Origin of the sequence: Donghicola tyrosinivorans, from assembly GCF_003003355.1 — a bacterium.
Classification (GTDB): domain Bacteria; phylum Pseudomonadota; class Alphaproteobacteria; order Rhodobacterales; family Rhodobacteraceae; genus Donghicola; species Donghicola tyrosinivorans.
On record NZ_PVTQ01000003.1, the window covers coordinates 113,900 to 168,518 of the forward strand.

60 protein-coding genes and 1 tRNA gene (2 of these 61 cut by a window edge) are annotated in these 54,619 nt (G+C 55.9%); 39 read left to right on the plus strand and 22 right to left on the minus strand.

The window, feature by feature from the left end; translation table 11 throughout:
• A protein-coding gene (locus CLV74_RS05295) for a hypothetical protein (RefSeq protein WP_106263192.1) crosses the window boundary here: on the plus strand, window positions 1–626 show its 3' portion. The gene continues 79 nt to the left of window position 1, outside the view; only the last 626 of its 705 coding nucleotides appear in the window; the start codon falls outside the window, past its left edge; the stop codon is at window positions 624–626.
• Window positions 627–717: 91 nt separating this feature from the next.
• Here the strand turns inward: CLV74_RS05295 and gyrB are convergent, their stop codons facing one another.
• The 9 genes from gyrB to mutM all read right to left on the minus strand — a co-directional run bounded on the left by gyrB (window position 718) and on the right by mutM (window position 10,814).
• Window positions 718–3,135: a DNA topoisomerase (ATP-hydrolyzing) subunit B gene (gyrB, locus tag CLV74_RS05300; protein ID WP_106263193.1), complete on the minus strand. Its 2,418-nt coding sequence runs from the start codon at window positions 3,133–3,135 to the stop codon at window positions 718–720.
• Between the two features lie 293 nt (window positions 3,136–3,428).
• Window positions 3,429–4,049 (minus strand): LysE family translocator, encoded by a 621-nt coding sequence (locus CLV74_RS05305; protein WP_106263194.1) that lies wholly within the window; start codon window positions 4,047–4,049, stop codon window positions 3,429–3,431.
• Entirely contained in the window at window positions 4,046–4,462 is a 417-nt protein-coding gene (locus CLV74_RS05310; RefSeq protein ID WP_106263195.1) for a VOC family protein, read from the minus strand. The genes CLV74_RS05305 and CLV74_RS05310 overlap by 4 nt, the downstream gene beginning before the upstream one ends.
• The gene (gene recF / locus CLV74_RS05315; protein WP_106263196.1) at window positions 4,459–5,562 is read right to left on the minus strand and encodes a DNA replication/repair protein RecF; all 1,104 of its coding nucleotides are present in this window, start codon (window positions 5,560–5,562) and stop codon (window positions 4,459–4,461) included. Before recF ends, CLV74_RS05310 begins: the two co-directional genes overlap by 4 nt.
• 100 nt (window positions 5,563–5,662) lie before the next feature.
• Complete coding sequence (dnaN, locus tag CLV74_RS05320; RefSeq protein ID WP_106263197.1) at window positions 5,663–6,781, minus strand: DNA polymerase III subunit beta; 1,119 nt, start codon at window positions 6,779–6,781, stop codon at window positions 5,663–5,665.
• A gap of 116 nt (window positions 6,782–6,897) precedes the next feature.
• Window positions 6,898–8,280 (minus strand): chromosomal replication initiator protein DnaA, encoded by a 1,383-nt coding sequence (gene dnaA, locus CLV74_RS05325; RefSeq protein ID WP_245888466.1) that lies wholly within the window; start codon window positions 8,278–8,280, stop codon window positions 6,898–6,900.
• A gap of 465 nt (window positions 8,281–8,745) precedes the next feature.
• Window positions 8,746–9,009 (minus strand): 30S ribosomal protein S20, encoded by a 264-nt coding sequence (rpsT, locus tag CLV74_RS05330; RefSeq protein ID WP_106263199.1) that lies wholly within the window; start codon window positions 9,007–9,009, stop codon window positions 8,746–8,748.
• A 113-nt stretch (window positions 9,010–9,122) separates the two neighbouring features.
• Entirely contained in the window at window positions 9,123–9,899 is a 777-nt protein-coding gene (locus tag CLV74_RS05335) for an enoyl-CoA hydratase (RefSeq protein ID WP_106263200.1), read from the minus strand.
• A gap of 63 nt (window positions 9,900–9,962) precedes the next feature.
• Window positions 9,963–10,814 carry a bifunctional DNA-formamidopyrimidine glycosylase/DNA-(apurinic or apyrimidinic site) lyase gene (mutM, locus tag CLV74_RS05340; protein WP_106263201.1) on the minus strand — a complete coding sequence of 284 codons (852 nt, stop codon included), beginning with the start codon at window positions 10,812–10,814 and terminating at the stop codon, window positions 9,963–9,965.
• A gap of 86 nt (window positions 10,815–10,900) precedes the next feature.
• Here mutM and ubiE point away from each other — a divergent pair, with 86 nt between their 5' ends.
• Both ubiE and ubiB read left to right on the plus strand, forming a co-directional pair.
• Window positions 10,901–11,656 carry a bifunctional demethylmenaquinone methyltransferase/2-methoxy-6-polyprenyl-1,4-benzoquinol methylase UbiE gene (gene ubiE / locus CLV74_RS05345; RefSeq protein WP_106263202.1) on the plus strand — a complete coding sequence of 252 codons (756 nt, stop codon included), beginning with the start codon at window positions 10,901–10,903 and terminating at the stop codon, window positions 11,654–11,656.
• Between the two features lie 3 nt (window positions 11,657–11,659).
• Window positions 11,660–13,189: a 2-polyprenylphenol 6-hydroxylase gene (ubiB, locus tag CLV74_RS05350; protein ID WP_106263203.1), complete on the plus strand. Its 1,530-nt coding sequence runs from the start codon at window positions 11,660–11,662 to the stop codon at window positions 13,187–13,189.
• On the opposite strand, the gene CLV74_RS05355 is transcribed toward ubiB, so the two are convergent.
• Both CLV74_RS05355 and CLV74_RS05360 read right to left on the minus strand, forming a co-directional pair.
• The gene (locus tag CLV74_RS05355; protein WP_106263204.1) at window positions 13,186–13,839 is read right to left on the minus strand and encodes a flagellar hook capping FlgD N-terminal domain-containing protein; all 654 of its coding nucleotides are present in this window, start codon (window positions 13,837–13,839) and stop codon (window positions 13,186–13,188) included. The two genes, ubiB and CLV74_RS05355, sit on opposite strands and share 4 nt — an antisense overlap.
• 2 nt (window positions 13,840–13,841) lie before the next feature.
• Window positions 13,842–15,272: a flagellar hook-length control protein FliK gene (locus tag CLV74_RS05360; RefSeq protein WP_106263205.1), complete on the minus strand. Its 1,431-nt coding sequence runs from the start codon at window positions 15,270–15,272 to the stop codon at window positions 13,842–13,844.
• On the opposite strand from CLV74_RS05360, the gene CLV74_RS05365 reads away from it, so the two are divergent.
• The 6 genes from CLV74_RS05365 to CLV74_RS05390 all read left to right on the plus strand — a co-directional run bounded on the left by CLV74_RS05365 (window position 15,261) and on the right by CLV74_RS05390 (window position 19,103).
• Window positions 15,261–15,641 (plus strand): rod-binding protein, encoded by a 381-nt coding sequence (locus CLV74_RS05365; protein WP_245888467.1) that lies wholly within the window; start codon window positions 15,261–15,263, stop codon window positions 15,639–15,641. The two genes, CLV74_RS05360 and CLV74_RS05365, sit on opposite strands and share 12 nt — an antisense overlap.
• Window positions 15,638–15,946, plus strand: a complete 309-nt coding sequence (locus CLV74_RS05370) for a hypothetical protein (RefSeq protein ID WP_106263207.1) — start codon at window positions 15,638–15,640, stop codon at window positions 15,944–15,946. Before CLV74_RS05365 ends, CLV74_RS05370 begins: the two co-directional genes overlap by 4 nt.
• A gap of 182 nt (window positions 15,947–16,128) precedes the next feature.
• Window positions 16,129–17,475 carry a flagellin gene (locus CLV74_RS05375; RefSeq protein ID WP_106263208.1) on the plus strand — a complete coding sequence of 449 codons (1,347 nt, stop codon included), beginning with the start codon at window positions 16,129–16,131 and terminating at the stop codon, window positions 17,473–17,475.
• A 76-nt stretch (window positions 17,476–17,551) separates the two neighbouring features.
• Entirely contained in the window at window positions 17,552–17,920 is a 369-nt protein-coding gene (flaF, locus tag CLV74_RS05380; protein WP_170107990.1) for a flagellar biosynthesis regulator FlaF, read from the plus strand.
• Complete coding sequence (flbT, locus tag CLV74_RS05385; protein WP_106263210.1) at window positions 17,917–18,321, plus strand: flagellar biosynthesis repressor FlbT; 405 nt, start codon at window positions 17,917–17,919, stop codon at window positions 18,319–18,321. The genes flaF and flbT overlap by 4 nt, the downstream gene beginning before the upstream one ends.
• On the plus strand, window positions 18,318–19,103 hold the full coding sequence (locus CLV74_RS05390; protein ID WP_106263211.1) for a DUF1217 domain-containing protein: 786 nt from the start codon (window positions 18,318–18,320) through the stop codon (window positions 19,101–19,103). The genes flbT and CLV74_RS05390 overlap by 4 nt, the downstream gene beginning before the upstream one ends.
• Before the next feature lies 1 nt (window position 19,104).
• On the opposite strand, the gene CLV74_RS05395 is transcribed toward CLV74_RS05390, so the two are convergent.
• Window positions 19,105–20,421 carry a FliI/YscN family ATPase gene (locus CLV74_RS05395; protein ID WP_106263212.1) on the minus strand — a complete coding sequence of 439 codons (1,317 nt, stop codon included), beginning with the start codon at window positions 20,419–20,421 and terminating at the stop codon, window positions 19,105–19,107.
• An 87-nt stretch (window positions 20,422–20,508) separates the two neighbouring features.
• Between CLV74_RS05395 and CLV74_RS05400 the strand changes: the two genes are divergently transcribed.
• The 16 genes from CLV74_RS05400 to CLV74_RS05475 all read left to right on the plus strand — a co-directional run bounded on the left by CLV74_RS05400 (window position 20,509) and on the right by CLV74_RS05475 (window position 34,088).
• Window positions 20,509–20,871: a flagellar basal body protein gene (locus tag CLV74_RS05400; RefSeq protein ID WP_106263213.1), complete on the plus strand. Its 363-nt coding sequence runs from the start codon at window positions 20,509–20,511 to the stop codon at window positions 20,869–20,871.
• A 9-nt stretch (window positions 20,872–20,880) separates the two neighbouring features.
• Entirely contained in the window at window positions 20,881–21,273 is a 393-nt protein-coding gene (flgC, locus tag CLV74_RS05405; RefSeq protein ID WP_106263214.1) for a flagellar basal body rod protein FlgC, read from the plus strand.
• Between the two features lie 17 nt (window positions 21,274–21,290).
• Window positions 21,291–21,578 (plus strand): flagellar hook-basal body complex protein FliE, encoded by a 288-nt coding sequence (gene fliE, locus CLV74_RS05410; protein ID WP_106263215.1) that lies wholly within the window; start codon window positions 21,291–21,293, stop codon window positions 21,576–21,578.
• The gene (locus tag CLV74_RS05415; protein ID WP_106263216.1) at window positions 21,578–21,847 is read left to right on the plus strand and encodes a flagellar biosynthetic protein FliQ; all 270 of its coding nucleotides are present in this window, start codon (window positions 21,578–21,580) and stop codon (window positions 21,845–21,847) included. Before fliE ends, CLV74_RS05415 begins: the two co-directional genes overlap by 1 nt.
• Complete coding sequence (locus tag CLV74_RS05420) at window positions 21,847–22,560, plus strand: flagellar hook-basal body complex protein (RefSeq protein ID WP_106263217.1); 714 nt, start codon at window positions 21,847–21,849, stop codon at window positions 22,558–22,560. Before CLV74_RS05415 ends, CLV74_RS05420 begins: the two co-directional genes overlap by 1 nt.
• Window positions 22,561–22,570: 10 nt before the next feature.
• Window positions 22,571–23,356 (plus strand): flagellar basal-body rod protein FlgG, encoded by a 786-nt coding sequence (gene flgG, locus CLV74_RS05425; protein WP_106263218.1) that lies wholly within the window; start codon window positions 22,571–22,573, stop codon window positions 23,354–23,356.
• Complete coding sequence (gene flgA, locus CLV74_RS05430; protein WP_106263219.1) at window positions 23,356–23,772, plus strand: flagellar basal body P-ring formation chaperone FlgA; 417 nt, start codon at window positions 23,356–23,358, stop codon at window positions 23,770–23,772. The genes flgG and flgA overlap by 1 nt, the downstream gene beginning before the upstream one ends.
• Window positions 23,769–24,500: a flagellar basal body L-ring protein FlgH gene (flgH, locus tag CLV74_RS05435; RefSeq protein ID WP_106263220.1), complete on the plus strand. Its 732-nt coding sequence runs from the start codon at window positions 23,769–23,771 to the stop codon at window positions 24,498–24,500. Before flgA ends, flgH begins: the two co-directional genes overlap by 4 nt.
• Window positions 24,501–24,508: 8 nt before the next feature.
• Window positions 24,509–24,997 (plus strand): flagellar basal body-associated FliL family protein, encoded by a 489-nt coding sequence (locus CLV74_RS05440; protein ID WP_106263221.1) that lies wholly within the window; start codon window positions 24,509–24,511, stop codon window positions 24,995–24,997.
• Between the two features lie 1,355 nt (window positions 24,998–26,352).
• The gene (locus CLV74_RS05445; RefSeq protein ID WP_106263222.1) at window positions 26,353–27,423 is read left to right on the plus strand and encodes a hypothetical protein; all 1,071 of its coding nucleotides are present in this window, start codon (window positions 26,353–26,355) and stop codon (window positions 27,421–27,423) included.
• Between the two features lie 56 nt (window positions 27,424–27,479).
• A complete protein-coding gene (locus CLV74_RS05450) occupies window positions 27,480–28,376 on the plus strand; it encodes a DM9 repeat-containing protein (RefSeq protein ID WP_170107991.1) in 897 nt (298 codons plus the stop codon).
• Between the two features lie 123 nt (window positions 28,377–28,499).
• Window positions 28,500–29,315, plus strand: a complete 816-nt coding sequence (locus tag CLV74_RS05455) for a flagellar motor protein MotB (RefSeq protein WP_106263224.1) — start codon at window positions 28,500–28,502, stop codon at window positions 29,313–29,315.
• Window positions 29,316–29,363: 48 nt separating this feature from the next.
• Window positions 29,364–30,665, plus strand: a complete 1,302-nt coding sequence (locus tag CLV74_RS05460) for a flagellar hook protein FlgE (RefSeq protein ID WP_106263225.1) — start codon at window positions 29,364–29,366, stop codon at window positions 30,663–30,665.
• Between the two features lie 11 nt (window positions 30,666–30,676).
• Window positions 30,677–32,020 carry a flagellar hook-associated protein FlgK gene (flgK, locus tag CLV74_RS05465; RefSeq protein WP_106263226.1) on the plus strand — a complete coding sequence of 448 codons (1,344 nt, stop codon included), beginning with the start codon at window positions 30,677–30,679 and terminating at the stop codon, window positions 32,018–32,020.
• 200 nt (window positions 32,021–32,220) lie between these two features.
• On the plus strand, window positions 32,221–32,991 hold the full coding sequence (locus CLV74_RS05470) for a hypothetical protein (RefSeq protein WP_146134900.1): 771 nt from the start codon (window positions 32,221–32,223) through the stop codon (window positions 32,989–32,991).
• The gene (locus CLV74_RS05475) at window positions 32,991–34,088 is read left to right on the plus strand and encodes a flagellar basal body P-ring protein FlgI (protein WP_106263228.1); all 1,098 of its coding nucleotides are present in this window, start codon (window positions 32,991–32,993) and stop codon (window positions 34,086–34,088) included. Before CLV74_RS05470 ends, CLV74_RS05475 begins: the two co-directional genes overlap by 1 nt.
• 5 nt (window positions 34,089–34,093) lie before the next feature.
• On the opposite strand, the gene fliP is transcribed toward CLV74_RS05475, so the two are convergent.
• The 4 genes from fliP to fliF are packed head-to-tail and all read right to left on the minus strand — an operon-like array spanning window position 34,094 to window position 37,223.
• The gene (gene fliP, locus CLV74_RS05480) at window positions 34,094–34,813 is read right to left on the minus strand and encodes a flagellar type III secretion system pore protein FliP (protein WP_106263229.1); all 720 of its coding nucleotides are present in this window, start codon (window positions 34,811–34,813) and stop codon (window positions 34,094–34,096) included.
• On the minus strand, window positions 34,806–35,081 hold the full coding sequence (locus CLV74_RS05485; protein WP_106263230.1) for a FliM/FliN family flagellar motor switch protein: 276 nt from the start codon (window positions 35,079–35,081) through the stop codon (window positions 34,806–34,808). The genes fliP and CLV74_RS05485 overlap by 8 nt, the downstream gene beginning before the upstream one ends.
• Window positions 35,065–35,655 (minus strand): FliH/SctL family protein, encoded by a 591-nt coding sequence (locus tag CLV74_RS05490; protein WP_106263231.1) that lies wholly within the window; start codon window positions 35,653–35,655, stop codon window positions 35,065–35,067. Before CLV74_RS05490 ends, CLV74_RS05485 begins: the two co-directional genes overlap by 17 nt.
• Window positions 35,652–37,223: a flagellar basal-body MS-ring/collar protein FliF gene (fliF, locus tag CLV74_RS05495; protein WP_106263232.1), complete on the minus strand. Its 1,572-nt coding sequence runs from the start codon at window positions 37,221–37,223 to the stop codon at window positions 35,652–35,654. Before fliF ends, CLV74_RS05490 begins: the two co-directional genes overlap by 4 nt.
• A gap of 110 nt (window positions 37,224–37,333) precedes the next feature.
• Here fliF and CLV74_RS05500 point away from each other — a divergent pair, with 110 nt between their 5' ends.
• The 9 genes from CLV74_RS05500 to CLV74_RS05540 are packed head-to-tail and all read left to right on the plus strand — an operon-like array spanning window position 37,334 to window position 45,165.
• Window positions 37,334–37,816, plus strand: a complete 483-nt coding sequence (locus CLV74_RS05500) for a flagellar basal body-associated FliL family protein (RefSeq protein WP_106263233.1) — start codon at window positions 37,334–37,336, stop codon at window positions 37,814–37,816.
• Between the two features lie 11 nt (window positions 37,817–37,827).
• Window positions 37,828–38,172 (plus strand): hypothetical protein, encoded by a 345-nt coding sequence (locus tag CLV74_RS05505; protein WP_106263234.1) that lies wholly within the window; start codon window positions 37,828–37,830, stop codon window positions 38,170–38,172.
• Window positions 38,169–38,795, plus strand: a complete 627-nt coding sequence (locus tag CLV74_RS05510; protein ID WP_146134901.1) for a MotE family protein — start codon at window positions 38,169–38,171, stop codon at window positions 38,793–38,795. Before CLV74_RS05505 ends, CLV74_RS05510 begins: the two co-directional genes overlap by 4 nt.
• Window positions 38,792–39,661 carry a flagellar motor stator protein MotA gene (motA, locus tag CLV74_RS05515; RefSeq protein WP_106263236.1) on the plus strand — a complete coding sequence of 290 codons (870 nt, stop codon included), beginning with the start codon at window positions 38,792–38,794 and terminating at the stop codon, window positions 39,659–39,661. The genes CLV74_RS05510 and motA overlap by 4 nt, the downstream gene beginning before the upstream one ends.
• Entirely contained in the window at window positions 39,658–40,956 is a 1,299-nt protein-coding gene (locus CLV74_RS22540; protein WP_146134902.1) for a hypothetical protein, read from the plus strand. Before motA ends, CLV74_RS22540 begins: the two co-directional genes overlap by 4 nt.
• On the plus strand, window positions 40,953–43,031 hold the full coding sequence (locus tag CLV74_RS05525; protein WP_106263238.1) for a flagellar biosynthesis protein FlhA: 2,079 nt from the start codon (window positions 40,953–40,955) through the stop codon (window positions 43,029–43,031). Before CLV74_RS22540 ends, CLV74_RS05525 begins: the two co-directional genes overlap by 4 nt.
• The gene (locus CLV74_RS05530) at window positions 43,028–43,780 is read left to right on the plus strand and encodes a flagellar biosynthetic protein FliR (RefSeq protein WP_106263239.1); all 753 of its coding nucleotides are present in this window, start codon (window positions 43,028–43,030) and stop codon (window positions 43,778–43,780) included. The genes CLV74_RS05525 and CLV74_RS05530 overlap by 4 nt, the downstream gene beginning before the upstream one ends.
• Window positions 43,777–44,826, plus strand: coding sequence for an EscU/YscU/HrcU family type III secretion system export apparatus switch protein (locus CLV74_RS05535; protein ID WP_106263240.1), 1,050 nt, complete (start codon window positions 43,777–43,779; stop codon window positions 44,824–44,826). Before CLV74_RS05530 ends, CLV74_RS05535 begins: the two co-directional genes overlap by 4 nt.
• A 3-nt stretch (window positions 44,827–44,829) precedes the next feature.
• Entirely contained in the window at window positions 44,830–45,165 is a 336-nt protein-coding gene (locus CLV74_RS05540) for a hypothetical protein (protein WP_106263241.1), read from the plus strand.
• Between the two features lie 327 nt (window positions 45,166–45,492).
• Here CLV74_RS05540 and CLV74_RS05545 read toward each other — a convergent pair.
• The 4 genes from CLV74_RS05545 to CLV74_RS05560 all read right to left on the minus strand — a co-directional run bounded on the left by CLV74_RS05545 (window position 45,493) and on the right by CLV74_RS05560 (window position 49,406).
• Window positions 45,493–45,568 (minus strand) — tRNA-Thr (locus tag CLV74_RS05545).
• Window positions 45,569–45,639: 71 nt separating this feature from the next.
• Window positions 45,640–47,136 carry a heme biosynthesis protein HemY gene (locus CLV74_RS05550; protein WP_106263242.1) on the minus strand — a complete coding sequence of 499 codons (1,497 nt, stop codon included), beginning with the start codon at window positions 47,134–47,136 and terminating at the stop codon, window positions 45,640–45,642.
• A gap of 11 nt (window positions 47,137–47,147) precedes the next feature.
• Window positions 47,148–48,614 carry a COG4223 family protein gene (locus tag CLV74_RS05555; protein WP_106263243.1) on the minus strand — a complete coding sequence of 489 codons (1,467 nt, stop codon included), beginning with the start codon at window positions 48,612–48,614 and terminating at the stop codon, window positions 47,148–47,150.
• Between the two features lie 51 nt (window positions 48,615–48,665).
• On the minus strand, window positions 48,666–49,406 hold the full coding sequence (locus CLV74_RS05560) for a uroporphyrinogen-III synthase (RefSeq protein ID WP_170107992.1): 741 nt from the start codon (window positions 49,404–49,406) through the stop codon (window positions 48,666–48,668).
• A 74-nt stretch (window positions 49,407–49,480) separates the two neighbouring features.
• Here CLV74_RS05560 and tsaD point away from each other — a divergent pair, with 74 nt between their 5' ends.
• From tsaD to CLV74_RS05585, 5 genes are read left to right on the plus strand one after another with little or no spacing between them, the layout of a single operon-like run.
• Window positions 49,481–50,566, plus strand: a complete 1,086-nt coding sequence (gene tsaD, locus CLV74_RS05565) for a tRNA (adenosine(37)-N6)-threonylcarbamoyltransferase complex transferase subunit TsaD (RefSeq protein WP_106263245.1) — start codon at window positions 49,481–49,483, stop codon at window positions 50,564–50,566.
• Entirely contained in the window at window positions 50,563–51,519 is a 957-nt protein-coding gene (locus CLV74_RS05570; RefSeq protein WP_106263246.1) for an NAD(P)H-dependent glycerol-3-phosphate dehydrogenase, read from the plus strand. The genes tsaD and CLV74_RS05570 overlap by 4 nt, the downstream gene beginning before the upstream one ends.
• Window positions 51,519–51,791, plus strand: coding sequence for a YciI family protein (locus CLV74_RS05575; RefSeq protein ID WP_106263247.1), 273 nt, complete (start codon window positions 51,519–51,521; stop codon window positions 51,789–51,791). The genes CLV74_RS05570 and CLV74_RS05575 overlap by 1 nt, the downstream gene beginning before the upstream one ends.
• On the plus strand, window positions 51,791–52,213 hold the full coding sequence (locus CLV74_RS05580; RefSeq protein ID WP_106263248.1) for an EVE domain-containing protein: 423 nt from the start codon (window positions 51,791–51,793) through the stop codon (window positions 52,211–52,213). The genes CLV74_RS05575 and CLV74_RS05580 overlap by 1 nt, the downstream gene beginning before the upstream one ends.
• A gap of 30 nt (window positions 52,214–52,243) precedes the next feature.
• Window positions 52,244–52,639, plus strand: coding sequence for a DUF1761 domain-containing protein (locus CLV74_RS05585; RefSeq protein ID WP_106263249.1), 396 nt, complete (start codon window positions 52,244–52,246; stop codon window positions 52,637–52,639).
• Between the two features lie 223 nt (window positions 52,640–52,862).
• Here CLV74_RS05585 and CLV74_RS05590 read toward each other — a convergent pair whose 3' ends face one another.
• Window positions 52,863–53,204, minus strand: a complete 342-nt coding sequence (locus CLV74_RS05590) for a DUF2853 family protein (RefSeq protein ID WP_106263508.1) — start codon at window positions 53,202–53,204, stop codon at window positions 52,863–52,865.
• A 128-nt stretch (window positions 53,205–53,332) separates the two neighbouring features.
• Window positions 53,333–54,619: the 3' portion of an adenosylhomocysteinase gene (gene ahcY, locus CLV74_RS05595; protein ID WP_106263250.1), read on the minus strand. 99 nt of this gene lie beyond the right edge of the window; 1,287 of the gene's 1,386 nt are visible here — the last part of the coding sequence; its start codon lies beyond the right edge, outside the window; its stop codon occupies window positions 53,333–53,335.

A 54,619-nucleotide genomic window follows, 5' to 3' on the forward strand; every position in this document is an offset into this window, starting at 1 on the left:
TGGATGAGCCAGCCAAACTGGTGCGCCGCATGCCCCGCGGCGTCGAAGTGGACAAGGCCTTCATGTTCCGTGTCTGGGGCTTCACCAAGATGATCTACGCCCCCGACATCGAGCTGGAATGGCAGCGTCTCAGTCAGGGCGACAAATCCTGTCTGCGTGTGAAAGAGGCGCGCGTGACGATGGGCGTCGAACGTCCACTGGTCTGGGTCAAAAGCAAGCTGCAAAAGGGCAGCTGCGAATATGACGTGACGCTACAGCACGAAAGCCAGCATGTGGTGTACTACAACACCTATATCGCTGACGCGACGGCCCTGCTGGAAAAGAACCTAGCCCGGACGCTGCGCGGTGAAACCTATTCCATGCGTCAGCATGACGTGACCGACAAAATGCAGCTGGCGGCGCTAGAGGCAGACATCCAGAACATCCTGCTGGATATGCTGAAACCTCTGGAGACAGCGACGATCAAGAAGAACCGTATGATCGACAACCCCGCGACCTACGCCAAGGAAGCACGCGTTTGCCCCCGTTTCGCCAAGGAAGAGGCAGCCATCGTGGCTGAATTGCAAGCTGCCGCCGAAGCTGCACTGGCAAGAGAGGCCGCGAAAGAAGAGGCGCATACGCACTAGCGCTGCGCCGACGCTTTGCTGAAATGAAAAACGACGCGCCATCCTCTGGCGCGTCGTTTCCTTTTGGGCATGGGACGTCGGGCAAAGCGCCTTAGAAGTCCAGATTTTCCACGCTCAGAGCGTTCTGCTGGATGAACTCGCGGCGCGGTTCCACCACGTCGCCCATCAGCTTGGTGAACAGATCGTCGGCCTCGGCCATATCGTCGATCTTCACCTGCAGCAGAGTGCGGGCATTCGGGTCCAGTGTGGTTTCCCACAGCTGCTCGGGGTTCATTTCACCCAGCCCCTTATAACGCTGCAGCGACAGACCCTTTTCACCTTCGGACAAGATGGCGGCCAACAGGTCCAGCGGGCCGTAGATCCACTGCTCGCGGTCCTTGCGGATCAGCTTGGCGGGCTTGCCATAGACGTCCTGCAACGACTGGGTCAGGGTGCCAACGCGGCGCGCCTCGCCCGAGCGCAGAACGGGGCCGTCCAACGTCCGCGCCTCTTCCACACCGCGCAGAATACGGGTCAGACGCATGCCACGGTCCTGCGTGGGTCGGCCTTGCCAACCACGCTCATATTCCAGCGCCACAACGTCCAGACGGGCCGCCACGCGGTCACACATGCCCTGGAGGTCCGCATCCACCGCACCGGGAACAAAGGCGCCTGCAATGGCGGCCTGCTCAAGGATATTGCGGGGGTAATGGGTCGGGAAGGCATCCAGAATGCGTTTGACGCTGCGTGCCTCTTCGACCACGCGGATCAGGTCCTGACCGATAATCTCTTCGCCGTTACCCATACGCAGAACCGCGCCTTCAACGCCTTGTGCGATCAGGTATTCTTCCATCGCGGACTGGTCCTTGAGGTACACCTCGGACTTGCCACGCGCCACTTTGTACAGCGGCGGCTGCGCGATGTAGAGGTATCCACCCTCAATCAATTCGGGCATCTGACGGTAGAAGAAGGTCAGCAGAAGCGTCCGAATGTGGGCACCATCCACGTCCGCATCGGTCATGATGACGATCTTATGGTAGCGCAGCTTGTTGATGTTGAACTCATCCCGACCAATGCCGGTACCAAGCGCCATCACAAGGTTGCCGATCTCTTGACTGGACAGCATCCGGTCAAAACGGGCGCGTTCGACGTTCAGGATTTTACCTTTTAGCGGCAAAATCGCCTGCGTGCCCCGATCGCGACCGGTCTGCGCCGAACCGCCAGCCGAGTCACCCTCGACGAGGAAAAGTTCGGTTTTCGCCGGATCTTTTTCCGAGCAATCCTTCAGCTTGCCCGCAAGAAAGTTCACGTCCATCGCGGTTTTACGGCGCGTCAGTTCGCGGGCCTTACGGGCCGCTTCACGGGCCAAAGCGGCCTCAATGATCTTGCCGACGATCTGCTTGGCGATATTGGGGTTCTCTTCGAACCACTCAGCCAGCTTTTCGTTCATCAGGCTTTCCACGGCGGGACGCACCTCAGAGCTGACCAGCTTGTCTTTGGTCTGGCTGCTGAATTTGGGGTCCGGCACCTTGACCGAAAGCACGGCGGTCAGGCCTTCGCGGGCATCATCACCAGAGAAGGTTACTTTTTCCTTCTTCGCGATGCCCGAAGTCTGCGCGTAGTTGTTGATCGTACGGGTCAGCGCGCCGCGGAAACCGGCCATGTGGGTGCCGCCGTCACGCTGGGGAATGTTGTTGGTGAAGGGCAGCACCATCTCGTTGTAGCTGTCGTTCCACCACATGGCGACTTCGACGCCGATGCCGTCTTTTTCACCGGTCATAAAGATCGGCTCAGGCATCACCGGCGTCTTGCTGCGGTCCAGATACTTCACAAACTCGCGCACGCCGCCTTCATAGAACAGCTCGGCGCGCAGAGGCTCTGCGGGGCGCTCATCCTCAAGGATAATCTGCACGCCCGAATTCAGGAACGCCAGTTCCCGAAGGCGATTTTCCAGCGTTTTAAAGCTGTATTCCAGGTTCGAGAACGTGTCGGTCGAGGCAAGGAAACGCACCTCGGTGCCACGTTCGCCCTCGGCATCGCCCACAACACGCAGATGCTCGGAAGTTTCACCGCGAACAAACTTTGCGAAATGCTCTTTGCCGTTCCGCCAGATGCGCAGTTCCAGCCAATCCGACAGGGCGTTCACAACCGAAACACCCACCCCGTGCAGACCGCCAGAGACCTTGTAAGAGTTGCTATCGAACTTACCACCCGCGTGCAGCTGGGTCATGATCACTTCGGCAGCGCTGACGCCTTCTTCCTGGTGCAAATCCACCGGAATCCCGCGCCCGTTGTCGCGCACGGAAACGCTGTTGTCGGCGTGAAGTTTAACGGTAACAGCCGTCGCATGACCGGCCAGCGCCTCATCGATGCCGTTGTCCACGACCTCATACACCATGTGGTGCAGACCGCTGCCATCGTCAGTGTCACCGATATACATACCGGGACGCTTACGAACGGCCTCCAAGCCCTTGAGAACTTTGATAGAATCAGCGCCATATTCTTCAGGACGCGATGCGGTATCGGACATGCAGGGTTCCCCTTGTTCTTTACCCGCTTTTTTACAAGGAGTTGATGGGTTTGTCACGCAAATGACCAAGATATAGGGGTCTTTTCGCTGATTCCTTAGGAACCGGAAAGCGCGGCATATGGCGACCTGAAATTCCGCAATTCACGCGCTCGCTCATGGCAAAAGCGCCCGCAACCCGATCCCTCTTTGATATCGTCAGACCAAACGCGCAAACACGCGGTACCTTTATGCGACGCGACACGCAGAAAATGCCTGTAGGAAACAGGTTTCCGGTGAGCTGCCGTAATTCAATCTCACAAAAACGGGATCAAACAGCCCACCGCAATCAGCAAACCGCCCGCAATCCGGTTAGTCCGACGCAAGGCAGAGGGGCTTTGCAACAGCTTGCGCACACGGCCCACAAAGCTTGCCAAGATCAGGTTGCCAATCATCGGCACCAATGCAGAAATCGCGCAGATCGCCGCAATATCCCAAGCGGTGACCCGGCTCAGATCAAAGAAGCCCGGCAACATCCCCATGTAAAACAGGATCGCCTTGGGGTTCCCCAGAATGGCCGCCATCCCTGCCACAAAGCCCGCCCAAACGCCGGGGCGCGTCAGACGGCTATCGGTGCTTAGCACCGTATCCGCATGCCGGATCAGGCCTGCGCCCATGGCGATAAAGACCACCGCCGCCACCCAGCGCAAAATCTCCAGAAACCCGTCATAGGTCTGAACAATCCACGCGACCCCCAGCACCGCCAAAAGCGGCCAAAGCACATCCCCTATGGCCACCCCAAGCGCCAAGGGCCACGCAGCATGAAACCCGCCCGACAAGGCCCGCGCCACCAGCGCAACCCAGACCGGACCGGGCGTCAGGAACAACACAAACAGGGCGCCACAATACAGCGCCAGATCAATAAACCCCAGTGTCATGCAAGGCGCCCTTCTTCATCCATTGGCCAGAAGGGGTTCATTGCCACCTCCCAGATATGCCCGTCGGGATCCGCATAGGTTCCCGAATAGCCACCCCAGAATACCTTTTCCGGCGCTTTGCACGGGCGCGCACCCGCGGCCAATGCAGCACTATAAGCGGCATCGACAGCCGCCTCGGTAGAGAAGTTCTGAGCCAGCGTCATTGCCCCGACGCCCAGATCCTCAGGCGCACGCCCCAGATCCTTTGCCAGTTCAGCCAAATCATAGAGGCCCAGTTTGGCCCCATCCATATCGAAGAACACCACGCCAGTCTGCGCCTGCCCTGCGACCCAGCCCAAAGCCTCATAAAAGGTGCGGGCGCGTTCCAAATCCTTGACCCCCAAAGTGATCAAGGTCACGCGATTGCTTTTCATTTCAAATCCTTCTCAGCGACCGCGCTGGCACCAGCCTCATCCAGCACCTCAAAGTACTGGGCGCGGTCTTTAAATTCCGTAAACAATTCTGGCCCCGTGCCGGTCATCCACGCCTGCGCCCCCAAGGCGCAAACCTCATCATAAAGCGCCGCTCGACGCCCCGCATCCAGATGCGCCGACACCTCATCCAACAGCAAAATCGGCGGTGCCCCAAAATCCTGCGCCAACGCCCGCCCGTTCGCCAGAATAAGCGAGATCAGCAACGCCTTCTGTTCTCCGGTCGAGCAATCCTTGGCGGGCACATCCTTCGCCGCGTAAACCCCGTGCAAATCCGTGCGATGGGGCCCTATCAACGTCCGTCCAGCCGCCAGATCGCGCGCCCGACTAGCCGCAAACGCAGCAGTCAGATCATCCCCATCCATCTCTTCCGCCTCAACCAGCGCCAGATCAGCCACAGGAAAAGCCGTCTCTGCATCCCGCTGCGCAGCGGCAACACGGGCCAAGGCCAACCGGCGGTTCTCCATGATCTGAGCGCCCGCTTCGGCCATCTGCGCCTCAAGCGCGGCGTACCAATAGCCATCCCGCCGTTGGTCTTTCAACAGACGGTTCCGCTCGCGCATGGCCTTCTCATAGGTCAGGGACACCTCACCATGCGCGGGGAAAAAGCTCATGACCATCCGGTCAAGAAACCGACGGCGCCCCTCAGCCCCCTCAATCCAAAGACGGTCCATCGCAGGCACCAACCACAGCACCCGCGCGATCTGCCCCAATGCCAACTGCGAAGCGCCCTTACCGTTCAACCGCAACTGCCGTGCACCGCCGCCTTCGGACCAGATCTCTGCCTCGTGGTCTTGCCCCAAATGGCGCAACACCCCACGCAGCTTCCACCCCAGCGCCTCAGGCCGCCGCGTCATCTCCTCAGCCGAGGCCCGCCGCATCCCGCGTCCCGGTGAAAACAGGGAAACCGCCTCAAGAATATTGGTCTTACCCGCCCCATTCGCCCCGAACAGCGCCACCGGCCGCCCATCACAAAACATCTCCGCCCGCTGGTGCGAGCGAAAATGCGACATCTTCAAATGGGAAAGATACAGACCCTTCATCTTGGTCCTAAATACCTCCGCCGGAGGCATCCGAGGGGAAGTGCGCAGCACATCCCCGAGAGAAACCGCGCAGGGCCCCAAAGGGTCCTGCACTGCAAAATCAGACGCGCATCGGCATCACGACATAGATCGCCGAGGTGTCATTGCCCTCACGCATCAAAGTCGGATCACCGGACGAGTTGAACAGGAACACCGCGTTCTCGCGATCTACCTGACTGGCGATTTCCTGCAGGTATTTCGCGTTGAAACCAATCTCCAGATGCTCGTCGGCATAGGCCACAACCAGCTCTTCCTCCGCCGCGCCGCTATCAGGGGCGTTGACTGAAAGGACTAGCTTGTCCTCTTCCAGCGACAGCTTCACCGCCCGCGAACGCTCACTGGATACGGTGGCCACGCGGTCGACGGCCTTGGCGAAATCACCTGCGTCTACTTCCATACGGCGGGTGTTGCCCATGGGAATCACACGGCTGTAATCGGGGAAAGTACCGTCGATCACTTTCGAGGTCAGCGTGATGGTCGGGGTCGCAAAGCGCACTTTGGTTTCCGACACAGACACCGCAATCTCGGCCTCATCGTCGTCCAGCAGCTTGCGCAGCTCACCCACGGTTTTGCGGGGCACGATTACACCGGGCATGCCTTCGGCACCCGAAGGCAGCGGCGCGTCGATGCGGGCCAGACGGTGACCGTCGGTCGCGACGCAGCGCAGAACACGGCCCTCTTCGCCATCCGCCACATGCATGTAAACGCCGTTCAGGTAATAACGGGTCTCTTCGGTCGAGATCGCGAACTTCGATTTGTCGAAAAGCCGACGCAACACTGGCGCGGGGGCCGCGAAATTGCTCTCGTACTCGGACGAGGCCATGACGGGGAAATCTTCCTTCGGCAAAGTCGCCAGCGAGAAGTTCGAGCGCCCCGCCTCAACCGTCAAACGCCCCTTCGCCGCATCATCGGTCAGCGTGACCAACGCGCCATCGGGCAGTTTACGGACGATTTCGTGCAGTGTGACGGCAGAAACCGTTGTTGCGCCAGCGCGTTCGACCTGTGCGACGGTCTTGTCGACCACCTCGATATCAAGGTCGGTCGCACGGAATTTCACGCTATCCCCTTCGGCTTCGATAAGCACGTTGGCGAGGATCGGAATCGTGTTGCGGCGTTCGACAACCGATTGCGCCTGAGCCACAGCCTTGACCAGTACGCCGCGTTCGATGCTGAATTTCATTCCCTCGCTCCTAATTCTTGTAGGGAGCGGTAAGGTACCCCTTTTTGACCCCCACTCAACCCTTTTATTGGATTACTCCAAAGGTTTGCGCGGGGCGTCAAGGGGGTGCGTAGCAGTTACGCTTCCAAAGCGCGGCGCAACAGCTCCAGATCTTCGGCCATCTGGTGATCTTTGGCCTTCAGTTCTTCGATTTTGCGCACACCGTGCATGACGGTGGTGTGATCGCGACCGCCAAAACGACGACCGATTTCCGGCAGCGAACGGGTGGTCAGCTGCTTGCACAGATACATCGCCACCTGACGGGGACGGGCAAAGCTGCGCACGCGCTTCGGGCCAATCATATCGCTGAGACGGATGTTGAAATGCTCGGCCACGCGGCGCTGGATTTCTTCCACGGTGATCTTACGATCGCTGGCCCGCAGAACGTCCGCCAGACAGTCCTGTGTCAGATCGAGCGTGATTTCACGACCCACAAGCGAGGCAAAGGCGAACAGACGGGTCAAAGCCCCTTCCAGAACGCGGACGTTGGTCGAAATCCGGTGTGCCAGGAACTCTAGCACGCCAGATGCGATTTGAAGCTCGGGGTATTGCAGGCGATAGGCCTCGACCTTCGACTGAAGAATACCAAGGCGCAGTTCATAGTCGGTGGGGTGCAGGTCAACGACCAGACCACACTGAAGACGGCTTTTGATCCGGTCTTCCAGATCCTTGATCTCACCCGGCGCACGGTCAGCCGAGATGATGATCTGCTTATTCTGATCCACCAGCGCGTTAAACGTGTGGAAGAACTCTTCCTGAGTCGAATCCTTGCCCGCAATGAACTGCACGTCGTCCACCATCAGGACATCAACGCTGCGGAACAGTTCTTTGAAGTCCATCATCTTGCGGTCGCGCAGGGCCTGAACGAAGCGGTACATAAACTGTTCTGCCGACAGATAGACCACATTCAGGTGGGGCGATTTCAGATGCAACTCCCACGCGATGGCGTGCATGAGGTGCGTTTTACCAAGGCCAACGCCACCATAAAGGAACAGCGGGTTAAAGCTGACAGGGCCACCTTCAGCAACGCGGCGCGCTGCGGCGTGTGCCAGTTCGTTCGGCTTGCCGACGACAAAACGATCAAATGTGTAACGAGGGTCCAGCGGCGCGCCGGGCACTTCCTCGGATTTGGGGGCAGCTGTCGAATTTGCGGCAGCGTCCTGCGCGGGCGCTTCGGCAACGGGTGCCGGCGCGGCTTTCGGCGCGGGCGCAGCGGTGCGGGCAGCCACGACAAACTGGATACGGCGCACGGAAACGCCAGCCGAGTTCATCGAAGACAGAATCGTATCCGCATAGTTCTGCGACAGGTAGTTCCCCATAAAATTGGTCGGCACATTAAATGTGGCGATACCGTCACTCAGACCCTGAAAAACAAGAGGCTCGATCCAGGCTGCAAAATTATTTTGCCCCAACACCTGTCGAAGATCCTGACGGATCTGGCCCCACTGTTCTTGCGTCATTCTTTCCCGCTCCACGTTCATTCGGTCGTCTAACCCGACGATCTTCTTCCTCTAAAAGACCCGCTGCCCCCTGCCCGGGACACGGTCCACCTTCCAACGGCACCCGCCTGACAACAGGCAACAGCCAACCACCCCGAGTCACAATGAGTCGACTCGGATACTAAGAACTATAAGTCACCAAGGACAAACTCGTGAGACGTCGAATTGGCTCCGCGAAACAGCCATTTGGATGCTGCTTTCGCTGGCGCGGCACCCGGAATCAGGCGCTCTTCGATGTCCCCCAAGGCGATGTGACTCGCTGGGTCAATTTACCAACAGGGCTGTGAGGGCAGCAACTGATCTTCGCTCTTGACGTCAAGATTCTGTGAAAGAATCTCTAACGTGACGTAAGGCCCTGTTTCCAAAGAAAAAAGGCACCGCTGATGCGATGCCTTGCGAGTCAGTAAGAAAGACTGACTAAATTTATTAGGCGATTGCCTTAACGCGCGACGACAGACGCGACATTTTGCGGGCAGCGGTGTTTTTGTGCACCAGGCCCTTGCTTACGCCACGCATCAGCTCAGGCTGAGCTGCACGCAATGCGTTTACTGCGGCGTCCTGATCACCCGATGCGATGGCCTCTTCGACCTTGCGCAGGAAGGTGCGGATCCGCGAGCGGCGGGCCTTGTTAACGGCGAAGCGCCGTTCGTTCTGGCGGGCGCGCTTTTTGGATTGAGGCGTGTTTGCCATGTTGTATCGGTCCCATTCTGTGGGTGAATTCGTGTATGAGCGGCCCTGTTAAGGCCGACTCGGTTCTGAGTCAACGGGCATCTGTGGAAAAAACACCCGTTTGTCATATTTCCTTAGCGATCGCGGAATTGGGGCTCACGCTTTTCAAGGAAAGCGGCCATGCCTTCCTTCTGATCTTCGGTTGCAAACAGGCCATTGAACAAGCGACGCTCGAACTGGATGCCCTCTGCAAGGGTGGTTTCAAAGCTGCGATTCACCGCTTCTTTGGCCGCAATGACGCTGACCTGCGATTTCTCGGCGATCTTCTGAGCCGCCGAAAGCGCCTCTTCTTTCAGCTTCTTGGCGGGAACGACGCGGCTAACCAGCCCCGAACGCTCGGCCTCTTCGGCCTCCATGAAGCGGCCCGTCAGGTGCATATCCATGGATTTCGCCTTACCGACAGCACGCGTCAGACGCTGGGTGCCACCGATTCCGGCAATCACGCCCAGATTAATCTCGGGCTGGCCGAATTTCGCGGTGTCCGACGCGATAATGAAATCGCACATCATCGCCAATTCGCACCCGCCACCCAGCGCGTAGCCGGAAACAGCTGCGATAATCGGCTTGCGCGTTTTGGTGATCTGATCGGTTTCAGTCCCGAAGTAGTCCGACAGATACATCTCTACAAAGGATTTTTCGGACATCTCCTTGATGTCGGCCCCGGCGGCGAAGGCTTTCTCCGAGCCGGTAACAACAATGCAGCGCACCTTGTCATTCTGGTCCGCCTCCGCGAGCGCCTTGGAGAGCTCGGTCAGCAGCTGGCTGTTCAGCGCGTTCAGCGCCTCGGGCCGGTTCAGTGTGATCAATGCGACAGAGTCATCAATCTCGACGTTAATCGTCTCAAAGGCCATAAACCTAGTCCTGTGTTACCTCGACCAGTCCGATTCCTTAACAGGGTGGACTGTCGGATCAAGTTATCTTTGACATGTCGGACAGTAGAAACTGGACCGCCCCGACTGAACGATTCTTTTCACGACAGAATTGCAGCCTTCCGCCCGGCAAGGCAGCCCTTCACGGCCATAAACGTCGAAATTGTGCTGAAAATAGCCCAATTCACCGTCGGCCCGACGATAATCTTTCAAAGACGACCCTCCCGCAGCGATCGCCTCATTCAGCACATCGCGAATGATCGGCACTAACGATTTGACGCGACGTTCCGAAATCTGGCCTACCGGACGGGTCGGGTGAATTCCGGCGCGGAACAGTGTTTCGCACACATAGATATTCCCCAGACCTGCGACGATTCCCTGATCCAGAAGCGCAGATTTTATTGGGGTCCGTCGCCCCTTGAAGGCCTGCACCAGATGCGCTTCGTCAAAATTGTTGCCCAATGGCTCTGGGCCCAGAACTGTTAGCCACTTATGCGCATCCACATCGTCGGTACGCGCCAGATCCATCGCGCCGAACCGCCGTGCATCATTGAAGGTGATCCTCGCGCCGTCCGCCATATCCAGCACCACATGATCGTGCTTTTCGGGCGCGGGATGTGGGTGTGCAAACGCTCCGACCTGCGCACCCGAGATCAACATCCGTCCCGACATGCCCAGATGGATCAGCAAAGTCTCGCCCCCTTCCAGATCGCACAGGATGTATTTTGACCGCCGCCGCAGCCCCAAAACCCGCTGGCCCGTCAAACGCGCGGCCATATTTTCAGGGAACGGCCAGCGCAAATCAGGCCGGTTCACCTGCGCAAGCGCGATCCGCTGGCCGGTCATCACAGGCTCCAGCCCGCGACGGACTGTCTCGACTTCGGGCAATTCAGGCATTCCACGTCTCCTTCCGGCAGGGCGCGCATTGTATCGCCCCCCAAGCGCCCTATAAGAAGGACCAGAAACAAGGACGATCAAGACCCATGAGCACCGAAGACAGTCAAGGCACCACCCATTTCGGCTTCCAGACCGTTCACGAGAGCGAAAAGGCAGGGCGCGTTCAGGGCGTCTTCAACTCGGTCGCGTCAAAGTACGACATCATGAATGACGTGATGAGCATGGGAATTCACCGTGTCTGGAAGGATGCGATGATGGATTGGCTGGCCCCGCGCCCGAACACACGCTTGCTGGATGTGGCCGGGGGGACCGGTGATATTTCGTTCCGCTATCTCAAAAGGGCCGGGTCGGCGCACGCCACAGTTCTGGACCTGACCGAACCAATGCTGGTCGAAGGCCGCAAGCGCGCCGAGGCCGAAAGCATGGCCGATAGTCTGAACTGGGTGGTTGGCGACGCCATGAAGTTGCCGTTCGAGGACAACACCTTTGATGTCTACACCATCAGCTTTGGCATTCGGAACGTCACCCGTCCGCAAGAAGCCCTGAACGAGGCCTACCGCGTTCTGCGTCCAGGTGGCCGCCTGATGGTGCTGGAGTTCAGCCAAATCCCGAACGAAGGCCTGCAATGGCTGTATGATCGTTACTCGTTCAACGTGATCCCGCGCATGGGGCAAGTGATCGCGAATGATTTCGACAGTTATCAATATCTTGTGGAATCTATCCGTAAATTCCCCGACCAAGACACATTCCTTGGTATGGTGAAAACGGCAGGCTTTGCGAACGCCAAGTACCGAAACCTGTCTTTGGGCATCGCCGCGCTTCACTCTGGTTGGAAGATCTGATCGATGCGCGGCCCCCACAACATTATCCGCTTGATCCGTACCGGCGCGACGTTGGAGCGTACCGGCGCAATGGGCTTCATTCTGGACGCTATGGAAGCGCCGCGGGCGCTGCGCGTTGTTGCGCGTGCCATGGCCTGGCCTTTCCATTGGTTGGGTGAGGCTGGCGATCCCTCGATGCCGCCAGCGCCGCGGGCGCTGAATGCGCTTGGGCCCGCGTATATCAAGTTTGGCCAGATTCTCTCGACCCGTCCTGATGTGGTCGGGGCCGAAGTCGCCCAGCAACTGCGTGTCCTGCAAGACAAGCTGCCCCCGTTCGACACAGCCATCGCCAAGCAGATGATCCATGATGAGCTTGGCCAGCCTGTCGAGGAAATCTACAGCGAATTCAGCGAACCTTTGGCTGCAGCGTCGATCGCACAGGTCCACAAGGCCCGCCTCTCCGAAACTGGCGAGCAAGTCGCCGTTAAGGTTCTGCGCCCGAACATCGAACGCGCGTTCCGCCGAGACATCGACGCGTTTTATTTTGCGGCACGAATGATTGAACTCTTGTCGCCTTCGTCCCGCAGATTGCGGCCGACCGATGTCATCGCCCACTTCGAAGGCGTTGTAACGGGCGAATTGGACCTGCGTCTGGAAAGCAGTGCCGCTTCGGAATTTGCGGACAACACCAAAAACGATCAGGGATTTACCCTTCCCCAAGTTAAATGGGCCTATTCGGGCCGCCGCGTGATGACGATGGGATGGGCAGAAGGCGAGCCACTGGGCGACAACGCCGCCTTGGACGCTGCGGGTCATGACCGCTCGGCGCTGGGTGCGCGGGTTTTGCAACTGTTCCTCAGCCATGCCCTGCGTGACGGCTATTTCCATGCCGACATGCATCAGGGGAACCTCAAGGTGGCGCCGAATGGCGATATCATTGCCTATGACTTCGGAATCATGGGGCACATCGATGAATACACCCGACGGGTCTACGCAGAAATCCTCTACGGCTTCATCCAGAAGGACTATTACCGAGTCGCAAAGGTCCACTTTGAAGCTGGTTATGTCCCTGCCGACCGCGATGTCGATGAGTTTGCCCGCGCCTTGCGCGCTGTGGGCGAACCGATTTTTGGCATGGACGCCACCCGCATCTCGATGGCGAAGCTGCTGGCCTATTTGTTTGAGGTCACCGAGCGTTTCGGCATGGAAACGCGGACCGAGTTGATCCTGCTGCAACGGACCATGGTTGTTGTCGAAGGCGTTGCACGCTCGCTGGATCCCCACATCAATATCTGGGAAGTCGCGCGCCCCGTCGTCGAGGACTACATCAAGTCCAATCTTGGTCCGAAAGCGATGCTGCGGGATTTGAAAAAGACGGCGGCAGTTTTGGGCCGCTTCGGACCGCGCCTTCCCAACCTTGTGGAAAACGCCCTGACAGCACAGGCGAACAGCCGACCAGAAGCCCCCAAACGCCGCAAGCGTGACCTTCTTTACGGTGCCGTCATCGGCGGTGGCCTTGTCGGCCTTGGCGTTTTCCTTTCGTCGCTGCACTAACGCACGGCCTCAACGGCTGTGGCGTCCAACATGGCGCCACCCGCCAACAAAAGCTGGTTCGACTGACCATCCAGTCGAACCTCTGTCACTTTTCCCCAGACCGACACATCTGAACGATCCGTCATCGTCTCGCCGGAATAGCTTTCAAGGCTAAAAGAATACACGCCGTCTGGTGCAATCCCGCCTTGTGCCGTGGAACCGTACCAATTCAGCTCGGTCTCTCCATCTGGCACAGTGATGCGGTTCACCTCTGTCTGAGTTTCATCATAGACGACCAGTTCATGCCGATCGGCACCGATAGGCAGACTAAGCTGAACCGCAAGCGGATCACCATCAAATTGAACGGCCGATGGCGACAAAACCTCCCGGCCAATCAAAGCGGCCTGATCACCTAGCCCCGACACCCCAAGACTATTGGCCAGGCTGGTCAGATGCTGGTTGGTCAGCACTTGTTGCTCGACACTGGAAAAGGTCGCCAACTGAACCGCGAAATCCGTAGATTCGACCGGATTGAGAGGATCCTGATTCTGCATCTGAACAGTCAGCATCTGAAGGAACGTTTCAAAATCGGAGCTCACCGCCGATGTTTGGGTCTGACTTTTCTGGCTGGCCTGACTGGCCAACGCACCTGAAACTGCACTAACTTCCATTTTTATACCCTGATATCCGTCCGCGACCCGGAAGAGAGGTTTCTTCTGGATGGCGCGGCGTCTTGCTGGTTTTCATCTACACTGGCCGCGTTCTCATGCAGGCGAGCATACGGCTGGTCCTGCCCGCGACCTTGATTTTGACCCTGACCTGACATTTCGAACTTCAGACGCACATCACCTTGGGTGTCCGATTTCAAATCAGCCACGAACTGTTCTGCGTGGCGTCGCATCAGATCCAGCGTCTCTCGTTTGTCGACCTCGACGACGACTGTCGTCATGCCGTCCTCTTTCTGGAAGGTCATCTTTAACCGTCCAAGATCAGCGGGCTCTAACTCCAACTCCACAACACCTTCAGGGTGCTGAACGACCCGAGCCCCCAAGTGATCTGCGACCTCACTTATGAACAACTTTTGCTCGGCTGGAGCCTCTGGAACACGCATCAGGACCGGATCAGAGACCCGCACTTCGGTGCGAATCAAAGTGGATGACAGAGCAGAAGGCGCCTCAGTCATGAGCGCCTCGGTCATGGAGGTTCGGATGACTTGTTCCGCTGGCTCGGGGCTAAGTGCCTCTTGTTCAAACGCTCCTGACCAATCGCTAAAATTTTCAGTGGCTTTGGACACATTTATGGTTCCGAAACCCGGCCCCTCAGGCGGTGCGCCCGTCACTTGATGCGTATTAACCGCCCGCTCTGCTGTGCGAGGGTTCGTCCCCTCGGGAGGAGACGGTTTCTTCTCCAACCCCGCTTCGGGAATGAACTTTCCTAGACCCACTGCAGGACCATCAGCCACCGAATTCGCAGCTTCAGTCTCTAAATTGGATTGCGCGCTAAGCACATCTGAAGTTCGCACAGACAAAGGGGCAGCCTGTTGCTCCGCCACCGTGGGATAACCTGTCGGATCTGGTTGAGCCAAAGACTGAGCGGCTTTTAGCGGCACAAAGGGATGTTGCACCGCGTCAGAACCTGACGTGTTAACACCGTCGAGAGGCACTTCGGCCAATGCCTCTTGGTGCCCCTCTTCCAACTCAAGCGTTTCCACAAGATCAGACACCGCAGCGAGATCATGCCCCACTTGGCCCGTACTATTCTGTAGAATCAAATCCTGAGATTCATGTGGGGCAGGTGGGGTTTGCGCGTCTGGCAACTCCTCTTGCGACGGCACAGCCTCAACCAGCCCCGTAGGCTTTTCAAGCATCCCTGCCTCAAGAAGGATTTCTTCAAACTCCGCCTCTTCCGAATCGAGCGAAACTTCGATTTCGCTCCCCGCTACGACTGGAGAGTTTTGATCGGAAACCTCTCCATCCACCTCAGGGACATCACCCGTAGTGACCTGAAAAAACGCAGAAAATCGCGTATCTGTACGCGTTTCGCTACCGCCATTTTCCGGCAGCGCGCGTGTCTGGAACAAAGCTGTCAACAAATGAAGGTTCATGAAGCACCTGAAATTGAACCTCACCAGAAATACCTGCGCAAAATTACTGATTGTTTACCGCGAACAGAGAAACTGGCGTCATCAGAACAGGAGTTTCTCATGATCCCCAGCACATTGCCGCCGACCGCAATCACACCCTCGGACAGAATCAAGACAGCCGCAAAGGAGCTTGAAGTCACCTTTGCGACACAAATGCTGAAAGCCGCGGGCTTCGATAAACCTCAGGAAACGTTCGGCGGAGGCGCGGGCGAGGCCCAGTTTTCATCCTTCCTTCTGGAAACACGGGCGCGGGCGCTGGTCGATGCTGGAGGATTCGGCCTTGCGCGACAGCTAGAAACGGCCCTGCAAAAAATGGAGAATCTGAAATGAGTGCCGCCAAACATCTGCGCCACCTGAACGGCTTGCTGTTGCGCGGGGAAATCCCGTCTTCGCAACTCGCGACAACTCTTGAACGGCTGACGAACACGCCGCTTTCGGCCCGTGAAAAGCCCGCCGTTCAAATCGAGGCGCAACGCGCCATGTCCCTGCTGCGAGCCGCGCAAGACGGACTGAAACAAGCCAGGGACACCGTAAAAGCCTTGTCGAATCCGGAAACTCGCGCGGGTCACTATGGACCGAGGGGTAAGCGTCTTTCGATGGAGGCATCGCGTCCCAGCCTCAGCCGAAAGGCGTGACTTGTTTCAAATCTGAATGAAAAGGCGTTTGGTCTTCACGACTTATTAGACCTTCCGTCACAAAACTAACCTCACATCCGCTGAGATGAGCCAGCCCAATGCTGGCGATGTCAGAATGACATGTCCTGGCCCAAAGCCACCACGATACCCGGCAGATCATGCCGAAGCTTAAGGAAAGAACGATGTCCAGTATCCTGACCAACACCAGCGCAACCGTAGCCCTGCAGACCCTGAAATCCATCAACAGCGACCTGTCCAGCGTGCAAAGCGAGATCGCGACCGGCAAATCGGTTGCCTCCGCAAAAGATAACGCTTCGGTCTTCGCTATTTCGAAAGTGATGGAAGCAGACGTGGCAGGCTTTGAAGCCGTCTCGGAATCGCTATCGCTTGGCCAATCGACCGTCGCTGTCGCCTCTTCGGCTGCAGAGGAAATCGGTGAACTGCTGAATGAAGTGAAAACCAAGATTGTCTCGGCTAACGAAGACAACGTTGACCGCAACAAGCTGAATACCGAAGTCCAATCGCTGGTCGAGCAGATCACCGGCATCGTCGACTCGGCCCAGTTCAACGGCCTGAACCTGCTGGACGGCAGCAAAGACGGAACCGGCGGCTTTAGCGTTCTGGCATCGCTGAACCGTGGTGCCGACGGTTCGGTCAAGACGGGCAACATCAGCTTTGACCCGACCCTGACCAACCTCTCGACCAAAAGCGGCACTGACCTTAGCCCAGCGGCCACCACAACCACCGGCGGCGCAGCCTTCGCGACGGCTGACCAAGGCCTGACGGCGGCAGCGATCTCGGGCATCACAGGGGCGAACGGCTTTGGCCTGGACCAAAGCAGCGCCGGCGCGGGTTCTGAGTTTGTGCTCGGCGGCTTCAACATGTTGGATGCCTCCGGTGCGCCCGCTGCTGGTGCTGCGGCACTCAGCCAGCAAGACGTCGACCTGACAGCTGGTACTGCAAGCAATGGTCTGGTGGCCGGTGACAAGGTATCGATCACCTTGGGCAACACAGAGGCAACCTACACAATCGGCGCGGGCGATCGGACCGAAGATATCGCAGCCGGTCTGCGCAGCAGCCTGATCGATGCGGGTCTGGACCAATCGTCTTTCACCCTTGATACCAACAGCACTACCGGCGCGATCACCCTGCAGAACAACACAGAAGAAACCGTAAACGGCTTCTTCCAGATCACCCGCGCCAGCGGTGGCCTTGCCGGTCTGGATAACATGGACGTTTCGACTGCATCAGGTGCTGCTTCGGCTTTGGGGCAGATTGAAAACTATATTCAGACTGCTGTCGATGCACAGGCCCAGCTTGGTACCACAGAAAAGCGCCTCGAAATCCAGAGCGACTTCACCTCTAAGATGGTCGATAGCTTCAACACCGGCATTGGCTCGCTGGTCGATGCCGATATGGAAGAGGCCTCTGCCCGCCTCAAAGCGCTGCAAACCCAGCAGCAACTTGGCGTTCAGGCCCTGTCGATTGCCAACTCGGCACCCTCGTCGCTGATGTCGCTGTTCCGCTAAGTTAAAAATCATGCCGGGGACTAATCCCCGGCATGACCTACTATTCTGACGCGCCCGAATTCAGGAGCCGGCCCCATTGTTCCCACAAAAAAAATCCCCTTACGGTAATAGAAATCACGGTGTACAAACGCCAAAAACGACCGAATATCAGATATTTGCAAAAGTAACCCAACGCCTGCGTTTTGCCGCAGACAACCCTGATCAAGACCGTGCAACTACAGCTTCGGCTCTGCACGACAACCGACGACTTTGGACCATTTTGGCGACAGACCTTGCCAGCGACGGGAACAAGATGGGCGAAAGCTTGAAAGCAGGACTGTTGTCTCTTGCTGCATTCAGCCTTGGCCAAAGCAGCAAGGCCCTCAAGGATCACGAACGGATTGCTTCACTCATTGAGGTGAATACATCTGTCATGAAAGGCCTACGCGGAGAGGGTGTCAAATGAGCGGTCTGGTCCTAAAACTCCAACCCAAAGAGCGTGTGTTGATAAACGGTGCAATCCTTGAAAACGGTGAGCGCCGAGCAAAACTTTGTATCACCTCGCCCGGAGCCCATGTGTTGCGCCTTCGTGATGCTATTCACCCCGATGAGGCTCAGACCCCTGTCCGCAGAGTCTGCTATATTGCGCAACTGCTTCTGACCGGCGACGCAGATGAAACACAGGGGCGCAATCAACTGCTGCGCGGGATTGAGAGCCTTAGCCAAGTGCTCACCGATCACGACAGTCGGCATCATTTGAATGCCGCCACAGATGCCGCCATTCAAAGAAAATTCTATAACTGCATGAAATCTTTGAGAGAGCTTTTGCCACGTGAGGATAGGCTGCTGGCCTACACAGGTGAATGACTTTCTCTGCAATCGTTCCGCTTGACGGATTGGCGGGCTACAAGTTCCTGCAGAAAACCATGTCGCAACAAAAAGCGTTGGCAGCATCGGACCCGACCAATCAACGATTGGCCGACGCCTTTCGAACTCGGATCGGTTCAATCACGACCGCCGCGCAGCTGGTTCAGGATCGAGAGCTACTCGAAGTCGCACTGGGCGCATTTGGTCTTTCGGATGATATCGACAACAAATACTTCGTCAGAACCATATTGGAAGAAGGAACAACCAGCTCGACAGCCCTTGCGCGAAAGCTGTCGGATCAGCGGTATACAGATTTTTCGGCCGCCTTCGGATTTGGCGACCGAACTACTCCACGAACACAACTTAGCGTCTTCGCCGATGAAATTTTAGCGCGCTTTGAAAACGTCTCGGTCGAAGTGGCTGTCGGAGAAGAAGATGAAACACTCCGGCTTGCATTAAACGCTGAACGCACAATGCCAGATGTCGTGGATTCCGACAAAAAATCAAAAACAAAGTGGCTAAATATCATCGGCAACGATCCCTTACGCGTGACCTTTACGACTGCGCTCGGATTGCCCGACAGCATTGCCCAACTCGACCTTGATCGACAAGTCGAGATCTTCGAAGATAAGCTACAGCAGCAGATGGGCATTTCGATTGACGACCTCGCGGCCGATGAACACCGTGAAACTCTAATTGAGCGCTACCTGCTCCGCGCTTCCATCGAGCAGACGGATTCTTATAGTTCAGGCAGTCTGGCATTGGCCCTTCTTTCCGGTTGACCTATCGGGAAGACAAAATCTGACGCAAGCGAAGGAAAGCGTCATCAGGGCCAGCACATGATGGTGCAGCTAGGAATTGATCCAACTGAGGCCACAAAGAAATCGCGCGATCAAGCGCTGGGTCAGCACCCTTCTGATGTAGTCCTGCGCGGATCATCGGTTCGGCTTTTCGATATAAACCCAAGTATTTGCGCATTTCGGCAAGTAAGGCGTTCTCTGCCTCGTTTGCGGCCTCAGGCAAGCTACGCGAGACTGACCGCAAAAGATCAATTGCCGGATAGCGACCGCGCTCTGCAATGGCACGATCCAGAACGATATGACCATCCAATGTCCCGCGCACCAGATCGGCAATTGGCTCTTCCATGTCAGAGCCAGCAACCAGCACAGTGAAGAGGGCCGTAATATCGGCTTGCCCTTCCGCGCCCGGTCCGGCGCGTTCTGCCAATCCCATCAGGGCTTGCGTCATCGAGGCCGGAAAGCCCCGCAGTGCGGGCGCTTCGCCAGCGGCGATTGCGACTTCACGATAAGCTTCAGCAAAGCGGGTAACAGAATCTGCCAAGACAAAAACCTGCTGGCCCGCATCCCGAAACATTTCTGCGACCGTCATCGCTGCTGGCAGACAATCAGCCCGCAGCAGAGGAGATTGATCCGAGGTCGCCGCGATAACCACGCTTTTCGACATTGCCTCAGGGCCCAAGGTATCACGCACGAAAGCCCCCAGCTCTCGGCCCCTTTCTCCGATCAATGCGATAACCCGCACGTCTGCTTGCACACCTTGGGCAAGCATCCCCAGCAACGTGGATTTCCCGACACCGGACCCTGCAAAAACACCCATTCTTTGCCCGCGTACCAATGGCAAAGCAGTGTCAAAGATAGATAGCCCTGTCGCCAATCTGTCCCCAAAGCCGCGCCGGGTCGCGGCCGGAGGAGGCGAGCGGAAAAGACGTTGCGGCGTACAGCCGGACGCCAAAGGCATACCATCCAGCGGCCGCCCCCAAGGATCAATGACACGCCCCAGCCAGCTTGGATCAGGTGCGATCATTCTTGGCCCGATGTGCTGGACATATTGCCCGACCCGACAACCTGCCACCGACCGTTCGGGCAAAGCCGTTAGGCCATCGGGATCCAGTGCGATGACCTGAGCCTCAAATCGGCCATTTTCCCCCTCAAGACACAGGCAATCACCCAGCTTTGCCAGATGTGAAAGCCCTTCGATTCGCAACATCGAGCCAGTCAGGGATTGCACCCGCCCAGCGCTTTTGACCGTACGAACGTTCGCAATACTCTGATTTAAATAAGATATTGGTGAAGACGCCATCAAAATTCCTCCGACAGGTTTACGCAAACCCTTTCTAAAGGAATCAGGGTTAAGCCTTGATTGAAGCCAATCGAGGGAGAAGCCCCGATGTTCGAAAATATCGGAATTTTCAAACTAGCCGGACGCGCGATGCAGCATGCTTCGCAACGGCAAACGGTCACAGCGGCCAATATCGCGAACAGCGATACACCCGGATTCACCGCACACTCGGTAGCGCGTTTTTCGGACCACATGGAACAAGGTAGTTTTGCGATAAAGGCGACGCGCGACAGCCACCTCCCTTTTGCGTCTTCTCAGCCGGTGTCCGCCAAAATCGTCGATACCGGCCAGGCCGTTGATCTGGAAACTCAGATGCTCGACGCGGCTCAGATAGCTCAGGATCATCGCCGCGCCCTTTCCATCTACAAGTCAACGCTGGGTTTGATGAAGACCAGCCTTGGCAAAATGTAAGGAGGCACCATGACCGATCTTAGCCAAGCCCTTAGCCTGTCCAGCAGTGGCCTGCGCCTTCAAAGCGCGCGCCTTGTGCATGTGTCCGAAAACATCGCGCATGCAGATACCCCCGGCTATCAGCGTAAATTGCTGACCGTTGCCCAAGGCCGCTTCTCGCTGGGTGATGCGAAAGGGCCAGAAGCGGGCCCCATCGCGCTTGATCAAAGTCAGCCCACCGAAATCTACGATCCAGGGCATCCGCTGGCCGATGAAACCGGCCACTACACCGGCACAAACGTCGATCTGGTGATCGAACTAGCCGACGCCCGCGCGGCACAGCGCAGCTATGACGCCAACCTCAAAATGTTCCAGCAAGCGCGTGAAATGAGTTCCAGCTTGTTGGAGCTTCTCCAGAAATAAAACTTCCGAGGTCCAGAATGGAAATCAACACGCTTTTCGCAGGGCATAAATATGCCATCAACAAACCCGCAACCCGTCCCGATCCGACAAGCAATGCAGGCTCGACCGCCTTTAAAGCTGTCGAGAATTTCGCGGATACGCTGAAACAGACCGAGACCCTTGCCGCCCAGTCCATGACCAAAGGGGCAGACCCGCAGGCACTGGTGCAAGCATTGGCCCAAACAGAATTGGCGGTCGAGACCGTCGTTTCCATGCGGGACAAGGTTGTACAGGCCTATCAGGAGATCCTGAGGATGCCGATGTGATGGATCAGGCAGTGCTGTTCGACAGCCTTCGCACTGCGATCTGGGTCGCGGTGCAGATGTCCACGCCGATCCTCGGGGTCGCCTTGATCGTGGGTCTGGTGATCGGCCTGCTGCAGGCACTGACCTCGATCCAAGAGATGACACTGACCTTTGTGCCTAAGATGCTGGCTATTCTGGCAACCTTTTGGGTCAGCATGGACTTCATGACGGGCGCGTTGATCAGCCTGCTTCACGACACGCTTTTACCAACAATTGCACGAGGTTTCTGATGGGACTGTCCAATCTACCCCCCTTGTCGCGTCAGCAAGGGTTGCTACAGGAAATGAACGTTATCGCGCAGAATATCTCGAATGCGCAAACGAACGGCTATCGCCAGCAAGGCGTCCTGTTCTCCGAGGTCCTGTCGACCGAGCAATCCCCGGATGGTATCGCGATGACCCGCGCGCATGGGCGCCTTGTTTCTACTGTGCAAGGTCCCCTGCAGCAAACTGGCGGCACATTCGATCTGGCGATTGAGGGGGATAGCTATTTCCAAGTGGAAACTCCGAATGGCACCCGCCTGACACGCGCGGGGCATTTTTCACCGGACAGCACCGGAACTTTGCGCACATCGAACGGACACGCGCTTCTGGATTTGGGCGGTGCGCCGATCCAGATCCCGACCGATGCCGGAGAGATTGGCGTGGGGGCCGACGGAACGCTATCCATCGACGGCAATCCCCTCACGCGGATCGGTCTGGGCAGGCCCGCAAATCCCGGAAATCTGGTCCGCGAGGCTGGCGCCCTGTTTGATGCCCCTGACGGCATTATCCCAAATCAAGAAGGCCGTGTGCGGCAGGGGTTTGTCGAAGGCTCTAACGTCGATCCCATCGGGCAGATGGCCCGCATGGTCGAGGTCCAGCGTGCGTATGAAATGGGTCAAAGTTTTCTGCAAACCGAAGATGAGCGCCAACGCCGCGCCATTGATACCCTGACTTCTTAAGGAGACTGCCATGCGTGCCCTTACCATCGCCGCCACCGGCATGAGCGCCCAGCAAATGCGGGTCGAAGTGATCTCTAACAACCTCGCGAACATGAGCACGACCGGCTACGATGCGCGACGGGCGGAATTCTCGGACCTGCATTACCAGCAAGTCACCAACCCGGGCACAATCTCTGCCGACAATGGCAGCATGGTGCCAACTGGCATCCAGCTGGGGCTCGGAGTGCGTCCCTCTTCCGTTTCGGTCCATCTCGCGCAAGGCTCGCTCTCTGCGACCGGCGGCGATTTGGATATAGCCATTGAAGGAAACGGCTATTTTGAGGTCGAACTGCCGTCAAGCCAATCGGCCTATACCCGCGACGGAGCCTTCAAGCGCTCGGCAGATGGGCTTTTGGTAACCTCCGACGGCTTCCCGCTGACCCCTGAAATCGTGGTCCCCGAAGATGCACGGAGCGTTTCGATCAACGCGGATGGCGAGGTCTATGCCTATTTCGCCGACAGCGTCGAAGCACAGCAAATCGGGCGAATTTCACTAGTCGGTTTCTCTAATCCGCGCGGCCTTGAAGCCCTTGGCTCCAACCTGTTCCGCCAGACCGAGGCCTCTGGCGCAGGCACGGTCTCCGACCCGGGCGAGGATGGGGTGGGAACGTTGCGCCAAGGCTATCTTGAGGACAGCTCTGTTGATCCGGTACGCGAGATTACCGAACTGATTCAGGCCCAGCGTGGCTATGAATTGAACTCCAAGGTGATTTCGGCCGCCGACCAGATGTTGGCAGCCACAACTCAGGTGCGCTGATGCGTTGGTTGTTTTTATGCCTGCTTGCAGCGCCGCTGCATGCTGAAGGCTTGGTCGCCGCACGCACTCTGCCAGCCAAGACCCGCATCACGGCTGAGGACATCCTGAATAGCGAAGCCACCCTACCGGGAGCGATCACGCAACGCGTCTCAGTTGAGGGCAAGGAGGTGGTCAGCACCATCTACAGCGGCCAACCCATCTACCCAGCGATGCTACAAGATCCGGCCTTGGTCGAGCGCAACCAACTGGTCCGCCTTGTCTATACCGCAGGCGGCCTCGCGATGCAGACCGACGGCCGTGCCTTGGATCGCGGGCCGGAAGGCGCATTGATCCGCGCGATGAACCTGTCTTCGCGGACAATCGTAATGGGCGAAGTACTGAAAAACGGCACAATTTCCGTGGGGGGACCCTCTTGAAACAGTTTGCAATTCTATTTGCCGTACTTCTCATCGCCGGATGCGCGCGGCTAGACCATGTCGGTCGCCCCCCGACAATGACAGATGTGGATGAAAACAATACCGAACACTCTGCCATGCTTAGTCCGGGATTACCGCTTGTCGCTGAACCAAGTAGCGGGCCGACAGGGCAAGCCTCGCTCTGGACCAGCAGTCAGCGTTCCTTGCTGGGTGACAGACGTGCGGAAAAGCGCGGCGATATTCTAACCGTCGTCGTCGAAATTGACGACAAAGCCGAAATCTCGAATTCCACCGAGCGGGCCAGAAAGAACTCGGAAGAATTGAAAGCGCCTGCCCTGTTCGGCTTTCCACAAAGGATCCAGAACGAACTGCCAGAAGGTGCCAGTCTTGCCGATGCGGTAGACGTCACTTCTAAAAGCGCGAGTGAAGGCGATGGCTCGGTGCGTCGCAAAGAGAAACTGACCCTTCGAATTGCGGCGACTGTAACGAACGTTATGCCAAACGGCGTGCTGATCATCGAAGGTCGCCAAGAAGTGCGCGTAAATTTCGAACTACGAGAGCTGTTGGTTGAGGGCTTGGTTCGCCCCGAAGATATCTCGCGTGGGAACGAAATCACGTATGACAAAATTGCTTCGGCCCGAATTTCCTATGGCGGACGCGGACAGATTACAGATGTTCAGCAACCGCGGATTGGCCAGCAACTGACTGACGTCCTCCTGCCGTTTTAGGATCAGATATGAAGTTTATCTTTCCACTAATCTTAACCGCCATTGGAACTGGTGCCGGCGTCGGGGCCGGTCTTTACCTACCTCCTTCGACATTCATCGATGAGGCAGATGCAGGCGGCAGCGAATGTCCAACTCCGGAAGTTTTGCCTGACTGGGAACCCGATCCGGACGCGGAGACAGAATATGTTAAACTTAGTAATCAGCTTGTAGTGCCTGTTGTGAGTGACAGAGGCGATAACGCTCTGGTCATCTTGAGCATAAGCTTCGAGGTTGATGAGCTGGGAAAGGAACTTGTGTTCCAAAAAGAGCCACGCCTGCGCGATCACTTGCTGCAGGTTCTGTTCAGCCACGCAAACCAGGGCGGCTTTTCAGGGCGCTATACCAATTCCGAGAAAATGACCCAACTCAGACGCCGCCTGTCCGATACGTCACGCAAGATCCTTGGTGCTTCGCTTCACGACGTTCTCATAACCGATCTAGTTCGCCAGGCTGGTTAATGAACTGGCCCCATGTCTCGGACAGATATGCGGCGCTATAAAGCTTGCCTATTGATCGAACCGCTTCCTGAAGATCAGGACCTTGTTAGGCTTTGGTCGATGCTCTGCCCTTGCGCGCAGAATACGAGCGCTAGCTACTAGAGTGGATCTTCCGCATGTCAAAGTCAGACCATGTCGCAGCCCCGGTTCCTAGAGCAAGAAGGTGGACGGACTCATCATGCAAAGTCGCAATGGCCGATAAATCAATATGCTTCAGGCACTATGGAGACGTCCAACGCCGCATCAAGCAGGATTTGCGTGAAACGCGGACCGGTGAGCTGGTTGCCCTGGCCTGAGCTGAAAACCTAAGGCTTTCCGCGCAACCTCAGGGCAGCGCACAATGCTAAAATGCGGAATTTTGCGGCCACCGTATTCGATAGCCGCTATGACAGAAACCTGTTTGCACCCCAATCCATGATAGCGAAAAGGTAAAGGAAGCCACGTCGTATGGGGATGTAATTGATATCCGCGCACCAGACATGTTTCAGGCGTTCAATCATCAAATCCCAGAGAAGATAACGTCAGAGAGGGACTCTGGCTCCGGCACCTTCGCTTTCCGCCTCTGGCATACGGCGGGCAGGCCCATTCGCGTTGTCAACCGACGCATTTGCAAAAATTGCGCAGTTACGGATAGTCGCGAACGCAATACCACTGCATTGGCAATCACGATTTATTATCTTTCAAGCTTCTTAATATCTTCGTTACAATCTGCGCATCAATCTTGGAATTGTGTCGCCTGAAACTCAGTAGCTCTAATCGGTACCGTCAGGGTTGCGGCTCGGGCTTGAAAAGGCTCTTTTTAAGCCAAGGGATGAAAGTTACACCAGAGGTGAATTGCTTCCTTTTCTGGGTCGTGATATAGGCCCCAGTTGGAATATGATTGCGTGCTTTGATGCACGCGGTTTTTCTCACGATCTCCACAAATTATGTGAGTCGAGCCGCGGATCACAACAACGCAAACCCGAACGTGAAGCCATCCGATTCAGAATAATCTGCTAATAAAACATGCAAGTACCGCGTAGCATTTCTGGAACCTGCCTTCCGGAAGGGAGAGAGCATCACGCTTACAAATTAGGCAAAGTCAGCACTGTTTTCTCTAAGATTTAAGGAGCATATTCTGATTTTGCAGAGGTATTCACTTAAATTATGCTTCTTCAAAAGAAATCATTCGCCCTGCAAAGAACCCGCTGCTAGGTATCGGGCTATCAAGTGATTCTTACAGGTTTCTTTTCTCTCAATTTTATAAAATCTCATTCAGCTGCAATCATGGTTCGCAATACATTTTGCGCCATTCGCGGCTTTTGAAAGGTTGCGAAATGATATCTTTATTCAAGAAAAGCCTCTATACCGCGCTAAGTCTGGCCATGATCAGCTTGGGTGCGTCGCAGGCTGAGGCTCAGGGAAACCGCACGGATGCGGGGCTGTGCCAGCAATACGCGGGCTTTCTGCGCCCGATGGTGAACAAGGCGATCCAGATGAACTCCAGATGTCTGGACTGGGATCGCGGCGTCCATGATGTTTATCAGATGCACTATGATTGGTGCATGAATAACAACCGCGACACGGTGATTGGCGCGGCAAGCCATGTCCGTGATCTGGTTGTGCAGTGTACGGGAAACTGGTTCCCTGAATCGCCGCTGAATGTTGCCGCGCCTGCGCCCGCTCAGATCCACCGTCCTGCCGCCGCGAAATGGCGCTTTGAGAGCCATGTGACCGGGTCATGTACTGCTGAGCTGCGCGATCCCTCCAAGCAAGATTACTTCGGCAACCTGATCCGCCTTGAGGCAAGCCGTGGTGGCCCGATCTATCTGATCTCGGACTTCACTGGCGCTGACGTGTATTCGGACGTACGTGTTGGCGGAAAAACCTTCCGTCAGAATTGGGAGCACGAGTCCGATGTGGTCAAAACGCCCGTCGGTATGGATCTGCTAAGCGCCATGAAGCGCGGGAACGAAATTGACCTGAACTTCTACACCCATGATCTGCGCTACTCGCTTTCGGGCTCGTCCGCGGCGATTGACCAGATGCTGCAGTGTGCGGGCATGGGGGCGCCGAAGCCTGCGCCCAAACCAGCAGCAGCCCGTGGCCCCAAGGTGATCTATGGCAGCTGCAAGCTGATCGTGGATGGCGTGCAATACGTGAATATCGCGCAGGGTTGCCCGATCTGGATGGACACCGATGGGACCTTCTGGATCAACACCGACCGCGCAAACTTCATGGGTGACTACATCGCCGAGCTGCGCCCCAGCGGCAATGGCTGGGGTGATGGGCACTGGAACGGGCAGGCGGGCTCGACCCATGCTCAAGCCCCGCTAGGTGAAGACTTCCGGATGGGCAATGGCGGATGCTGGTCCAACCGCCGCGCCACAATCTGCGCCGCGCGCTAATGGGTTGAGCCGTCCCTGCGAGGGGGCGGCTTTTTCATTTCAGAAAGAAGTACATGATGAAACGTCATTCCTTGCCGCTGGCCAGCGCATTCCTTTGCCTGTTTGCAGGTAACGCTCATGCGCAAGAGCTATATGCCCAATCGGGCATGTGGGCCGTTTACCGACTAAGCCCCAAGACCTGCTACGCAGACCTGACCGACTATACAAAGCCCCAAGGTTACGGGCAGAACCTATGGATCATGTTCGATGATGGTTTCTGGCGGCTGGGGACAGATTTCCCTGTGCCGAATTCGTCGATGACGGTCTACGTCGATAGCTCTGCCGGTTTTCCCGTGGAATATGAATCGGCTTACGGCATGAATTTGGCCCTGATCATGGGTGATCTCGAGCCCGTGCTGAAGAACGGCAACATGCTGAACCTGAACGTTCAGAATGAAGGGCCCGAGTACATTCTAGAGGGCTCGGCCTGGGCGATGGACATGGCGTATGAATGCGCGGTGGGCCCTGATCACATGCAGCAAGCCATGGGCAACTACGTGGAGTGGACCATGATGCGCGGCGGCGCGGTTGATGGCGGCCCGATGGCTGCAGGATGGGATGGAAATGGCGATTTGTTCGCCTGTCTGGCGGATCATCACGATGGCCGTCACCCCGGCAAGATCAGCCATAGCTCGGGCGGGTGTCTGACCGGCTATGGCAATGAGGAATGGACCACGAGCGAGTATTTTGTGGCCATGAATCCGCAACTCTGGGTTCCGGCCTCGAACGGGAATGTGCCGCCGAACGCGACGCGGGTGGGTTGGGAAGCGAACGGTGAGCCGCTGTATTCCTGCCGTACGCAGTTCTTCAATGACATGCAGGTAGGCAAGGTGCGCCCCGGTCTGGACGGGTGCCACTTTGGCATGAATGGTGCTGAATTGACGATCCCGAACTATGAAGTGCTGGTCGAATAACATCCGGCCAAGGCTTTTGTGGTGACAGGGCAGGCCGCGCAGCAAACTACAGCGCATTTGAATCCTTAAGCTTTCCATAACCTCTGACCGGATATTCCGGATGAGGTGGGAAAGGTGGTGGACATGGCTGCTGATAAAGGCGCGCCAGTCATCATCAAAAGGAAAAAGGTTGTGGCGGCCGAAGGCCACCACGGTGGGGCGTGGAAGGTCGCGTATGCGGACTTTGTCACGGCGATGATGGCGTTTTTCCTGTTGATGTGGCTGTTGAATGCGACAACGGAACAACAACGAAAAGGCTTGGCGGATTACTTTTCGCCAAGCATTCCTGTGGCTCGGATTTCGGGCGGCGGGCAGGGGAACTTTGGCGGTGAAAGCGTGGTTTCCGAGGATGTCCTGATTATTGAAGGGACTGGGGCGACCTCGCTTCACCCGACCGAAGCGCGAGGCGCGCGCGGTGCGGTTGAGGCGGCGGCAGCGCAGATTGAGGCAGCTTTGAGCGATCCCGATTGGATCGATCTACGCCGACATCTGGATTTTCGTGTCACAGATGAAGGCTTGGTCATAGAGATGTACGCGCGACCTGATGAACCGCTTTTCAAGCACCTCAGCGCAGAGCCTGAGCCGATGATTCTTGTCTTGGCAGAGCATGTTGCTGATCTTTTGAAAGATCACGAAAACGCATTGGCCATCGCGGGGCATTTGGCGTCAACGCCAGTGGTCATGCGGAATAACCCGACGTGGGATTTATCCACGGAGCGGGCAAATAAATTCCGAGAGATGCTGGAAAAGCAAGGTCTTGCGCCTGATCGGGTCCAGCGAGTCACGGGGCATGCAGATCGCGATCTGCGACGGACAGATCTACCGATGGATCCTCGAAATGAACGGATTGTGGTGACACTTTTGGTGGAAGCACCCCCGATCCCGTTAGGCTGGCGTTAAGCCTGAGGGTCTAACGATGGGGCATCGATCACTTTGAAAGGTGCCCCCATGACGATTTCTTCTTCGCTTAACGCCGGTGTGGCCGGACTGGCCGCGAACGCCGGTCGCTTGGCGGCGATTTCGGACAACATCGCGAACGCCTCGACCTACGGCTACAAAAAGGTTGAGGCGGATTTTCACTCTATGGTGCTTGGCAGCAGCGGCGGCAAGTATTCGGCTGGCGGCGTGCGGGTCACGACAGAGCGAGTGATTGATACCTCTGGCTCTCTGGTGACCACCTCAAATTCAACCGATCTTGCCGTGCGGGGCAGGGGCTTTTTGCCCGTCACCTCAACCACTGACGTGGCGAACGGCAATTCGCAGATGATGCTGACGACCACCGGTTCGTTCCACACGGATTCGGACGGTTTTCTGACCACGGCGTCCGATCTGGTTTTGATGGGCTGGCCTGCGCTGCCTGACGGCACGTTTCCCCTGTATTCACGTGACACCGCCGAAGGGCTGGAGCCTGTGCGCATCAACGTAAACCAGCTCTCGGGTGAGCCTACGACCAAGATCGGTTTGGGCGTGAACCTGCCCGCTAGCGCGACCGCCGCCGAGAGTGATGGCACCCAACAGGAACTGTCGATCGAATATTTCGACAACCTTGGGACGTCCCAGAACCTGCAGATTTCGTTCACGCCCACCGTAGCGGCTGCGGGCGCGACAGGGACGAATGAATGGACGATGCAGATCCACGACGGTGCAACGGGTGGCACCTTGGTGGGCGAATACACCCTGACTTTTGACGCCTCGCGCGCGGCAGGCGGTACGCTCGCTTCGGTCAGTTCAAGCTTTGGCGGGGCGTATGATCCCGCGACGGGCAGCATTTCAGTGATGGTTGAAGGAGGCCCGATGCAGATCGATATCGGTGAGATCGGTGGCGCCTCAGGGATGACCCAGCTGTCCGACGATTTCGCCCCCCTGTCGATCACAAAGGACGGCTATGAAATCGGGAACGTCACCTCGGTTGAGGTAGACGACTCTGGCATCGTTCACGCGATCTTTGACACAGGCATCACCCGTGAAATCTTCAAGGTTCCGCTGGTTGACCTGCCGAACCCGAACGGCCTGATCTCGCTGGATAGCCAGACCTACATGCCCTCGCCGGAAAGCGGCAGTTTCTTCCTTTGGGATGCGGGCGACGGCCCGACCGGCGATATCATCAGCTATTCGCTTGAGGAATCCAACGTGGACGTCGCTGGTGAACTGACCAATCTGATCCAGACCCAGCGTGCTTATTCCTCGAACGCCAAGATCATCCAAACCGTGGATGAGATGCTGCAGGAAACCACCAACATCAAGCGATAAGGAGATAGGCCATGTCGCTTGGTAGCGCGATGAACAATGCCCTTTCGGGGCTGACGGCGTCGGCCCGCGGGGCCGAGGTGATTTCTTCGAATTTGGCGAATGCGACGAATGCCTCTTACGCGCCCCAAGCGGTTGATCTCGGGACGAACGCGGTTGGTGGCGGGGTCAAAATTCTATCGGTGTCCCGACAAGTTGATCTTGGCTTGCAGGGGGCGATCAATCTGGGCTTGGCCAGCCAATCGGCTGCCGCAGTTCAGGTAGAGGCCGCCACGACCGTTGCAAAGGCCTACGGCACGCCAGGAGAGACGGGCAGTCTTTCGTCCTATCTAGAGCAGTTGGATTCCACGCTTATCGCGGCGTCCGCTGCGCCAGAGTCAGATGTGCGCCTCCAATCGGTTCTGGATGCGGCAAGCGATCTGGCGAAGGCGATTAATGCAGGTTCGGACAGTATCCAGCAGGCCCGCCTTTCCGCTGACGAAGCCATCGCCGAGGATGTTGCGCGCGCGAATGATCTACTTGGCCAGATTGCCGATCTGAACTCTCAGATCGTCAGCGTATCATCCCATGGACAGTCTCCGAACGCTTTGCTGGATGCCCGTGATCAGGCGGTCTCAAGCCTGTCAGAGTTGATACCGGTTCGATCAACCACGCGCGACAATAACACCGTTGCCCTTTATTCGACCGGCGGCAGGATTCTGTTGGACGGGAATCCGGCGGAGATCGGCTTTTCATCGTCGCAAGTGATGGTCTCCGAAATGTCCTTTGAAAACGGTGCGCTTTCTGGACTTACGATTAACGGCAAGGCTGTGGAGAGCGCTGAGAACGGTCTTGGTGGGGGCCGCCTTGGAGCGAATCTCGCCCTGCGAGATTCCGTTTTACCCCAAGCGCAAGAGCAGCTTGGCCGGATATCAGAGGCCCTCCAAACGTCTTTGGCACTGGATGCAGGTAGCGTTATTCAGGCGGATAGCACCGGTAAAATGGCCGTAAATCCGGCATTCGACCCCTCGCAGGGTGGCGAACTTTGGCGTTTACGCGAAGGGATGACAGCACTCTCCGCGCAAAGCGCGGGTGCCGCAGGCTATCTGGGAACAATGTCAGAGAGTCTGCAAAGCGGAACGCTTTCATCGCTAATCACAGATGGCGCATCGAATGCTGCCCGTGCACAGCTTCGGGCGGAAGATCAGCTGGTTATTCAATCCACAAAACTCACCGCGCTAAATGCGCAGCGCAGTGGAGTGAACAGCGACGATGAGTTGCAAACACTGCTGCTGACCGAACAAATGTACGCCGCGAATGCTCAGGTTATGACGGCGATTGAGGAAATGCTGGATATGTTGATGGGGGTTCTGCGATGACGTCGATTGCACTTGGTGATTTGGCTCGAAACATGATGCTTCGGGCAAGCAACCAGCGCCTTATGTCCGAAATGCAAACCCTGTCGGAGACCGTTGCCCAAGGGCGTGTCTCGGATCTTGCTGAGCATCTGAAAGGCGACTTTCGTCCGCTTGCTGCGATAGAGGGGCGCATGGCCACATTGTCTGCCTTTGAGCAGGTGATGGCCGAGGCCTCTGCGTTTCTTGGCGCTCAACAGTCGGCCGTCACGCAGCTTGGTGAAAACGCGACTGCCCTGTCTGAAACCCTGCTCTTTTCCGATGCGAGTAGTGGCTCAAATACTGAGGCAGTTTTGGCGCAAGAGGCGCGCAACGTTTTCACGCAGACTGTAGGCGCATTGAACGGCTCGGCCGGAGGGCGCAGCCTGTTTTCTGGGGCGAATGTAAGAGCATCTCCTTTGCCGCCGGCTGATGAAATGCTTGAGCAACTGACCCTTGAATTTGGCGCTATCGCAGATCTTCATCAGCGGGCGGCAGCTATCAAGGATTGGTTTACTGCGGACGGCGCAGGGTACGCACAAGCATATAGCGGCAATGATGACCAACTTGTGGGGTATGCGCTGTCCTCGGGTGACCGTATCACCGCATCTGTTACGGCAATGGATCCAGATTTCAGAGAGTTTCTGGCGCAAACCGCAACTGCGGCTTTGGTTCCCGAGGTTGAAGTTCTTGAAAGCATCGGAGCCGATCTGGCAGCGTCCGCTCAGGCATTCGCCGAGAAATCCGGTCTTATTGGCCTGTCCGAAAGCAGGCTAGAGGCCATGAGCGTCAGAGACGCGGCTGAGCGTTCTTCTCTAGAAATTCAGCTGACGGACATGACGGTTCCCGACCTCTACGAAGTGGCCGTCCGACTTGAGGAGAACCAGCAAGCGCTTGAGCGGATGTATCTGGTGACCTCAAAGCTTTCTTCCATGTCGCTGGCGGATTATTTGTGATGTTTAAGCAGCTTGTTTTTATAGCCACCGTGTTTTTCGCCATGCCTGCCGTGGCGGAGACAGTTCGCGTCAAAGATCTTGTCGAATTTGACGGAGTGCGCGGAAACGAATTGGTAGGCTATGGGTTGGTTGTCGGCTTGCATGGTACTGGTGATGGCTTCCGGAATGCACCTTACACCGAAGAAATGCTCACGACGATGCTCGAGAGATTGGGGGTTAATGTTACTGGCGAACAGTTGCGGCCGCAAAACGTGGCGGGTGTGTTCGTGACGGCGACGCTTCCACCATTTGCCCGCTCCGGAGCGCAGATCGACGTCACAGTCTCTGCAATTGGCGATGCCGAAAGCTTGTTGGGCGGGACGTTAATCATGACGCCCCTCAATGCGGCGGACGGGGATATCTATGCAGTGGCGCAAGGTACAGTAATTGCGGCTGGCGCATCAGTGGAAGGCACCGCAGCTTCGGTTACCGAAGGGGTCCCGACCTCTGGTACGATCCCGGCGGGTGCCCGCGTCGAACGAGAAGTTGATTTTGAGTTCTCCTCGCTTGAGCGCTTGCGTATGGCGCTGCGGAATCCGGATTTCACGACAGCCATGAGACTTGAGAAAGCCGTTAACCAGTTCTTTGGTCGCCGGGTTGCGCTGATGCATGATGGCGGAACGATCGAACTGGATATTGCTGCGACCGGCGCCGTATCGCCCGCACACGCGATTGGCTTGCTCGAGAATATATTGGTTGAACCAGAGCAAAAAGCGCGTGTTGTCGTAGATCAGAGATCGGGAACTATCGTTATGGGGGACGCTGTTAGAATCTCGAATGTCGCGGTTGCACAGGGAGGACTGACATTACGTGTTCAAGAAGCGCCACAGGTCTCTCAACCCAACCCGTTCAGCCCTGGTGACACTGTGGCGGTCCCTAGAACAACTGTCGGCCTTGAGCAACAAGAGGGATCACTGGCCGAGCTTCACTCGGGGACGACCCTGACCGAAGTGGTGGAAGGGCTGAACGCCCTTGGTGTTTCCCCGCGTGATATGATCGATATCCTTAAAAGCATCAAAGCGGCCGGCGCTCTGCATGCCGAGATGATTGTAAGGTAGTGTGTTTACGTTCCGTAGCTTTCGATCAAGCGAAGTGTGATTAGCGACCAACCGTCGCTGAGCACGAAAAAGCCAAGTTTAAATGGCAGGGATACAACCGCTGGGGGCACCATCATCATCCCCATCGACATCAGCACAGCTGAAACCACCAGATCGATGACCAGAAACGGCAGGTAGATCAGAAACCCTACCTGAAAAGCGTGCGAGATTTCCGAGATGACGAATGCAGGAATAATGGTTGTCAGGGTCGTATTTTCGCTTTGCTCGCCAATCGTCCTAGCCTGTTCCATCGCGTAGAGCGTATCCGGGTCAGTTCGTTTCTGCATAAAGGAAACAAATGGTTCACTTGCTCTGATGAAACCTTCTTCGAATGAAAGTGTTCCGGCGCGTACAGGTTGAATGCCATCGTTCCACGCCTGTAGAAAAATTGGCTCCATCACAAAAAATGTCATGAAAAGCGCAAGACCGATCAAAAGCATGTTCGGTGGGGACTGCTGAAGCCCGATGCCTTGGCGCATTATCGCGAATACGGTCACGAAGAATGGAAAGCAGGTGACCATAATCAGGATTGCGGGGGCAGCTGCCAGGAACGTTCCTGTCGCAATGATGGCAAGAACAGTGTCGCTCGCTTTTTCCGAGAGCGACAGGTTGGACGCTGCGAAGTCTTGTGCTGACAAACTTTGAGGCAGCAAGATAAAGAGGGGCAGAAAAGCTTTCCTAGACATCGGAATCTGGATGTTTGACTTCGGTCAGTTTTACGGAAAGTTGCCGGCGGCCATTACCATCACTTTCTTGCAGGATGCCGCGTGCGACGACGCGCTCGCCAATCATAATGTCGACGGGATCATCGATCTGACTATCGAGGTAAATAACGGTGTCGGCGTCCATGTCCATGAGCTCACCCAAGCTGCATCGGGCACGACCGACCGAGATCCACAGATCTACCGGAAGATCAGAAAATCGATGAGAGAATTGCTTATCCTTGGGTTCCATCGGATACCTTTGCCGTCTTGTTCTCAAAAAAATCCGCAAGAAGTGTTTCGATTTCTGAGACCGTTTCAGAGGGGTTCAAGATTTGAGTGTTTTTGCCAAAGCTAAGGCAGACTTGCTCTGGGGTGAGGTCTTCGTCGTCTTGCAGCGGGATGGAATCCAAGTCCTCACTCAGAAGCTTTTCCAAACGTTCCCGAGCTGACGGGTGGAGGCGTAAAACAACGTCGCTTTTGGTCGCGCGTGACGTCGCATCCAGGATTCTCTCAACAATGATCGCACCCAGATTTTGGTGAGCAACCTTCCCCATGATTTTTCCGAGCATGGGCAGGAGAGCAGTCTCAAGATCGTTGAAAATCTGTCGCTCAATCTCGGCACGGCTAAGTGAGAGGTCTTGTAGGTTTTCTGCCAACCCACTGGTGATGCGCCTGTTTTCGCCATCCTGTGCCTTCAAGGCATCCGCCCAACCTGCGTTATAACCATCTTCGAAGGAACTTAACTGGACTTCACTCACTTGGTCGTCGGCTTCAATGACAGGCGCAGGAGCAGCAAAGTCTTCGAGAACGTGCATTATCGTCATGTTTGCTGCTCTCTTTCATCTTCCAGCCAATTGCGCAGAATGATCATGGTCTCATCCCGTTTGTCTTCAATGGCTTGTCGCATTCTGGAAATCGGGTCTTGTGCCTCTGCCGCGGTGTCGAAAGCGATCGCTGGAAAGCTGTCGGGAAGGATGGGCTCGCCCATATCGATTTCCCCATCCAGCGGGGTCAATTCCGATGCGTCTTCGGCGGACCGTTCCGGGGCTGGAAGTGCACTTTGCGTAGGCCGTAGTAATAGCGGTCGAACAACAAATAGCCCAAGGATGAGAGCTACAGCGGCGGTTGCTCCGTATTTCAGCAAAGACTCGCTGGAAGGGATCGTGAAGTCGTAGGGCGAGGGGGGACTGACCTCTGCCATCGACTGCGCTGTTTGGAAGACCATGGACTGGACAGTAATCTCATCGCCTCGTTCAGCGTCGAAGCCTACGGTGTCTTCAACAAGTGCTTGAAGAGCGGCAATTTCAGCGGCCTCTCTCGGGACCATATTGCCATTTTCATCAGCAACACCGTTCACCAAAACCGCGATGGTTTGCCTGCGAATGCCGCCGGGCGTTCGCAGCACTTCGCGGCGGGTCTCGGAGATCTCATAATTAATCCGCTCAAGTGTTTCATTCGAGGTCTCTGCACGATCACCCGCCCGGCTTTCCGATTTCTCAGGCAAGTCGCTGGCAACCGTCATGCCTGAGGGGGATGAATTCGTGGACGCTACATTCTCTTGGGTTTCCGCACTGATCGCGACCCGACTGTCAGGATCGATCACGCGCTCCACGATCGATTCCCTCTCATTTATCCGGTCGATGCTGATTTCCACCATCGCGTTTCCGGGGCCAACGCGCGCCTCAAGCAACCGCTCGACCTTCTGCGAGAGCACTTCCGATTGGGCCTGATCCGTGAAATCGGCCGCTTCGTCACGCTCACCTGAAAGCAGACGGCCAGAATCATCTACGATCGTCACTTTTTCCGGAACCAGACCTGAGACCGCTGAAGAGACCATAAATTGGAGGGCCTTGGTCTGAGATTGGCTGAGGGTCCCCGGCCCGGCCAAGCTTAGCGTTACCGATGCAGACATATCCTCTCTGCGCCCGAATGGCCCGCTTTGATCTGCGGCAATATGGACGCGCGCGTGACGGATCGAGGAGTTTGTCTGGATCGTTCTGGCCAATTCTCCTTCCTGCGCCCGCAGATAGGTCGCATTGAACATCTGGGTCGTCGTCCCGAAGCCGCTTAGTCCGTCCAGTAGCTCATATCCGGCGGTTCCGGATGCGGGCATGCCTTCATAAGCAAGCTGCATCCGCAATGCATCGCGGCTTTCCGTATCTACGAAGATGTTGCCGCCTTCTACTTTGTGCGGCGTATTTCGCGCCTCGAGTGCAGCGATCACCTCGCCTGCGGCGGTTGGATCAAGACCACCAAACAAGAGTGTGTATTTTGTTTGGTTGGCGAAAACCGCCAAGGTAAGAATCGCCACGAACATTCCGACGGTCGCCGCGGCAGCAGTGATTTGCTGCTTTTTCGTCAAGGCAGACAGCATCTTTAACAGGTCATTCATTACACACTCCGGTAGGGGACTTTCTGTCTCTGCCCTCCGTTTTGCACCAAACGCCTTAACAATCGGTTAGCCTCTCTTTGCCAGAATGGTCTTCAGTCAAGGAGGCCAGGATGAGCCAGGTAGAATCGGAAACTCAGGAAAAAAAGGGACGAATCGTCGGGCCGCTGATCGGAATCGCGCTTTCGATTCTCGGGGGCGTCGGCGGCTATGCCGTCGTTGGAATGGATGCATTGGGAATCTTTAGCCAGAATACGTCCATGCACACGCCCGCGGAAATCACGGGACTTGAGCTTGAATACGCCTATGTCCCGCTGCCCATGATGATTGTTCCGATGGGCAGTGTCTTGGATGGGCGGCAACTACGCTTTCAGGGTCAAGTTGAAGCGAAACCAGAAAATGCGGGCAAGGTTGAGGCGATGATCCCGCGTCTGGTCGACGTTTTTCAGGACTATTTGCGCGCACTGAGTGTTGAAGACCTCGATCGCTCAGCGGCGCTTATGCACATCCGATCCCAGCTTCTGTTTCGCGCCCGTTTGGTGGTCGGCGAAGAAGAAGTTTCGGATTTTCTCATCATGGAATTCGTATTGAATTGAAAGGGGCCAATATGGATTTTCTGGCAGATATCATCTTGGGGGCTGGCGCTTTAGGTGCCGGATTTTATTGCTTTATTCTGGCAAGGCGGGTGCGCTCGCTCAATGACTTGGAAAATGGTGTTGGTGGTGCTGTCGCGGCCCTCTCGAAGCAGGTCGAGGATCTGAATACCACGCTAGTCGCCGCCAAGGGCGCAGCCGATAATTCGAATACGTCACTCACAGAACTCACAGGCCGCGCTGAAAATGTGACCCGTAAGCTAGAGCTGATGATGGCTTCAATGCACGATATCGAAGCAAGGCGCCCTACGCCTGAGCCGGTTTTTTCGCATCGCTCTCTTAGGGAGGGCCAGTCGTGAAAAGACGCGGATTTAGTGCCTTAACTGTTATTTCGACTATGTTTATCGCTGCAGGCGCTCTGCGCATTGGGATGGGAGCAGAGGCCGCGATCGCATTTGCACCCGCGATGACCTTCACTGATGAGGACTACTTAGAGGCGCCGGTTCTGCGCAGCGCTGAAGACCTGAAATTACTACTCAAAGCATTTGCTGAGCGCGATGCAGACCTGAGAGCTTTCGAGCAACAGCTTGAAGCGCGCGCAGTAGAACTAACAGCTCTAGAAGACAGCATAGAGGCGCAAAAGCTTGCGCTAAACGATCGTCGCGTCGCAGCCGAAAAGGCTGAGGAAGAATTGCGAGCCACGATGACGCTAGCCGAAGTCGCCGCCGAAGACGATCTGAGCAAGCTGACCAAGGTTTATGAAAACATGAAGCCAAAAGAGGCCGCGAATTTGTTCGCAAGTATGGAGCCAAAGTTCTCGGCAGGTTTTCTTGGTCGCATGAAACCACAGAGCTCGGCCGCAATCATGGGGCAACTGCCAACTGAAATTGCGTATTCGATCAGCGTTCTTCTAGCGGGAAGAAATGTCGAGGCAGGCAACTACGCAGATGCGATTAGCCAAGAAGCTGCGGTGCAAGAATGATCGGGCTGGTTGGTGTCGCTGTAATCTTCTCAATGGTCTTTGGGGGCTATCTGCTCGCTGGCGGTAAAATGTCGATCATTCTGCATTCACTGCCTTTCGAGATGATGATGATTGGAGGCGCCGCGGTCGGTACCTTTATGATCAGCAATGACCTTTCTGCAATCAAACACACTGGTAAGGATTTGCTGAAAGTCTTTAAAGGGCCAGCGTGGAAGCGTGACGATTATAGAGATCTCCTTTGCCTGCTATTTTCTTTGATTAGGGTGTCCAGAAAAAATCCAGTTGAGCTTGAAAGCCATATAGAAAGCCCCAAGGATTCACAGATTTTTTCGCGTTATCCGAGGATTTTGGGTGACGCTGAAGCAGTCGCCCTGATTTGCGATACACTTCGAGCTGGTAGTTTGAATTACGATGACCCTCATCAAGTGGAAGAAGTTCTTGGTAAAAGGCTAGATAAACGAAATCACGAAGCTTTGCATTCAAGTCATGCATTGCAAACTATTGCGGACTCGCTCCCTGCGCTTGGAATCGTAGCTGCGGTTCTAGGTGTGATTAAGACGATGGCATCTATCGACAAGCCACCTGAAGTCCTGGGCGGTTTGATTGGTGGCGCGTTGGTTGGTACATTCTTGGGCGTATTCTTGGCATATGGAATTGCGGCTCCATTTGCTTCAAAGATAAAGGACATTGAGGAGAAAGATTCTAGCTTCTACGATTTGATTAAGGAAGTTCTTGTCGCAGATCTATTTCGACATGCTCCTAACTTGTGTATCGAAGTAGGCCGTCAAAATGCGCCTCAATCAATGCGCCCGCCTTTCGATGAACTTGAGGAATTTCTGAACGAAATTAAAAGGGGTTCTGAATGAAGTGCTCGCCCCTCACATTGATATTTCTTGTGATGTGCTCGACGGATTCGCTAGCGAATGTTGTTCAAGTCCGCTCTGGAGAACATGCGAATTTCACGAGAGTTGCTCTGCGGATTGAAGATCCTGTTAAATACAATTTTAAAGTATCTCAAGGTAAGATCAAGGTAAAACTCTTAGGAGACGATATCCATCTGGATATCGGATCTGCAATGAATAGGCTTAGTTCGGGTCGAGTCCAACTCATAGACTTTAATAAAGAGAGTATCAGTCTAAATATCGAGACGATTTCTGAGGCTCATGTGGTACCAACATTTGAATCTCCATATTTATTTTTTGATGTGTATGATGAATTATTTAATTATTCATTGGATGGTGGTGATATTTCTTCTAGACCGCTTACAATTAGTAGACCAGATCAAATTGACCTGCTTCCAACCTCAAAAAGGTTGATGAAAGGCTCCTTTCACACCGGACGTTCTTGGAGCCGCGGGAAGCAGATTGAGGCAAAATTGGATCTACCTCTTTCGATTGGCTTAGGTGAAATATCGCCGACTTCCAGTAAAGTGCCTGATTTTGATTGCTACGGTGAAGCCGAGTATCAAATGGAAGGAAATAGTGGGAATTTCATTGTAGATTTGAGGTCAACACGGAAGCGGAAGTCTCTAGAAGGTACCTCGGAAACCCTTCGTAGGTGGAATCTTATCAAGGAGGAGAATTCACTGACTGGACGAAAGCAGGAGATTACAGCGATACATCCTGGCCGTCGAGATGCTTATAGTGGAGACATGCTTTTCAATTCCGACAAATGCAAAGATGGAGAAGCTTCTGGTTTCTCTCCAAGTTCTTCTGAATCAAATGAAATCGGCGTAGGTACACCACAAAAAGGTTTATCTCAGATTGGATCTGAGAAATTGGAGTCCGCCGAAGCCAGTGATAAATATATTATTGGAAGCTTTGAGGAAACTGAGAGTGGGGATCCAATTCATGATTTCGATGCATACGCGGAGAGTGCATTAGTTCACCTGAATACTGCTAAGAGTTACGATGTTCTGAATCGAGAATTTCTTTCCATTCCATCCATGGATGATAAATTTGTTAGGAACTTCTATGAAAGAATTTTAGCGAATGATGATGCCACGTTGATATATCGATACTTTTCCATCTCCCAAATATCAAGGTTGAGTCCTGAGGTGCTCTCGGAATTGAAGAAGAAGATTAAGGGAGATGGATATTTGTGGCTTAGCGCGGAGATCGCTGCTAGGTATAATGATCTCGACAATGGTCGCAACGAATGACGGCAAGCGTATTTAAAAAGATCGATACAGCCACAGCGCTATTCTCTTTAGGGCTGCTGTCCTTCTTGGCAATATTGATTATTCCCGTGCCAACTGCAGTCCTTGATGTAGGTTTGGCGACGTCGTTTGCATTTTCAATATTAATTTTTGTGGGAGCCCTATTTTCATCGCGTGCGTTGGATTTTTCTTCGTTTCCCACCGTCTTGCTAGCATCGCTTATGCTGCGAATATCCTTAAATGTTTCTTCAACAAAATTGATAATTACGAACGGTCACATGGGCCCTTCAGCTGCAGGCGGGGTCATTCAGAGTTTTTCAGAATTTGTGGTAGGCGGATCGCTGATACTTGGAGTCATCATTTTTCTTGTTTTAATGATTGTGAATTTTGTCGTTATCACAAAGGGTGCGACAAGAATGGCAGAAGTTTCAGCGCGCTTTGCGCTTGATGGTTTACCTGGAAAACAACTCGCGATCGATAGTGATCTCGCTGCTGGTGCGATCACGCATCAACAAGCTCAAGAAAAGAGAAGAGACGAGCAATCAGAGATTAATTTCTTTGGAACTCTCGATGGTGTGTCAAAGTTTATTAAAGGTGATGCGGTTGCTGGCTTGCTAATCACGGCGCTAAACTTCTTTGTTGGGATGGGTGTCGGCTTGGTGTCGCATGATATGCCGTTGGGTGACGCTTTCGCTAGCTACTCAATGTTAACGATCGGTGATGGTTTGGTCACTCAGATTCCGAGTGTCATAATATCGATCGCTTCTGGATTTCTCGTATCTAGAGGGAGTTCGTCGGTCCGAGCGGACTTGGAGGTTGTAACGCAACTAGGTAGCCAACCTCTTGCTCTATTTGTTGTTTCTCTTGTTCTTTTTCTTTTTGGCGTTTTCCCTGGCTTGCCATTTGGTCCATTCGTTATTTGCTCAATAGGTATTGGTGCTTGGGGAGTTTCTTCTCTCAAAGGGGTGAAGTCTAACTCTAAATCGGTGCAGAATACTGAAGAAAAGCAACGAGACCCATCGATCGGAGACATTCTCGACTTAGATGAACTCCATGTCAGGTTTTCAAACGATTTGCTAACTATTGTTTTGGATCCGGCTTCTGGGATGGAAGCGCGGATCGCCACTATGCGTAGATATTTTGCATCGGAATTTGGCTTAGTGCTAACGGACATTAGGTTATCAGATGCTGCTGAACTCGAGACTGGAGAGTATCAGATCTTCTTACAAGGAAACTACGTGGCGGGTGCTCGCCTACACAGTGACAAGGTTCTTGCGATTTTAGATGATAAAATAACTACTCATTCAAGTGGTATTGATGCCGTAGAACCCGTTTATGGTGCGCCGGCTCGCTGGATATCCCAGTCAGAACAAGAAGCAGTTTCTCTATCAGGTCTGACCATTGTCGCTCCCACTGAGGTCCTTGCAACGCACTTGCTTGAAACAATCAAGTCAAACCTCGGAACTTTAATGTGCCTAAAGACCTTCAGAAAGACACTTGAAGCATTTGCAAACCCCTCAGATGTAGCTAGGGCAGAGGAAAACAAGCGTCTTTTGGATGAGATTATACCCGACAGGCTGCCGAGAGAGGCATTGCACGGCGTGTTGCGAGATCTTTTGCAGGAACAAGTTTCTATACGAAATCTTGCACTTATTCTTGAGGCTGCAGCTGAGGCGCGAGCGGCTGGTTTGAGACCAGATGCAGTGCGAGAGCATGTTCGCCAAAGATTAGGTCGCCAACTGTTCCAGAAGATCGTCCGTCGCGATGGTACGATCCCGATTATTCAGATTTCTCCTTCTTGGGAAGAGAGGTTCCTCCAGCACGAAGTAAATGGACAGGCCGCATTTCCGGACATTGGACTGCCTCCAGAAGTGTTCCGTATGTTGTCGGAGAGGATATCGCACGTTTATCAAAGCGTGATATCCGAAGGCCACGAAGCGGCAATAGTTGTAGGCGTAGCTAGGCGCAGCTTCTTGAAAACAGTCGCGACGGCAGCGGGAATCGATGTCTCGGTCCTATCATATGAAGAGATTGGCCTTCATGCACGTCCTTCGGTTGTCGGCTTTGTTGACGAATGACATTGTTTGGAACTGAGGAACTTAGCCTCATTGCGGTCGCTTTTCTGGGCAGCTTCTTACGAATTGGAGTATTTTTTTTACTTGCTCCTGGCCTGGGTGAAGTCCTCTTACCAAAGAGGCTTCGTCTATCTGTTGCTCTCGCATTCACGAGTGCCGCTTTTCCTGGCATATTAACCGGACAAGAAGAATTTTCGCTCTTGTGGGTGGTCGTTGAGCCGTTAATTGGGACCTTTCTTGGTATTTCGATAAGATTTTTTGTCATTTCTATTAGGACAGCAGGAACTATTATTGCACAATCAGTGTCACTTTCCCAGTTTATGGGAAACCCCTCATCCGAACCATCTACGGCAATTGCAGAAATTCTGACACTGGGTGGGTTGGCGCTACTGTTCTCGACTGGACTCCCTGTACAGCTTTTAATTTTTCTGAAAGCATCATATGAAATCTTCCCGATTGGCGAACCATTTGCGCTTGCGCGAAGCGTTCAGAGAATTGTTGCCCACTCTGACTATATTATGATCTTAGCGTTTAGGTTGGCCATGCCATTCATAATTCTCTCGTTAATTTACAACATCGCCCTGGGGGTAATCAATAAAGCTATCCCTCAAATGATGGTCATGCTTGTTGGCGCTCCTGCTGTCACGGGCCTAGGATTGCTGCTGCTTGCGGTAGCGGTTGGGGGCATTCTTAATCTTTGGGCGACAGAATTTTTTAATTTTATATCGTCTGGCTTTCTAGGTGCTCTATGAGCGAGGAGGCGTCAGATAAGAAGCATGATGCTTCAGAGCAGAAATTAAGAAAGGCGCGTGAGAAGGGGCAGATACCGAAATCAACGGATGTTCTTCATTTGGCGGGTTACTGCGGACTCTGCTTCGCACTCGCGTTAGGGGGGCAAAGCTTGGTCTATGACGCCGGCGGAGCATTGCAGTCACTTTGGACTGTAGACATTAAATCATCAGATGCTGTTGCCGATATTATTGGTCGGACTTTTGCAGCTGTCTTGCCGATATTTATGTTTCCCTTATCATTCGTCCTACTCGCATTGGCTTCACAGAGATCTTTTGCCGTTTCCTCTGAGAAGATAAGGCCCAAGTTTCAACGGGTGTCCATCATCGAAAATGCTAAGCAGAAATTTGGTGCAAAGGGTTTTGTCGATTTTTTGAAGAATTCTCTGAAAATGCTTCTTCTTATTTTTCTATTTTCAATATTTTTGTGGTGGTGTCGGTTTGATGTTGTGGAATCCTTCAAATTACCGGGTGCGCAAGGATTAGTGTTAATGGTGAAGTTGTTATTATATTTTCTGATTTTAATTGTATTATCTACTTTTCCGGTCGCAATTGCGGATTTTATTTGGCAGCGTCACAGTTTCGCTCAGGAGCAGCGTATGAGTGACAAAGAAATGCGCGACGAATTTAAAGAGAATGAGGGTGATCCACACTTCAAGCAGGCGCGAAGGCAGCGTGGTCGGGAAATCGCAATGAATCGGATGTTGGCAGAGGTTCCAAATTCGGATGTGGTCATAGTTAACCCAACCCACGTAGCTGTCGCGTTGATGTGGGACCGTCAGACAGGGACAGCACCGGTTTGTGTGGCGAAGGGGCATGATGAGGTCGCTCTGAAAATTCGCTCAATTGCACTTGAAGCTGGGGTTCCGCTGCACAAGGATCCCCCTGCGGCCCGTGCAATTGATGCTGGGGTGAGTATCGGCTCAGAAATTCCGGTGGAGTTGTATTCTGCTGTAGCTGCGGCGATCAGATATGCGGACGAGATGCGGCAGCGCGCAAGTAGGCGATGATTTATGACCGAGGATGAAAAAGCGCTACTCGAAATCGCGCAGATCTTGGCAGAAAGAAAAGGGCGTGCGCTTTCTAAACTGCGCATGATGGAAAAAGCTGCAATTGATAGAGTTGAGGGATTGCAAATCGTCAGGTCTGACGCGCATTGCGATCCCAATTGGATGACGCGGCCTTTAGCGGGGAATTGGTCAGCTTGGGCTTCTAAAGAAATTGAGAAGACCAACCTATCCATCGCTCGGATTCGCGCGCAAATGCCTGTTACAGAGCATCAAGCGAGACTGGCATTTGGCCGCCGCCTCGCTTTGGAAGACGTATTGAAAATACTTGCCCCTAAATAGTGGAAAGCACCAACTCAAGAGACTGGATAGACGTGTAACAGATGCATTCCGGTTTTATTCAAGCACTACTCGCCATAAAGGAGACCAAATATGACACATAAACACAGCGAAGGCTTCAAGCGAGAAGCTCCTGCCGTCCTGTTGAGCAGCGGCCAGGCAAGACGGCAGGTTGTCTGCTAATCTCCCCATTTTTATGGGGGCTTTGTCGTGGAATTTCCGCACCCCCCCTCTGGTCAGATTTTGACCCAGAATGGTCCCCAAAATGGTCCAGTGAAATTCTGCAACCATCTGTTTTCGAATGTTTTCTTGGAGATACTTGGGAAGAAGTGGTGCCGGTAAAGGGACTCGAACCCCCGACCCCATCATTACGAATGACGTGCTCTACCAGCTGAGCTATACCGGCACTTCTTCGGATGACCGCAGAGCGATCATTGTGGGGTGCGCTTTAGCACCAGAGCACCCCACGGAAAAGACTTATTTTGCAGTCTCGTCTTTGGTTGCCGCATCCACCACTTGGGCTTCTTCGACGACCACATCGGCATCAGCAGCAGGCTCGGTGGTGGTGGGAACCAGCGCGTTGGCCTCTTCACGGGGGCTGCCAACGATCAGGGGCAGCATTTCCGCGTTCAGACCAGTGGTCGACATCATCTGAGCCGGCGGCTTGCGCCACGTCAGAGTGTCAAAGCCGCCGCAGTTCTCACAGACCGGCACCCAGTCGCCGTGGATGTGGTTACAGCTGTCACAGATCCACGACGGGCCACGGGGCGCGGTCACAGCGCGGGCCAGCCAGCCACGGACAACCGCATCCTCAGCGCCTTCGCCACGCTCAATCGCGGCCATCAGGGTCAGGGTGCGGGTGTTAGGATCAGTTTGCGCCAGATCGCCCATCGCGCGACGGGCCGCAGGAAAGTCCTCAGCGGCGATGTTCAGCTCTGCCAGCAGCATCTTGGTTTCAGGGTGATCCTGATGGCTGTTGGTCAGCAAGCCAAAACGCTTGATACGCTGCGCGGGGGTCTCGTTGGGTTGGATTTCGGCGAAAACCTCAGCCAGATCGGGGTGCGGAGAAACGTTCCACGCCTTGCGGATCACGCGGGTGGCGTATTTCGGCTTGCCCTTGGCGATGTAGCCACGCGCAGCCATAGCGGCGGCGGGGATCAGATCGGGCGACAGACGGTTGGCTTCGATTGCTTCTTCGCGGGCCTCAATGGTGGCGTTGTCGTCGATCACCACCTTGGCTTCGCTCAGGGCCAGAACTGCATCGCGGCGCTTGTGGACATCGCGGGGCAGGGTGCCGGTCTTCAGCTTGGTCGCAAGCGTCTTGCGGGCCCCTTTCCAGTCACCACTTTCCGCCTGAAGACGCAGCAGCAGATCCTGGGTTTCTTCGTGCTTGGGCTTGATGGCAAAAGCAGTTTCCGCCAGCTTCAGCGCAACCTCGTTGTTGCCCTCGGACATGCGCTGTTTCATCAAGCCGCGCACGCCGACAAAGCGGGTGCGCTGGTCTTTCAGAAGCTCTTTGTAAACACGGTCGGCGGTCTTCTTGTCACCAATCATCTCGGCCGCTTGGGCGGTGATCAGGTTGGTCAGTTCGGGGCGGTTCAGGTATTTGTCCGCCTGATCTGCCTTTTTCATCGCCTCGCGGCCTTCGCCGGAAGCAAGGGCCAGCATCCCGTCAGACAGCGCCTTGAAACCTTTGCGCTCGCGCGAGCGGTCAAAGTAGCGGCTGATGGCGGTCTCATCTCCGTTGATAAAGCGCAGGATCGCCACAAGGAACCCGACAACCTTCATCAGGATCCAGATGGCCAGAACCAGCAGCAGCGCACCGACGACCGATTGCAGCGGACCCAGATTGAATTCCATCCCACCAAAGGCAATACGGACGCCGCCTTCGGCTTCCAGCAGATAACCGGCTCCCAGCGTCAGCAGGGAGACGATAACAACAAACAGAATAATTTTCGTGAGCGACCAGAGCATGCGGCGAGCCTTTAGTTAGAATTCAGGTTTTGCGACAGCGTTTCGGCCGCAGCGAGAGCATCCTGACGCAGTTGCGCCTGTTCGACCCAAGGGGCCATCGCCGCACGGGCGGCCTCGGGCAGAGCCGAGATTTCCGACAGCGCATCCGACAGGCGCGCATCTTTCACCGCAGCTTCGGCACGGCTGAGCACCGCATCGGCGCTGTCACCTTCTTTGGGTTCCAGCGAACGGGCGCCCAGTTGATTCAGCAAGAAGGCACCCAGACGTTCCTGCGTGTCACCTTCAGCGGTCAGCGCGCGGGCCTCACCCAAGGCATCGCGGGCATAGTCAGGGTAGCTGGCCTGAAGCTGCGCCAGGCTGGGAATGCCATCTTCTGCCAATGTGGACAGAGTGGCAGGAACCTCAACAGCCGAGACACCCTGAAGGTCCGACAGGGCAGGGGCAAAGGGCGTGCCCGCATCCAGCGAGGATTGCAGGCGGGTCATCGCCGCACGGGCCAGCGCCTGACGCGAAGTCTCCTCAGCAGCTTTTTCGGCCTCAACGGCTTCGGCGGCCATGTCTTCGATCTGGACGCGCTGATCTTCGATCTCTTTACGCAGACCGGCCACGGCATCCTCAAAGGACGAAACCGCCGCTTCCGAGGACGCTTCGATCGGGCGCTGTTCCAGTTCCGTCAGACGGGTGTCCAGTGCGGTCAGCTGTTCGCCAAGACCGCCGATCTGGCCCGTCAGAGCGCCCAGTTGATCAGTCAGTCCCGAAACCGACGCATTCACAGGGCCCAGATCAGGCATTTCGGGCGCGGCTGCATTTTCCAGCGCGTTCAGGCGATCCGACAATGCACCCAGATCAGACTGCATCTGCGCGGTCGAGCTTTCCTCTTCTGCCGCCTCCGCACCAGCCGCAAAGGGGCCGACCTGATACATGTAAGTAGTGACACCAAAGCCAATCGCTGCGGCTGCAACGCCGCCAAGCAGCATCGGGAAGAAACCGCCCTTGCGCTCGACCCGTTCAATCACCTTTTCGGTGACGACGGGAGCAGGGGTTTCCTGCACCGCAGCAACTTCGGGCTTTTCCTCCGGCTCAGGGTCTGCCGCCGGTTCTTCAACGGTGGTCTCGGTCACGTCTTCGGTGACGGTTTCCTCGATGATTTCAGCATCTTCGATGGTCGGTTCCGACGCCTCTTCCAACGCGACCTCTTCGGTCCCCTCGGTGGTCTCGACCTCAGCAACCGTCTCTTCTTCGGCAGCGGCGGGCGCGTCCTCGGGCTGGTCTTCTGCCTGTGAAACCGCTTCTTCTACGGCCTCTTCAACAACAGTCTCATCCGCGACAACTTCGGCTTCGGGGGTGGCGTCCTCGGACACGACCTCGGTGGTCTCTTCAACAGTGACGGTGGTTTCCTCAGTCACTTCGATCGGCGTTTCGACCTTGTTGGTTTCCTCGGCTGCCTCTTTCTGAGCCTTGGAAGAACGTTTCGCCATGGTCTAAACCCTCTCGTTTCAAGCAACTTCAGCCTATTAAATAAGGGCACATTAGCCCCTTGTCTCGCCTGTCTCAAGAAATCCGTATGTGTCGAATAGTCCTGTGACAGCTTGCGTCATCGCCATGCTATCGGGACGTGAGGCAATAACTGTTGTTTTTGCCCATCCGCGCGGCAATTCTGCCGCGACCGCCCAACTCATAGCGACAACATAACGCGGCCCCGATGCAGAGGTTTGCTCTGCCACCAATGCCGCGCTTCTTGGTGAGAACAACGGCACGACGACTGGTCCGGTTCCCTCCAACAACCCGATAGCCTGCGTGTCGAGACACTGCGCGACCTGTTCATAAAGCACAATATCCCGCGTAAGGATTCCGTGGGTGCTAAGCCGCCCTGTGATGTTTCCGCGGGCATGTTCACCCCGAATATGCAGCAGCGGGGACTTTGGCCCGAACCGTAACATTGCGTCCACCAACTCGTCAGCGTCGGCACCCATGGTTTCGGCTTCAAACCCCGCTGCACGCGCAGCATCGCGTGCCCTTGTGCCAACGCAGAAAACCGGCAGATCGCGGCGGGTGGTCAGATGGGTCAGCGGGGGGATTGCGGCCTCGGACGTGACGATCAGCCCGCGCACCGCATCCAGCGCCAAAGTCTCGGGAACGGGCTTGATCCGGATCACCGGTGACACGTGCATCGGCACCGCGCAGGGCAGGGCGTCGCGCAACTCTTGCGCGAATCTGTCCGCGCCGGGCTGGGGGCGGGTGATCAGGATGCTGGCTTTGGGCCGTGTCATGGGGCTCGGTATCATTGCAGGCGTGTGGCCCCAGTGCTAACTGCTGGAAAACCCTTCGGCAATGAAAGAGCGACATGGCCCTGACGATCCTTGGCATCGAAAGCAGTTGCGACGATACAGGCGCCGCCATTGTGCGCGGCGATGCGGGCGCGGCCCGTGTTCTGTCGAATGTGGTCATGGGTCAGGCCGAACTGCACGCAGCCTTCGGCGGTGTCGTCCCCGAGATCGCCGCCCGCGCCCATGCCGAAAAGGTCGATCTGGCCGTCCGGCAAGCGTTGTCCGAGGCGATGGTGTCCTTGTCCGACATCGACGCCGTTGCTGTCACAGCAGGGCCGGGCCTGATCGGCGGTGTGCTGTCGGGCGTCATGTGCGCCAAGGGTATCGCCGCTGCACGGGGCCTGCCCCTGATCGGGGTGAACCATCTGGCGGGCCACGCCCTGACGCCGCGCCTGACCGACGGGCTGGCGTTTCCCTACCTGATGCTGCTGGTCTCTGGCGGGCACTGCCAGTTCCTGATCGTGCGCGGCCCCGATGACTTTACCCGTCTTGGCGGCACAATTGATGACGCCCCCGGCGAGGCGTTCGACAAAGTCGCCCGCTTGCTGGCCCTGCCGCAACCCGGCGGCCCCTCGGTCGAGACGCGGGCGAAAGAGGGAGACGCCAAGCGTTTCCGTTTTCCCCGTCCGCTACTGGATCGGGAAGGCTGCGATATGTCCTACTCGGGCCTCAAAACCGCTGTGCTTCGGGCGCGGGATGAGGTGATGACGGACAATACCCTGACCGCGCAAGACCAAGCCGACCTTTGCGCCGGTTTCCAAGAGGCCGTTTGCGCCGTGCTAGCCGAAAAAACCCGCCGTGCCTTGGCGGTCTATATGGCGGAAAACCCTGCGCAGCCGATGATCGCCGTCGCGGGCGGCGTGGCCGCGAACCAAGCCATTCGCGGTGCTTTGACCACAGTGGCGGCAGAAGCGGGCGCAGGTTTCACCGCGCCGCCCCTTAGCCTTTGCACCGACAACGGCGCGATGATCGCCTACGCGGGGCTGGAACGTTTCGCCACCGGCGAGACCGACGGCATGGATTTGCAGGCCCGCCCGCGCTGGCCGCTAGACAAAACCGCCGCGCCCTTGGTGGGCAGCGGCAAGAAAGGAGCCAAGGCATGACGATTGCGGTACTGGGGGCAGGGGCCTTTGGCACCGCATTGGCAATTGCTCTGTCCGATCAAGGTGTGACCCTCTGGGCGCGCGATGCCGCCGCCGTTCAGGCCATGCAGGACGCCCGCGAAAACGCGGCCCGCCTGCCGAAGATCCCGTTTCCCGATGGCCTGACTATCACCGCCGATCTGGGGCAGGCATGCGCCGCCGACACCATCCTGATGGCCGTGCCCATGCAAGCCACCGCCAAATTCGCCGAGATGAACGCGGCCCTGCTGCGGGACAAGGTAATCGTTGGCTGTTCCAAGGGAATCGACATGGACAGTCTGCGCGGCTCGACCGCGATCCTGTCTGATCTGACCGCCTCTCCCGCCGTTCTGACCGGACCCAGCTTTGCGATCGACATCGCGCGGGGCCTGCCAACTGCGCTGACCCTTGCCTGCGCGGACAAATCCTTGGGCGAACGGCTGCAACAGCAACTTAGTACGCCGGTCCTGCGGCTTTACCGCTCGGGCGATCCGCAAGGGGCCGAGCTTGGCGGTGCGTTGAAGAACGTGATCGCCATCGCCTCGGGCGCGGTGATCGGGGCAGGGCTTGGGGACAGCGCCCGCGCCGCCCTGATGACCCGCGGCTTCACCGAAATGCAGCGACTGGCGCAGGCCCTTGGTGCGCGGCCCGAAACCCTGCTGGGTCTGTCGGGCTTTGGCGATCTGACGCTGACCTGCACATCGCCCACCAGCCGGAACTATGCCTATGGCTTTGCCCTTGGCAAAGGCGCGGAATGGGACGCCAAGATCACCGTCGAAGGGGCCGCGACCGCCCGCGCTGTCGCGCGACTGGCGCAGGCCCGCCAGATCGACATGCCGATCACACAAGTTGTTGCCGCGCTGGTCGAAGGACGGCTAGATGTGGCGCAAGGGATGCAAATGCTGCTGTCCCGACCACTGAAAGAGGAAAGCTGATGCTCTACGCCCTGACCGCCCGCGACAAAGCCGGCGCGCTTGAAATCCGCAAGGCCAACCGCGACGCCCATCTGGCGTACATCAAAGACACCGGCGTTGTGGCCATGGCTGGCCCGCTGCTGGACGACGCAGGCGAGATGTGCGGTTCGCTGGTCATACTGGACGTCGAAGACATGGCCGCAGCACAGGCGTGGGCCGCGGGCGATCCCTACAAAGCCGCCGACCTCTTCGAGAGCGTCGAGATCATCGCTTGGAAGAAGGTCATCGGCTGATGCGCTACTGGCTGTTCAAATCCGAGCCCGACACATGGTCGTGGACCGATCAGGTCGCCAAAGGTGACGCGGGCGAGGAATGGAACGGCGTGCGAAACTACCAAGCCCGCAATTTCATGCGAGAGATGAAGCTGGGTGATCTTGGCTTTTTCTACCATTCGCAAAAGGACAAGGCGCTGGTCGGCATTGTGACGATCTGCGCCGAGTCCCACCCCGACAGCACCACGGACGATCCCCGTTGGGATTGCGTAGACGTCAAGGCTGTCGCGCCTCTACCCAAGCCGGTCACTTTGGATCAGGTTAAGAACGACCCGCGTCTGGCCGAGATGGCCTTGGTCAAGCAGTCGCGCCTGTCGGTTCAGCCTGTGACCGCCGATGAATGGCAAATTCTCTGCGATTTAGCGGGATATGAGGTATCCTGATCCAAAGATATTGGTTTAGGAGGATTCCTGATGTCCCTGATTTCTGTATTGGTGGCCGCCCTTGCGGGCTGGCTATTCGGCGCCGCATGGTACATGGCCCTGTCGAAAGAGTGGTTGGCCGCCACTGGAATTCCTTGCGACGAGAATGGAAAACCCGAAGGAAACAACAGCGCGTTGCCCTTTGTCCTTTCAGCCGTTGCGATGATCTTTGTCGCCGGCTTTATGCGGCACATCTTTGCCTCTGCAGGGATCACTGGCGTTGGAATGGGGCTGGTCGGGGGCTTCGGGATCGGGCTGTTCTTCATCTCGCCCTGGATCATGATCAACAACGCCTATGAATCGCGCCCGTTCAAGCTGACGCTAATCAACGGCGGGTACGCCACCTTTGGCTGCGCCATCATGGGCGCGGTGCTGACGATTTTCTGAAAAACAAACGGGGTCCGACCAAACACCTTGGCCAGACCCCGTTTCCCCACATGCTCCCACACACGCGATGGATAGGTCCGGCCTTTCTGGCCTGTTGGGACTGTCATACCGCGAAACCTCGCCGCGCCCAAGGAAATAGCCCCGCGCATTTTAGGCGAATGCGGTCTTAGTCTTTAGCATATCAGGAAGGCGACGCAGATCGCCGCCCCCATAGGGCAGGGCCTTAGCCGTAGACCGCCTCTTTGCTGAAGTGCTTGACCAGCATGTAATAGACCACGGCGCGGTACTTGTTCCGCTCGGACCGGCCATAGGTTTCGACCACGCTGTTGATCGCGTCCATCAGCTCTGGCCCATCAGACAGACCCAGCTTCTTCATCAGAAAATTCTTTTTGACCGTTTCCAATTCGCCTTCCTGCGAAGACGCAACGGTCGAGGCATCCGCGTTGTAGATCGACGGACCGCAACCGATGGTGACCTTGGTCAGCAGGTCCATATCAGGCGTCACGCCGCATTTTTCTTTGAGATCGTCCGCATATTTCGCGATCAGGTCGTCCCGCTTACCCATCATACTCTCCCTCTGTTCTTTGTCGCGCCACTGGCGACAGTCGAAGCTTAGACAGAAGGTTGGCAACCACCAAAGAAAAATCGCGCCAGAGTTGCATCTGGCGCGATAATTTCCCGAATGACGCTAGGTCAGTAACGGTAATGTTCGGGCTTGAACGGGCCTTCAGGGGTCACGCCGATGTAGTCGGCCTGCTCTTTGCTGAGGCTGGTCAGCTTGACGCCGATCCGCTCCAGATGCAGGCGCGCGACCTTTTCATCCAGATGCTTGGGCAGAATGTAGACCTCATTCTTGTAGTCGCCGCCGTTGTTCCACAGTTCCATCTGCGCCAGCACCTGGTTGGTGAAGGACGCCGACATCACGAACGACGGGTGGCCAGTGGCGTTGCCAAGGTTCAGCAGACGGCCTTCGGACAGAAGGATCAGACGGCTGCCCGAGGGCATCTCGATCATGTCCACCTGCTCTTTGATGTTGGTCCACTTGTGGTTCTTCAGGTGCGCGACCTGAATTTCGTTGTCGAAGTGGCCGATGTTGCCGACGATCGCCATATCCTTCATCTCGCGCATATGCTCGATGCGGATAACGTCCTTGTTGCCGGTGGTGGTGATGAAGATATCCGCGGTCGAAACCACGTCTTCCAGAACCACAACCTCAAAGCCGTCCATCGCCGCCTGCAGGGCGCAGATCGGATCGACTTCGGTCACTTTCACGCGGGCACCTGCGCCGCGCAGCGATGCCGCCGAGCCTTTGCCCACGTCGCCATAACCACAGACAACAGCAACCTTGCCGGCCATCATGGTGTCAGTGGCGCGGCGGATACCGTCAACCAGCGACTCTTTACAGCCGTACTTGTTGTCGAACTTCGACTTGGTAACGCTGTCGTTCACGTTGATCGCGGGGAAGGGCAGCATGCCCTTGCGGACCAGCTCATACAGACGGTGAACGCCGGTGGTGGTCTCTTCCGAAACGCCTTTGATCTCATCGCGGGTCTTGGTGAACCAGCCCGGGCTTGCGGCCATGCGCTTGGCGATCTGCTTGTGGATCACCTCTTCCTCTTCCGAGGTGGGAACGCCCAGATCTTCGCCAGCTTCGGCGCGGGCGCCAAGCAGAACGTAAAGGGTCGCATCGCCGCCATCGTCCAGGATCATGTTCGGCCCTTCAGGGAACATGAACGAGCGGTCCAGATAGTCCCAATGCTCTTCCAGGCTCTGGCCTTTGATCGCGAAGACCGGAATGCCCGCCTCAGCGATAGCGGCAGCCGCGTGATCCTGTGTCGAAAAGATATTGCACGAGGCCCAACGCACGTCGGCACCAAGGGCAACCAGTGTTTCAATCAGAACCGCGGTCTGAATGGTCATGTGAAGGCTGCCAACGATACGGGCGCCTTTCAGCGGTTTGCTTTCGCCATATTCCGTGCG

What these genes read in the sequence shown, in the direction of transcription:
- CLV74_RS05395 (WP_106263212.1), bottom strand. Translation starts at nt 20,421, where the DNA reads ATGGCGTCTTCACCAATATCTTATTTAAATCAGAGTATTGCGAACGTT.
- CLV74_RS05550 (WP_106263242.1), bottom strand. Translation starts at nt 47,136, where the DNA reads ATGCTCTGGTCGCTCACGAAAATTATTCTGTTTGTTGTTATCGTCTCC.
- CLV74_RS05390 (WP_106263211.1), top strand. Translation starts at nt 18,318, where the DNA reads ATGACTTTCTCTGCAATCGTTCCGCTTGACGGATTGGCGGGCTACAAG.
- CLV74_RS05555 (WP_106263243.1), bottom strand. Translation starts at nt 48,614, where the DNA reads ATGGCGAAACGTTCTTCCAAGGCTCAGAAAGAGGCAGCCGAGGAAACC.
- CLV74_RS05475 (WP_106263228.1), top strand. Translation starts at nt 32,991, where the DNA reads ATGTTTAAGCAGCTTGTTTTTATAGCCACCGTGTTTTTCGCCATGCCT.
- CLV74_RS05470 (WP_146134900.1), top strand. Translation starts at nt 32,221, where the DNA reads ATGGCCGAGGCCTCTGCGTTTCTTGGCGCTCAACAGTCGGCCGTCACG.
- CLV74_RS05420 (WP_106263217.1), top strand. Translation starts at nt 21,847, where the DNA reads ATGGGACTGTCCAATCTACCCCCCTTGTCGCGTCAGCAAGGGTTGCTA.
- CLV74_RS05445 (WP_106263222.1), top strand. Translation starts at nt 26,353, where the DNA reads ATGATATCTTTATTCAAGAAAAGCCTCTATACCGCGCTAAGTCTGGCC.
- flgC (WP_106263214.1), top strand. Translation starts at nt 20,881, where the DNA reads ATGACCGATCTTAGCCAAGCCCTTAGCCTGTCCAGCAGTGGCCTGCGC.
- CLV74_RS05360 (WP_106263205.1), bottom strand. Translation starts at nt 15,272, where the DNA reads ATGAACCTTCATTTGTTGACAGCTTTGTTCCAGACACGCGCGCTGCCG.
- CLV74_RS05500 (WP_106263233.1), top strand. Translation starts at nt 37,334, where the DNA reads ATGAGCCAGGTAGAATCGGAAACTCAGGAAAAAAAGGGACGAATCGTC.
- rpsT (WP_106263199.1), bottom strand. Translation starts at nt 9,009, where the DNA reads ATGGCAAACACGCCTCAATCCAAAAAGCGCGCCCGCCAGAACGAACGG.
- CLV74_RS05365 (WP_245888467.1), top strand. Translation starts at nt 15,261, where the DNA reads ATGAAGGTTCATGAAGCACCTGAAATTGAACCTCACCAGAAATACCTG.
- CLV74_RS05450 (WP_170107991.1), top strand. Translation starts at nt 27,480, where the DNA reads ATGAAACGTCATTCCTTGCCGCTGGCCAGCGCATTCCTTTGCCTGTTT.
- CLV74_RS05585 (WP_106263249.1), top strand. Translation starts at nt 52,244, where the DNA reads ATGTCCCTGATTTCTGTATTGGTGGCCGCCCTTGCGGGCTGGCTATTC.
- ubiB (WP_106263203.1), top strand. Translation starts at nt 11,660, where the DNA reads ATGCGCGGCCCCCACAACATTATCCGCTTGATCCGTACCGGCGCGACG.
- CLV74_RS05575 (WP_106263247.1), top strand. Translation starts at nt 51,519, where the DNA reads ATGCTCTACGCCCTGACCGCCCGCGACAAAGCCGGCGCGCTTGAAATC.
- flgA (WP_106263219.1), top strand. Translation starts at nt 23,356, where the DNA reads ATGCGTTGGTTGTTTTTATGCCTGCTTGCAGCGCCGCTGCATGCTGAA.
- CLV74_RS05305 (WP_106263194.1), bottom strand. Translation starts at nt 4,049, where the DNA reads ATGACACTGGGGTTTATTGATCTGGCGCTGTATTGTGGCGCCCTGTTT.
- CLV74_RS05335 (WP_106263200.1), bottom strand. Translation starts at nt 9,899, where the DNA reads ATGGCCTTTGAGACGATTAACGTCGAGATTGATGACTCTGTCGCATTG.
- fliP (WP_106263229.1), bottom strand. Translation starts at nt 34,813, where the DNA reads ATGTCTAGGAAAGCTTTTCTGCCCCTCTTTATCTTGCTGCCTCAAAGT.
- CLV74_RS05505 (WP_106263234.1), top strand. Translation starts at nt 37,828, where the DNA reads ATGGATTTTCTGGCAGATATCATCTTGGGGGCTGGCGCTTTAGGTGCC.
- CLV74_RS05415 (WP_106263216.1), top strand. Translation starts at nt 21,578, where the DNA reads ATGGATCAGGCAGTGCTGTTCGACAGCCTTCGCACTGCGATCTGGGTC.
- CLV74_RS05375 (WP_106263208.1), top strand. Translation starts at nt 16,129, where the DNA reads ATGTCCAGTATCCTGACCAACACCAGCGCAACCGTAGCCCTGCAGACC.
- gyrB (WP_106263193.1), bottom strand. Translation starts at nt 3,135, where the DNA reads ATGTCCGATACCGCATCGCGTCCTGAAGAATATGGCGCTGATTCTATC.
- recF (WP_106263196.1), bottom strand. Translation starts at nt 5,562, where the DNA reads ATGAAGGGTCTGTATCTTTCCCATTTGAAGATGTCGCATTTTCGCTCG.
- CLV74_RS05400 (WP_106263213.1), top strand. Translation starts at nt 20,509, where the DNA reads ATGTTCGAAAATATCGGAATTTTCAAACTAGCCGGACGCGCGATGCAG.
- ubiE (WP_106263202.1), top strand. Translation starts at nt 10,901, where the DNA reads ATGAGCACCGAAGACAGTCAAGGCACCACCCATTTCGGCTTCCAGACC.
- CLV74_RS05440 (WP_106263221.1), top strand. Translation starts at nt 24,509, where the DNA reads ATGAAGTTTATCTTTCCACTAATCTTAACCGCCATTGGAACTGGTGCC.
- CLV74_RS05485 (WP_106263230.1), bottom strand. Translation starts at nt 35,081, where the DNA reads ATGGAACCCAAGGATAAGCAATTCTCTCATCGATTTTCTGATCTTCCG.
- CLV74_RS05590 (WP_106263508.1), bottom strand. Translation starts at nt 53,204, where the DNA reads ATGGGTAAGCGGGACGACCTGATCGCGAAATATGCGGACGATCTCAAA.
- CLV74_RS05310 (WP_106263195.1), bottom strand. Translation starts at nt 4,462, where the DNA reads ATGAAAAGCAATCGCGTGACCTTGATCACTTTGGGGGTCAAGGATTTG.
- CLV74_RS05530 (WP_106263239.1), top strand. Translation starts at nt 43,028, where the DNA reads ATGACATTGTTTGGAACTGAGGAACTTAGCCTCATTGCGGTCGCTTTT.
- CLV74_RS22540 (WP_146134902.1), top strand. Translation starts at nt 39,658, where the DNA reads ATGAAGTGCTCGCCCCTCACATTGATATTTCTTGTGATGTGCTCGACG.
- flgK (WP_106263226.1), top strand. Translation starts at nt 30,677, where the DNA reads ATGTCGCTTGGTAGCGCGATGAACAATGCCCTTTCGGGGCTGACGGCG.
- fliF (WP_106263232.1), bottom strand. Translation starts at nt 37,223, where the DNA reads ATGAATGACCTGTTAAAGATGCTGTCTGCCTTGACGAAAAAGCAGCAA.
- motA (WP_106263236.1), top strand. Translation starts at nt 38,792, where the DNA reads ATGATCGGGCTGGTTGGTGTCGCTGTAATCTTCTCAATGGTCTTTGGG.
- fliE (WP_106263215.1), top strand. Translation starts at nt 21,291, where the DNA reads ATGGAAATCAACACGCTTTTCGCAGGGCATAAATATGCCATCAACAAA.
- CLV74_RS05580 (WP_106263248.1), top strand. Translation starts at nt 51,791, where the DNA reads ATGCGCTACTGGCTGTTCAAATCCGAGCCCGACACATGGTCGTGGACC.
- tsaD (WP_106263245.1), top strand. Translation starts at nt 49,481, where the DNA reads ATGGCCCTGACGATCCTTGGCATCGAAAGCAGTTGCGACGATACAGGC.
- flgG (WP_106263218.1), top strand. Translation starts at nt 22,571, where the DNA reads ATGCGTGCCCTTACCATCGCCGCCACCGGCATGAGCGCCCAGCAAATG.
- CLV74_RS05560 (WP_170107992.1), bottom strand. Translation starts at nt 49,406, where the DNA reads ATGACACGGCCCAAAGCCAGCATCCTGATCACCCGCCCCCAGCCCGGC.
- CLV74_RS05540 (WP_106263241.1), top strand. Translation starts at nt 44,830, where the DNA reads ATGACCGAGGATGAAAAAGCGCTACTCGAAATCGCGCAGATCTTGGCA.
- dnaA (WP_245888466.1), bottom strand. Translation starts at nt 8,280, where the DNA reads ATGACGCAAGAACAGTGGGGCCAGATCCGTCAGGATCTTCGACAGGTG.
- CLV74_RS05490 (WP_106263231.1), bottom strand. Translation starts at nt 35,655, where the DNA reads ATGACGATAATGCACGTTCTCGAAGACTTTGCTGCTCCTGCGCCTGTC.
- mutM (WP_106263201.1), bottom strand. Translation starts at nt 10,814, where the DNA reads ATGCCTGAATTGCCCGAAGTCGAGACAGTCCGTCGCGGGCTGGAGCCT.
- CLV74_RS05355 (WP_106263204.1), bottom strand. Translation starts at nt 13,839, where the DNA reads ATGGAAGTTAGTGCAGTTTCAGGTGCGTTGGCCAGTCAGGCCAGCCAG.
- CLV74_RS05460 (WP_106263225.1), top strand. Translation starts at nt 29,364, where the DNA reads ATGACGATTTCTTCTTCGCTTAACGCCGGTGTGGCCGGACTGGCCGCG.
- dnaN (WP_106263197.1), bottom strand. Translation starts at nt 6,781, where the DNA reads ATGAAATTCAGCATCGAACGCGGCGTACTGGTCAAGGCTGTGGCTCAG.
- CLV74_RS05370 (WP_106263207.1), top strand. Translation starts at nt 15,638, where the DNA reads ATGAGTGCCGCCAAACATCTGCGCCACCTGAACGGCTTGCTGTTGCGC.
- CLV74_RS05525 (WP_106263238.1), top strand. Translation starts at nt 40,953, where the DNA reads ATGACGGCAAGCGTATTTAAAAAGATCGATACAGCCACAGCGCTATTC.
- CLV74_RS05455 (WP_106263224.1), top strand. Translation starts at nt 28,500, where the DNA reads ATGGCTGCTGATAAAGGCGCGCCAGTCATCATCAAAAGGAAAAAGGTT.
- CLV74_RS05535 (WP_106263240.1), top strand. Translation starts at nt 43,777, where the DNA reads ATGAGCGAGGAGGCGTCAGATAAGAAGCATGATGCTTCAGAGCAGAAA.
- flbT (WP_106263210.1), top strand. Translation starts at nt 17,917, where the DNA reads ATGAGCGGTCTGGTCCTAAAACTCCAACCCAAAGAGCGTGTGTTGATA.
- CLV74_RS05570 (WP_106263246.1), top strand. Translation starts at nt 50,563, where the DNA reads ATGACGATTGCGGTACTGGGGGCAGGGGCCTTTGGCACCGCATTGGCA.